50 protein-coding genes (2 of these 50 running past the window's edge) are annotated in these 54,865 nt (G+C 74.0%); 25 read left to right on the top strand and 25 right to left on the bottom strand.

What is annotated here, in order from left to right; translation table 11 throughout:
* Both ACZ47G_RS14360 and ACZ47G_RS14355 read left to right on the top strand, forming a co-directional pair.
* Positions 1–1,452, top strand: the 3' portion of a protein-coding gene (locus ACZ47G_RS14360; RefSeq protein ID WP_465742647.1) for a lipase maturation factor family protein. The gene continues 147 nt to the left of window position 1, outside the view; the window shows 1,452 of its 1,599 coding nt (coding positions 148–1,599); its start codon lies off the left edge, out of view; its stop codon occupies positions 1,450–1,452.
* A gap of 204 nt (positions 1,453–1,656) precedes the next feature.
* Positions 1,657–3,834, top strand: coding sequence for a hypothetical protein (locus tag ACZ47G_RS14355; protein WP_465742356.1), 2,178 nt, complete (start codon positions 1,657–1,659; stop codon positions 3,832–3,834).
* An 89-nt stretch (positions 3,835–3,923) separates the two neighbouring features.
* Here the strand turns inward: ACZ47G_RS14355 and ACZ47G_RS14350 are convergent, their stop codons facing one another.
* Complete coding sequence (locus ACZ47G_RS14350) at positions 3,924–4,946, bottom strand: transglycosylase SLT domain-containing protein (protein WP_465742354.1); 1,023 nt, start codon at positions 4,944–4,946, stop codon at positions 3,924–3,926.
* 49 nt (positions 4,947–4,995) lie between these two features.
* On the bottom strand, positions 4,996–5,874 hold the full coding sequence (locus ACZ47G_RS14345) for a helical backbone metal receptor (RefSeq protein ID WP_465742352.1): 879 nt from the start codon (positions 5,872–5,874) through the stop codon (positions 4,996–4,998).
* Between the two features lie 197 nt (positions 5,875–6,071).
* Here ACZ47G_RS14345 and ACZ47G_RS14340 point away from each other — a divergent pair, with 197 nt between their 5' ends.
* From ACZ47G_RS14340 to ACZ47G_RS14330, 3 genes are read left to right on the top strand one after another with little or no spacing between them, the layout of a single operon-like run.
* Positions 6,072–7,157 carry an ABC transporter substrate-binding protein gene (locus tag ACZ47G_RS14340; protein ID WP_465742350.1) on the top strand — a complete coding sequence of 362 codons (1,086 nt, stop codon included), beginning with the start codon at positions 6,072–6,074 and terminating at the stop codon, positions 7,155–7,157.
* Positions 7,158–7,160: 3 nt separating this feature from the next.
* Positions 7,161–8,249 carry a FecCD family ABC transporter permease gene (locus tag ACZ47G_RS14335; RefSeq protein ID WP_465742348.1) on the top strand — a complete coding sequence of 363 codons (1,089 nt, stop codon included), beginning with the start codon at positions 7,161–7,163 and terminating at the stop codon, positions 8,247–8,249.
* Positions 8,246–9,085 (top strand): ABC transporter ATP-binding protein, encoded by an 840-nt coding sequence (locus tag ACZ47G_RS14330; protein ID WP_465742346.1) that lies wholly within the window; start codon positions 8,246–8,248, stop codon positions 9,083–9,085. The genes ACZ47G_RS14335 and ACZ47G_RS14330 overlap by 4 nt, the downstream gene beginning before the upstream one ends.
* Here the strand turns inward: ACZ47G_RS14330 and ACZ47G_RS14325 are convergent.
* From ACZ47G_RS14325 to ACZ47G_RS14310, 4 genes are all read right to left on the bottom strand, one after another.
* Positions 9,079–10,038: an L-tyrosine/L-tryptophan isonitrile synthase family protein gene (locus tag ACZ47G_RS14325; RefSeq protein WP_465742344.1), complete on the bottom strand. Its 960-nt coding sequence runs from the start codon at positions 10,036–10,038 to the stop codon at positions 9,079–9,081. The two genes, ACZ47G_RS14330 and ACZ47G_RS14325, sit on opposite strands and share 7 nt — an antisense overlap.
* 119 nt (positions 10,039–10,157) lie before the next feature.
* A complete protein-coding gene (locus ACZ47G_RS14320; RefSeq protein WP_465742342.1) occupies positions 10,158–11,492 on the bottom strand; it encodes a cytochrome P450 family protein in 1,335 nt (444 codons plus the stop codon).
* A gap of 129 nt (positions 11,493–11,621) precedes the next feature.
* The gene (locus tag ACZ47G_RS14315) at positions 11,622–12,998 is read right to left on the bottom strand and encodes an MFS transporter (protein WP_465742340.1); all 1,377 of its coding nucleotides are present in this window, start codon (positions 12,996–12,998) and stop codon (positions 11,622–11,624) included.
* 247 nt (positions 12,999–13,245) lie between these two features.
* Positions 13,246–13,848 (bottom strand): sigma-70 family RNA polymerase sigma factor, encoded by a 603-nt coding sequence (locus ACZ47G_RS14310; protein WP_465742338.1) that lies wholly within the window; start codon positions 13,846–13,848, stop codon positions 13,246–13,248.
* A gap of 16 nt (positions 13,849–13,864) precedes the next feature.
* On the opposite strand from ACZ47G_RS14310, the gene ACZ47G_RS14305 reads away from it, so the two are divergent.
* Positions 13,865–14,179 (top strand): zf-HC2 domain-containing protein, encoded by a 315-nt coding sequence (locus ACZ47G_RS14305; protein ID WP_465742336.1) that lies wholly within the window; start codon positions 13,865–13,867, stop codon positions 14,177–14,179.
* Between the two features lie 315 nt (positions 14,180–14,494).
* Here the strand turns inward: ACZ47G_RS14305 and ACZ47G_RS14300 are convergent, their stop codons facing one another.
* Positions 14,495–15,403, bottom strand: coding sequence for a hypothetical protein (locus ACZ47G_RS14300; protein WP_465742334.1), 909 nt, complete (start codon positions 15,401–15,403; stop codon positions 14,495–14,497).
* Positions 15,404–15,767: 364 nt separating this feature from the next.
* Here ACZ47G_RS14300 and ACZ47G_RS14295 point away from each other — a divergent pair, with 364 nt between their 5' ends.
* Complete coding sequence (locus tag ACZ47G_RS14295) at positions 15,768–17,045, top strand: cytochrome P450 (protein ID WP_465742332.1); 1,278 nt, start codon at positions 15,768–15,770, stop codon at positions 17,043–17,045.
* A gap of 137 nt (positions 17,046–17,182) precedes the next feature.
* Here the strand turns inward: ACZ47G_RS14295 and ACZ47G_RS14290 are convergent, their stop codons facing one another.
* A complete protein-coding gene (locus ACZ47G_RS14290) occupies positions 17,183–17,878 on the bottom strand; it encodes an N-acyl homoserine lactonase family protein (protein WP_465742330.1) in 696 nt (231 codons plus the stop codon).
* A gap of 277 nt (positions 17,879–18,155) precedes the next feature.
* On the opposite strand from ACZ47G_RS14290, the gene ACZ47G_RS14285 reads away from it, so the two are divergent.
* Positions 18,156–19,550 carry a CoA transferase gene (locus tag ACZ47G_RS14285; protein ID WP_465742328.1) on the top strand — a complete coding sequence of 465 codons (1,395 nt, stop codon included), beginning with the start codon at positions 18,156–18,158 and terminating at the stop codon, positions 19,548–19,550.
* Between the two features lie 69 nt (positions 19,551–19,619).
* Entirely contained in the window at positions 19,620–20,258 is a 639-nt protein-coding gene (locus ACZ47G_RS14280) for a DUF6461 domain-containing protein (protein WP_465742326.1), read from the top strand.
* 61 nt (positions 20,259–20,319) lie between these two features.
* Here ACZ47G_RS14280 and ACZ47G_RS14275 read toward each other — a convergent pair whose 3' ends face one another.
* A complete protein-coding gene (locus ACZ47G_RS14275) occupies positions 20,320–20,919 on the bottom strand; it encodes an HdeD family acid-resistance protein (protein WP_465742324.1) in 600 nt (199 codons plus the stop codon).
* Positions 20,920–21,071: 152 nt separating this feature from the next.
* On the opposite strand from ACZ47G_RS14275, the gene ACZ47G_RS14270 reads away from it, so the two are divergent.
* Positions 21,072–23,036 (top strand): NAD-binding protein, encoded by a 1,965-nt coding sequence (locus tag ACZ47G_RS14270; protein ID WP_465742322.1) that lies wholly within the window; start codon positions 21,072–21,074, stop codon positions 23,034–23,036.
* A 173-nt stretch (positions 23,037–23,209) separates the two neighbouring features.
* On the opposite strand, the gene ACZ47G_RS14265 is transcribed toward ACZ47G_RS14270, so the two are convergent.
* The 4 genes from ACZ47G_RS14265 to ACZ47G_RS14250 all read right to left on the bottom strand — a co-directional run bounded on the left by ACZ47G_RS14265 (position 23,210) and on the right by ACZ47G_RS14250 (position 26,924).
* On the bottom strand, positions 23,210–23,995 hold the full coding sequence (locus ACZ47G_RS14265; protein ID WP_465742320.1) for an enoyl-CoA hydratase: 786 nt from the start codon (positions 23,993–23,995) through the stop codon (positions 23,210–23,212).
* Between the two features lie 293 nt (positions 23,996–24,288).
* The gene (locus ACZ47G_RS14260; protein ID WP_465742318.1) at positions 24,289–24,957 is read right to left on the bottom strand and encodes a GntR family transcriptional regulator; all 669 of its coding nucleotides are present in this window, start codon (positions 24,955–24,957) and stop codon (positions 24,289–24,291) included.
* A gap of 99 nt (positions 24,958–25,056) precedes the next feature.
* Positions 25,057–26,166, bottom strand: a complete 1,110-nt coding sequence (locus ACZ47G_RS14255; protein WP_465742316.1) for an enoyl-CoA hydratase/isomerase family protein — start codon at positions 26,164–26,166, stop codon at positions 25,057–25,059.
* A gap of 116 nt (positions 26,167–26,282) precedes the next feature.
* On the bottom strand, positions 26,283–26,924 hold the full coding sequence (locus ACZ47G_RS14250; protein WP_465742314.1) for a TetR/AcrR family transcriptional regulator: 642 nt from the start codon (positions 26,922–26,924) through the stop codon (positions 26,283–26,285).
* 108 nt (positions 26,925–27,032) lie between these two features.
* On the opposite strand from ACZ47G_RS14250, the gene ACZ47G_RS14245 reads away from it, so the two are divergent.
* The gene (locus tag ACZ47G_RS14245) at positions 27,033–27,818 is read left to right on the top strand and encodes an SDR family oxidoreductase (RefSeq protein ID WP_465742312.1); all 786 of its coding nucleotides are present in this window, start codon (positions 27,033–27,035) and stop codon (positions 27,816–27,818) included.
* A gap of 121 nt (positions 27,819–27,939) precedes the next feature.
* On the opposite strand, the gene fahA is transcribed toward ACZ47G_RS14245, so the two are convergent.
* The 5 genes from fahA to ACZ47G_RS14220 all read right to left on the bottom strand — a co-directional run bounded on the left by fahA (position 27,940) and on the right by ACZ47G_RS14220 (position 34,122).
* Positions 27,940–29,160 carry a fumarylacetoacetase gene (gene fahA, locus ACZ47G_RS14240; protein ID WP_465742310.1) on the bottom strand — a complete coding sequence of 407 codons (1,221 nt, stop codon included), beginning with the start codon at positions 29,158–29,160 and terminating at the stop codon, positions 27,940–27,942.
* Entirely contained in the window at positions 29,157–30,035 is an 879-nt protein-coding gene (locus ACZ47G_RS14235) for a hypothetical protein (protein ID WP_465742308.1), read from the bottom strand. The genes fahA and ACZ47G_RS14235 overlap by 4 nt, the downstream gene beginning before the upstream one ends.
* Complete coding sequence (locus tag ACZ47G_RS14230) at positions 30,032–31,234, bottom strand: cupin domain-containing protein (protein ID WP_465742306.1); 1,203 nt, start codon at positions 31,232–31,234, stop codon at positions 30,032–30,034. The genes ACZ47G_RS14235 and ACZ47G_RS14230 overlap by 4 nt, the downstream gene beginning before the upstream one ends.
* A 58-nt stretch (positions 31,235–31,292) precedes the next feature.
* Entirely contained in the window at positions 31,293–32,507 is a 1,215-nt protein-coding gene (gene hppD / locus ACZ47G_RS14225) for a 4-hydroxyphenylpyruvate dioxygenase (RefSeq protein WP_465742304.1), read from the bottom strand.
* Positions 32,508–32,775: 268 nt separating this feature from the next.
* On the bottom strand, positions 32,776–34,122 hold the full coding sequence (locus ACZ47G_RS14220; RefSeq protein WP_465742302.1) for a phosphoribosyltransferase family protein: 1,347 nt from the start codon (positions 34,120–34,122) through the stop codon (positions 32,776–32,778).
* A 429-nt stretch (positions 34,123–34,551) separates the two neighbouring features.
* Here ACZ47G_RS14220 and ACZ47G_RS14215 point away from each other — a divergent pair, with 429 nt between their 5' ends.
* Genes ACZ47G_RS14215 through ACZ47G_RS14200 form a run of 4 tightly spaced genes read left to right on the top strand, consistent with a single transcriptional unit; the run spans position 34,552 to position 36,362 of the window.
* Complete coding sequence (locus tag ACZ47G_RS14215) at positions 34,552–35,016, top strand: hypothetical protein (RefSeq protein ID WP_465742300.1); 465 nt, start codon at positions 34,552–34,554, stop codon at positions 35,014–35,016.
* Positions 35,013–35,423 (top strand): pirin family protein, encoded by a 411-nt coding sequence (locus tag ACZ47G_RS14210; RefSeq protein WP_465742298.1) that lies wholly within the window; start codon positions 35,013–35,015, stop codon positions 35,421–35,423. Before ACZ47G_RS14215 ends, ACZ47G_RS14210 begins: the two co-directional genes overlap by 4 nt.
* A gap of 25 nt (positions 35,424–35,448) precedes the next feature.
* Positions 35,449–36,108 (top strand): hypothetical protein, encoded by a 660-nt coding sequence (locus ACZ47G_RS14205; protein ID WP_465742296.1) that lies wholly within the window; start codon positions 35,449–35,451, stop codon positions 36,106–36,108.
* 53 nt (positions 36,109–36,161) lie between these two features.
* Positions 36,162–36,362, top strand: coding sequence for a hypothetical protein (locus ACZ47G_RS14200; protein ID WP_465742294.1), 201 nt, complete (start codon positions 36,162–36,164; stop codon positions 36,360–36,362).
* Positions 36,363–36,525: 163 nt separating this feature from the next.
* Here ACZ47G_RS14200 and ACZ47G_RS14195 read toward each other — a convergent pair whose 3' ends face one another.
* On the bottom strand, positions 36,526–38,622 hold the full coding sequence (locus tag ACZ47G_RS14195; RefSeq protein ID WP_465742292.1) for a sensor histidine kinase: 2,097 nt from the start codon (positions 38,620–38,622) through the stop codon (positions 36,526–36,528).
* 263 nt (positions 38,623–38,885) lie between these two features.
* Here ACZ47G_RS14195 and ACZ47G_RS14190 point away from each other — a divergent pair, with 263 nt between their 5' ends.
* Positions 38,886–39,581, top strand: coding sequence for a response regulator (locus ACZ47G_RS14190; RefSeq protein WP_465742290.1), 696 nt, complete (start codon positions 38,886–38,888; stop codon positions 39,579–39,581).
* Between the two features lie 185 nt (positions 39,582–39,766).
* Here the strand turns inward: ACZ47G_RS14190 and ACZ47G_RS14185 are convergent, their stop codons facing one another.
* Both ACZ47G_RS14185 and ACZ47G_RS14180 read right to left on the bottom strand, forming a co-directional pair.
* Entirely contained in the window at positions 39,767–41,467 is a 1,701-nt protein-coding gene (locus ACZ47G_RS14185) for an acyl-CoA dehydrogenase family protein (RefSeq protein WP_465742288.1), read from the bottom strand.
* Between the two features lie 231 nt (positions 41,468–41,698).
* On the bottom strand, positions 41,699–42,271 hold the full coding sequence (locus tag ACZ47G_RS14180) for a PadR family transcriptional regulator (RefSeq protein WP_465742286.1): 573 nt from the start codon (positions 42,269–42,271) through the stop codon (positions 41,699–41,701).
* 34 nt (positions 42,272–42,305) lie between these two features.
* Here ACZ47G_RS14180 and ACZ47G_RS14175 point away from each other — a divergent pair, with 34 nt between their 5' ends.
* Complete coding sequence (locus ACZ47G_RS14175; RefSeq protein ID WP_465742284.1) at positions 42,306–42,926, top strand: SPW repeat protein; 621 nt, start codon at positions 42,306–42,308, stop codon at positions 42,924–42,926.
* A gap of 194 nt (positions 42,927–43,120) precedes the next feature.
* Here the strand turns inward: ACZ47G_RS14175 and ACZ47G_RS14170 are convergent, their stop codons facing one another.
* Together ACZ47G_RS14170 and ACZ47G_RS14165 are read right to left on the bottom strand one after the other, a co-directional pair.
* Positions 43,121–44,527, bottom strand: coding sequence for a class II fumarate hydratase (locus ACZ47G_RS14170; protein ID WP_465742282.1), 1,407 nt, complete (start codon positions 44,525–44,527; stop codon positions 43,121–43,123).
* A gap of 211 nt (positions 44,528–44,738) precedes the next feature.
* Entirely contained in the window at positions 44,739–45,533 is a 795-nt protein-coding gene (locus ACZ47G_RS14165; protein ID WP_465742280.1) for a carbon-nitrogen hydrolase family protein, read from the bottom strand.
* Positions 45,534–45,936: 403 nt separating this feature from the next.
* Between ACZ47G_RS14165 and ACZ47G_RS14160 the strand changes: the two genes are divergently transcribed.
* Entirely contained in the window at positions 45,937–47,865 is a 1,929-nt protein-coding gene (locus ACZ47G_RS14160) for a cholesterol oxidase substrate-binding domain-containing protein (protein WP_465742278.1), read from the top strand.
* Positions 47,866–48,005: 140 nt separating this feature from the next.
* Here ACZ47G_RS14160 and ACZ47G_RS14155 read toward each other — a convergent pair whose 3' ends face one another.
* On the bottom strand, positions 48,006–48,596 hold the full coding sequence (locus tag ACZ47G_RS14155) for a helix-turn-helix domain-containing protein (RefSeq protein WP_465742276.1): 591 nt from the start codon (positions 48,594–48,596) through the stop codon (positions 48,006–48,008).
* 224 nt (positions 48,597–48,820) lie between these two features.
* Between ACZ47G_RS14155 and ACZ47G_RS14150 the strand changes: the two genes are divergently transcribed.
* Complete coding sequence (locus ACZ47G_RS14150; protein ID WP_465742273.1) at positions 48,821–49,633, top strand: AzlC family ABC transporter permease; 813 nt, start codon at positions 48,821–48,823, stop codon at positions 49,631–49,633.
* Positions 49,633–49,941, top strand: a complete 309-nt coding sequence (locus tag ACZ47G_RS14145) for an AzlD domain-containing protein (RefSeq protein WP_465742645.1) — start codon at positions 49,633–49,635, stop codon at positions 49,939–49,941. The genes ACZ47G_RS14150 and ACZ47G_RS14145 overlap by 1 nt, the downstream gene beginning before the upstream one ends.
* Before the next feature lie 142 nt (positions 49,942–50,083).
* Here the strand turns inward: ACZ47G_RS14145 and ACZ47G_RS14140 are convergent, their stop codons facing one another.
* Complete coding sequence (locus tag ACZ47G_RS14140) at positions 50,084–50,398, bottom strand: basic helix-loop-helix domain-containing protein (RefSeq protein WP_465742271.1); 315 nt, start codon at positions 50,396–50,398, stop codon at positions 50,084–50,086.
* 151 nt (positions 50,399–50,549) lie between these two features.
* Here ACZ47G_RS14140 and ACZ47G_RS14135 point away from each other — a divergent pair, with 151 nt between their 5' ends.
* The 5 genes from ACZ47G_RS14135 to ACZ47G_RS14115 form a co-directional block, all read left to right on the top strand.
* Positions 50,550–51,728, top strand: a complete 1,179-nt coding sequence (locus ACZ47G_RS14135; RefSeq protein ID WP_380451090.1) for an acyl-CoA dehydrogenase family protein — start codon at positions 50,550–50,552, stop codon at positions 51,726–51,728.
* A 74-nt stretch (positions 51,729–51,802) separates the two neighbouring features.
* A complete protein-coding gene (locus ACZ47G_RS14130; protein ID WP_465742269.1) occupies positions 51,803–52,195 on the top strand; it encodes an ADP-ribosylation/crystallin J1 in 393 nt (130 codons plus the stop codon).
* 68 nt (positions 52,196–52,263) lie between these two features.
* Positions 52,264–53,034 (top strand): ATP-grasp domain-containing protein, encoded by a 771-nt coding sequence (locus ACZ47G_RS14125; RefSeq protein ID WP_465742643.1) that lies wholly within the window; start codon positions 52,264–52,266, stop codon positions 53,032–53,034.
* Positions 53,035–53,274: 240 nt separating this feature from the next.
* Positions 53,275–54,153, top strand: a complete 879-nt coding sequence (locus tag ACZ47G_RS14120; protein ID WP_465742267.1) for an alkaline phosphatase family protein — start codon at positions 53,275–53,277, stop codon at positions 54,151–54,153.
* Positions 54,154–54,557: 404 nt separating this feature from the next.
* Positions 54,558–54,865, top strand: the 5' portion of a protein-coding gene (locus ACZ47G_RS14115) for a hypothetical protein (RefSeq protein WP_465742265.1). 175 nt of this gene lie beyond the right edge of the window; 308 of the gene's 483 nt are visible here — the first part of the coding sequence; the start codon lies at positions 54,558–54,560; its stop codon lies beyond the right edge, outside the window.

Here is a 54,865-nt window from a genome sequence, read left to right as displayed (position 1 = left end):
TTCATCGCCCGCGTCCCGTTCCGCAAGGCGCCCGGCCTGTTCCACCTCCACTACAGCGACCGCTTCTTCGCCGCCGTCTCCCTCACCGGCGCCGCGCTGGCCGCCGCCCTCGCCGCCGGGCTCGGCGACGAAGTCCCGCTCTGGGCGTCGATCCTGGCCTGGGCGGTGCTCTGGGCCCTCTACCTCTCCATCGTCAACGTCGGGCAGACCTGGTACTCGTTCGGCTGGGAGTCACTGCTGCTCGAAGCCGGCTCCCTCGCCGCCTTCCTCGGCAACGCCGACACCGCGCCGCCCACCCCCGTGCTCTGGCTGATGCGCTGGCTGGTCTTCCGGGTCGAGTTCGGCGCCGGACTGATCAAACTGCGCGGCGACAGCTGCTGGCGCGACCTGACCTGCCTGCGCTACCACCACGAGACCCAGCCCATGCCCGGACCGCTCAGCTGGTTCTTCCACCACCTGCCCGACCCGCTGCACCGGGTCGAGGTGGCGGCCAACCACGTCGTCCAACTCCTCGTCCCGATCGGCCTGCTGCTCCCGCAGCCGGTCGCGAGCTACGCGGCCTGCGCGGTGATCGCCACCCAGCTGTGGCTGATCGCCTCCGGCAACTTCGCCTGGCTCAACTGGCTCACCGTCGTCCTCACCCTCGCCGCCGTCGAACCGTCCCGCCTCGGACTGCCCGGCCACGCCCGGGACTTTCCCGCCGCACCCCTCTGGTACCAGGCGCTGGTGGCCGCGGTCACCGCCGGCGTCCTGGTGCTCAGCTACTGGCCGGTGCGCAACCTGCTCTCCCGCGGCCAGGTGATGAACCGCTCCTTCAACCGGCTGCACCTGGTCAACACCTACGGCGCCTTCGGCAGTGTCAACCGCCTGCGCCAGGAGGTGGTGATCGAGGGCACCGACGAGGCCGTCCTCACCCCGCACACTGTCTGGCACGAGTACGGGTTCAAGGGCAAACCCGGCGACGTGCGCCGCCTCCCGCGCCAGTACGCCCCCTACCACCTGCGGCTGGACTGGCTGATGTGGTTCGCCGGCATCTCGCCCGCCTACGCCCGCCCCTGGTTCCTGCCCTTCGTCACCCGCCTGCTGGCCGGTGACCGGGCGACCCTGCGACTGCTGCGCCACAACCCCTTCCCCGACGCCCCACCGACCCACGTCCGGGCGACCCTCCACCTCTACCGGTTCACCGGATGGCGCGAACTGCGGGAAACCGGCGCCTGGTGGCACCGCACCGCGCTGCACGAGTACCTCGCGCCGGTCGACCTGCCCACCCTCGCCCGGGCCGGCCACCACCCGCCGCTCGGCCACTCCTCGCCGGACCGCCCCTCCCGCCCGTCCAGGGGCGTCCGCGCCGTCCCCCTGGACGGGCTGCGGCGACCGCGCCCACCCCGGACGGAGCACCCCGGCCACCCGTCCGGACCAGCACCGGACCACCCGGGCGGACCTCCCGAGTAGCGGCCAGGCGGGCGGTATGGCACACGACACCGGCCCGTCCCGGCGGTGGGTGCGTGCAAGGCTCGAACGGGCACCCGTATTCTGGGCCTCCACAACCGGCGGCCCGACCGCGCGCCCCCCGGTCCCGCCCCAGGGGCCCCGTGCACCCGGTCCGCCGCCCCCTCGTCGTCAGCCCCGCCGCCGTCGCCCAGAACCGGACCTCACATGACAGTGCTTCACTCGCGCAACGCCGACGCAGCCGACCCGGTGGACGTCGCCGACGCCGCAGACGTCAAGGACCCCCAGGACGCCGCTGCGGAGCCCGACCTCCGCGAGGACCTCGGCCGCTACGCCGAACTCGGGGCCTTCACGCTCAGCGCCGACACCCACGCCTGGTACGCGGCCGTCGACACCGTCGCCACCCCCGAGGACGCCCGCGCCGCGTCCACCGCGCTCGCCGAACTGCGCGGCCGCGACCTCCAGCAGACCTGGGACGCCGTCACCGCCCTGGCCGCCGACGTCAAGCTGGACGAGCCCGACACCGTCGCCAAGACCGCGCTGCTGGTCGAGATGCTCCAGCGGGTGCACCGCACCTCCGCCACCCTCACCAGCGCCGCCTACGACGCCGACCTCGTCGCCCTCGCCGCCGCCACCGCCGACAGCACCTGGCGCCGCGAGAACGGCGTCAAGCTCTCCTGGCTGCGCGGCCGCTCGCTGCGCAAGCAGGCCGCCGCCCTCGCCCACGACCGCAAGGTCCGCCGCGAGGAGCTGCACGAGGCGCTCACCTCCGCCGAGATCGAGCGCCGTGCCTGGTCCGCCATCGCCCCGGCCGGCACCCTCCCCAGCGCGCCCGCCGACGGCGCCCTGGTCGAGCGCACCGCCCAGGCCTTCGAACCCATCAACACCGGTCTGCGCGACCTCGCCCGGCTGCTGCCCGACCACGACCTGGACGGGCTCGCCTTCGCGGACCTCGTCGACCTGGTCGAGCGGCTCGCCGCTGACGAGGGCACCCTCTACCGCCTGCCCACCATCCGCAGCCTGCGCGCCACCCTCGAGGAGGCCGGCCTCGCCGACCTGCTCGCCGAACTCACCGCCGCCAAGGCCGACCGCCGCGCCGCCGAGGCCGCGTACGCGGCGCGCCAGGCGCTCGCGGGCGGGCAGCGGGACGGGCTGGGCGAGTCGGCGGTCGAGGAGTCGGCGGTCGAGGAGCCGGTCGCCGAGGAGCCGGATGCCCAGGAGGCCGGTGTAGAGGAGACCGCTGCGCGTCAGGCCCTGGCGGCTGGGCAGCGGGACGGGCTGGCTGAGGAGGCCGTCGAGGTCGAGATTGAGGCCGAGATCGAGGCCGAGGCCGAGGCGGGCACCGAGGCGGACACCGAGACCGTCGAGGCGGCGACGGGTACGGACGTCGACATCGCCGAGGCAGAGCCGACTGCGGTGGAGGAGACGGAGGACGCCCCGGCCGCCGCCGTTTCCCTCCCGGCGCCCTCCCCGGCCGCTGACGACCTGGTGGCCGCCGCGACCGCCGCGCTGGCCGAGGCCGCAGCCGCGGACGAGGTGGCGGCGGAGCCGGAGGCGGTGGAGGAGCCTGCCGCCGAGGTCGAGGTCGTGGCTGAGGCCGAGGCTGAGGTCGAAGCCGAGGTCGACGTCGTGGCTGAGGCTGAGGTCGAAGCCGAGGTCGAGTCGGAGTCGGTCGTCGACGTGCCCGCTGTTGAGGCTGCCGAGCCGGAGGCCGTCGAGGTCGACGAGTCGGCAGTCGAGGCCGAGGCCGTCGTCGCCGAGGTGGCCGAGCCGGCTGCGGAGGCCGAGGTTGTCGAGGAGGCTTCGGCCGTGGTCGCCGAGGTGGCCGCCGTTGAGGTCGTGGAACCGGCCGTCGAGGTTGAGGCCGAGGCCGCCGAAGAGGCGCCCGCCGTCGAGGCCGTCGAGGTCGAGGAGCCGGCGGTAGTCGAGGAGGGCCCGGCCGTGGTGGCCGAGGAGCCCGAGCCCGTCGCCGAGGCGCCCGCCGTCGTTGAGGCCGAGGCCGAGGCCGAGGCCGAGGCCGTTGAGGTCGTGGAGCCGGAGGCCGACGTGGAGGCCCCCGCCCCCGTGGTCGTGGAGTCGGCCGTCGAGGCCGAGCCCGAGCCCGTCGCCGCAGAGGCGTCCGCCCCCGAGGCCGCCCCCGAGGCGGAGCCCGTCGCCGAGGAGTCCGCCGGCCGCCCCGTGAAGCCGGACTTCACCCCTGGCCGCCCCGTGACCGCCTACTCGGCGGACGAACTGCTCGCCGTCGTCCGCTGGATCGACGCCGACGGCACCGAGCGGAGCGACGAGGAGCTGCTCCGCGCGGCCATGAAGGAGCTGGGCTTCGCCCGGCTCGGTCCCCGGATCAAGGAGGCGCTCGGCGCCGCCGTCACCGCCGCGCGCGGCTAGGGTCCGGTAACAAGCCGTACGGCACAGGGCCCGGGACGCACTCGCGTCCCGGGCCCTGTGCCATCCGGCCCCGCTGGGGGCGGAGTCCGTCAGCCGGCCTGGTTCCAGGGCTGGGAGGCCATCAGCGCCTTGACGTTGGAGACGTACTTCGGGTTCGGGATGTCCAGGCTGCCGACGACCGCGCCCGTGGTCGGGTCGGTGACGGTGTTGTAGTGGACGTTGCCCGCGCCCGCGTTGTACGCCGAGACGACGAGGTCCAGCAGCGGCGTCTTGCCGGTGGCCGGGTCGGGGGAGAGGTCGTACTTGCCGCCGAAGGAGGAGTCGCCGTAGTAGGCGATCAGCCAGTCGAGCAGCTGGGTGCCGAGCTGGACGTTCCCGGCGAGCGTCTTGGGGTCGGAGGTGGTGCCGTACTTGCCGTTCATCCAGGCGACGGTGTTCGGCATGACCTGCATGGTGCCGATCCCGCCGTCGCAGGCGAGGATGCCGGACTGCCAGCCGCTCTCCTGCCAGGCGATCGCCTTGACCAGGTTGACGGGCAGCGGCGGGAGCTTGTCGGTGCCGCCGGAGCTGAGGTTGAGCACCCGGGACTGGCCGGCCGCCGAGCTGAGCGCGGCGGCGACCGAGGCCTTGGGCTCGTCCGGCTGGGGCTTGCTGGGCTGGCAGCCGCTCTGCAGCGGGGGCACGTGGCCGGCCGGCGGCGCGGGCGGCGCCGGGAGGGCGACGGCGCCGGGCTTGGCGGACGGCACCGGGGCGGGGATGGCGGGCTTCTCGACCGGCGGCTGGGTGGCGGGTGCGCCGGCCGCGTTGGCGCCGGCGCCCTTGGCGTTGCTCGGCTGGGCGTTGGGTGTGGCCTTCGCCGACTTGCTCGGGCCGGCGCTCGGGCTGTGCGAGGCGTCGGGGCTCGCGGAGGCCGTGGCGCTCGCTGACGCGGTGGCGGACGGGCTGGCGCTCGCGGTGTCGCCGGGTGTGGCGGTGGCCGCCGTGAGCGTGGTGGGCGGCGCCGCGTCCGGGTGCTTGTCGGCGCTCTTGGTGCCGCAGCCCGCCAGGACGGCGGTCGAGACGGCGACGACGGACACCAGGACGGTGGTCCGCCGGGTGGTGCTCGACTTCATCTGTGGTCCCCCCACTTGTCACCGGTGATCCCGGAGAGTGGCGGTCATCCTATGGTGCGATCGTTCCGCCCCGGACGAACGGGTGGTCGATCGCCTGCCGGAGGACGGTCGGAGCGGTCACGAGGGACGGTCCGTACCAGGTCAGGTGCCGTCCGCTGACCAGCGCGGCGGGGACGTCGGGGAACGCCTCCGGGCCGTCCTCGGCGGTGAAGCGGTACGGCTCGTCCGGCAGCACCACCAGGTCCGGCCGGCACGCCCGCAGTTCGGGCAGCGGCACGGCCGGGTAGCGCTCGGGGTGCCCGGCGTGGACGAGCCGCAGGCCGAGCCGGTGCAACAGGTCCCCGGCGAAGGTGTCGCGGCCGAGCACCATCCACGGGCGGCGCCAGATCGGCACGATCACGCGCGGGCCCTCCGCCGCCGGCCGGACGTCGCGCCAGGCCGCCTCCGCCTCGTCCAGCCAGGCCGGGCGGGGCAGCCGGCAGGCGACGGTGAGCAGCCGGTCCAGCGAGCGGAAGGCGCCGTCCAGGGTGCGGATGTCGGTGACCCAGACCGGCACCCCCGCCGCCCGCAGCGCGTCCAGGTCGGGGCGGCGGTTCTCCTCGTCGTTGGCGATCACGAGGTCCGGGGCGAGCGCGAGGACGCCCGGCAGGTCGGGGTTCTTGGTGCCGCCGATCCGGGCCGCGGCCAACTCGGCCGGGTGGCTGCACCAGTCGGTGACGCCGACCAGGAGCCCGGGGGCGGTGGCGGCGACGGCCTCGGTCAGCGAGGGCACCAGCGAGACCACCCGGCGCGGCGCGAGCGGGCCGAGGCGTACGGGCAGGCCGAGGTCGTCACATGCGTCGGTCGGGCCGGTCGGGTCGGTCGGGTCGGTCGGGCCGGTCGGGCCGGTGGGGTCGGTGTGGTCGGTCGGGTCGGTGGGGTCCGCCATCCGGCCACCCTACGCGCGGCGCCCGAGTGCGGGGCCGTCAGGAAGAACCGGAAGACCTGGAAGACCTGGAAGTTCCGGAAGACCTGGAAGTTCCGGAAGACCCGGAAGTCCCGGGAACCCGGCGCGGGCCGGGTCCGACTACCTGGTCCGGGTCCGCAGCGCGGGCTCCAGCACGATCACCGACCAGGAGAATCCTCATGCGCCCTCGCGTCGTCTGCGGTATCGCGGCCGCCGTCGCTCTGTTCGCCACGGCCTGCGGAAGCGGCGGGAGCGGTGGTGGTGGCACCGGCGCCGCCATCACCGCCCAGCCAGGCCCGGCCGGGAGCTACCCCGTCACGGTCGCCGACTGCGCGGGCAAGGAGACGACCATAGCCAAGGCCCCGGCCAGGATCGTCACCAGCAACGCGGCGAGCCTGGAGATGCTGCTCCAACTCGGCGCGGGCGACCGGGTGATCGGCACCGGCTTCCCGCCCGGCAAGGGCACCCTGCCGGCGGCGCTGGCCGAGCAGGGCGCCAAGGTGCCGGTGCTCGGCGACAAGACCGTCCCCAAGGAGAAGCTGCTCGGCTCCGGCGCCGACCTCTACGTCGACACCTTCGGCGCGATGCCGATGATGGGCGGCGCCACCGGGCCCACCGAGGCGGAGTTCGCGGCGGCCGGCATCCAGCACGTCTACCTGCTCTCCACCGCCTGCGCCGGCACCCCGAAGGCCGCCAAGGCCCCGCGCACCGATCTCGCCGGGGTCGAGGAGGACATCCGCCGCCTCGGCGCCGTCACCGGCACCGGCGCCCGCGCCGAGGAACTCGTCACCGGGATGGAGAAGCAGATCGGCGAGGTCCGCACCGCGCTCGCCGGCGTCCCGGAGGACAAGCGGCCCGGCTACTTCGTCTTCGACTTCGACGCCGGGACGAAGCAGCCGACGGCCGTCTGCGGCCGGCAGGTGGCCAACGCCGTCATCACCCTGGCCGGGGCCCGCAACGTGTTCGCCGACTGCGACGCCGACTTCAAGCCCGGCTCCTGGGAGGACGTCGTCGCCAAGAACCCGGACTGGATCCAGCTGGCCGTGCGCAACCGGGGCAGCGAGGAGGCCACCCGCAAGGCCTTCGACGACGCCGAGGCGTTCCTGCGGGGCTTCCCGGCGACCCAGGGCCTGAAGGCCGTCCAGGAGGGGCACTTCGTGCGGCTCGGCTCCGAGATGACCACCATCGCGGGCGTGCGCAACGCCGACGCCGTCCGGCAGATCGCCGCCGCCGTCCACCCCGACCTCGTCAAGAACGGCCAGTAGACGGTGACTTCGGCAGCCCGAGTCGAGGCCCCGGACGCCCGGCGCCCGGCCCGCACCCTGCGGGCCGGGCCGCTGGCCGGGGCGCTCGCCGTCGTCCTGGTGCTCGCGCTGACCGCCGCCGTCTCCTTCGGCTCGGTCGACATCCCGCCCGGCGAGGTCTGGTCGGTGGTCCTCCACCACCTGACCGGCCGGGCCCCCGAACCCGGCACCCGCGACCTCATCGTCTGGCAACTGCGCGTCCCGCGCGCCCTGTTGGCGGCCGTGGTGGGCGCCGGACTCGGCCTGGTCGGCACCGCCGTCCAGGCCCTGGTCCGCAACCCGCTCGCCGACCCCTACCTGCTCGGCATCTCCTCCGGCGCCTCCCTCGGGGCGGTCGCCACCATCGTCCTCGGCACCGCCTTCGGCCTCGAACTCTCCTTCGGCAGCGCGCTCGGCCTCACCGTCTCCCTGGCGGCCTTCGCCGGCGCGCTCGCCGCGTTCTCCCTGGTCTGGCTGATGGCCCGGCGGGGCGGCGGCTTCTCCCCGCTGCGCCTGGTGCTGGCCGGCATCGGCATCGCCCAGTTCCTCGGCGGCCTCACCAGCTACCTCGTCCTGCAGACCAGCGACGAGCAGCAGACCCGGGGCGTGCTGTTCTGGCTGATGGGCAGCCTCGGCGGCGCCGTCTGGGCCCAACTCGCCATCCCCGTCGCCGCCGTGGCGATCGGGCTGGCGCTGCTCCAGGCCCGCGCCCGGGGGCTCAACGCGATGCTGATGGGCGACGAGACGGCCGCCGGACTCGGCGTGGACGTGGCCCGGCTGCGCCGCGAGGTGTTCGTCGTCACCAGCGTGCTCACCGGGGTGCTGGTCGCGGTCTCCGGGGCGATCGGCTTCGTCGGGCTGATGGTGCCGCACGTCTGCCGGCTGCTGGTCGGCGGCGACCACCGGCGCCTGCTGCCGCTGTCCGCCCTCACCGGGGCGGTGCTGCTGACCGTCGTGGACACCGTGGCCCGCACCGCCCTGGACGGCCAGGAACTGCCGATCGGCGTGGTCACCGCCGTCCTCGGCGCCCCCACCCTGCTCTACCTGCTGGACCGACGACTGGAGCGCAGTTGAGGATCGCCGTCGAGGACCTGAGCGTCGCCCTGGCCGGCCGCACAGTGGTGGCCGGAGTCCATCTGGTCGCCGAGGAGGGGGAGATCGCCGGGCTGGTCGGGCCCAACGGCAGTGGCAAGTCCAGCCTGCTGCGCACCGTCTACCGGCACCTGCGGCCGAGCGCCGGGAGGGTCCTGCTGGCCGGGCGGGACCTCGCCGGGCTGCGCCCCGCGCAGTCCGCCCGGCACATCGGCGCCCTGCCCCAGGAGCGCGGCGGGGACTTCGAGTTGAGCGTGCGCGAGGTGGTGGCGATGGGCCGCACCCCGTACAAGCGGGCCTTCGCGGCCGACGACCCGCAGGACCACCGGATCACCGCCGAGGCACTGGACCGGGTCGGCATGAGCGGGGCCGCCGACCGGCGGTTCGCCCAACTGTCCGGCGGCGAACGGCAGCGGGTGCTGCTCGCCCGCGCGCTCGCCCAGCAGCCGGACGTCCTGGTGCTGGACGAACCGACCAACCACCTGGACGTCCGGCACCAGGTCGAACTCCTCGCCCTGCTGCGGGAGCAGCGTCGCACCACACTGGTCGCGCTGCACGACCTCAACGCCGCCGCCTCGGTCTGCGACCGCCTGCACGTGCTGCACCGCGGCGCCCTGGTGGCCTCCGGGACGCCGCGCGAGGTGCTGACCGCCGAACTGCTGGCGGAGGTCTTCGGCGTCCGCGCCGCGGTGGTCGAACACCCGCTCACCGGTGACCCGTTGATCGCCTTCGACCACCGCTCCCCGGCCGGCACCGCTGCGCCGCAGCCCGGGGTTCAGCAGCGGCCCGGCGTTCAGCAGCAGCCCGTGGTTCAGTAGGCCTGGTAGTGGCTCGGCCGGCCCTCGCGCAGGACCGGCCGGCCGAGCCGCGCCGCCTCCGCGTTGCGCCGCAACTCCCAGCTGCCGTCCGCCCGGTGGAGCACCGCCGAGTGCCAGGGCGTCATCCAGGCGTCGGGTGCCGACAGCAGCCGGATGCCGAACTTCGGCGCGCCGGCCGGCTGCGGGTGGATCGACAGCCGCACCGACCGGGGGTGCTGCTCGGCGATCAACTTACCCCAGGCGCGGCTGCGCTGGATCACCCCGTAGGCGCGGCGACGGCAGTCCCGCTGCAGGGCGGAGCGGGTGCCGGGGAAGTCCACGGTGTCCTCGGTGAGGAACCGGGTGATGCCGCGGTAGAGCCGCAGGGTCTCCTGCTCGGTCACCACCTGCTCGCGCAACTCCTCGACGCTCGGCGCGTACCGCTCGTGCACCAGGGCGCGCTTCTCGTCGTACGGCAGGTCGCCGAGCACCGCCCGCAGATCGAAGGTGTCCAGGTGGCGGAGGCCCTCGCGCCGGATCATCGCGGTCAACTCGTCCGAGTACTCGTCTATGTGCTCGTCGGGGACGTTGATCAGGTCGCCGAAGACGTGCCCGTCGGAGCAGATCAGGATCCGGGCGCCGGGCCGGTGGATCCGGCCGATCCGGGCGCAGAGGTCGTCGAGGAAGGTCAGGGACAACCGCTCGCCCTCGTCGGGCAGATGGCCGAGCACCTTGGCCGGGTTCGGCGACTTGCAGGGGAAGCCCGGCAGGGTGAACACGATCGGCTCACCGGCCGCGATGCAGTCCGCCAACTGCGCGAGCTGGAAGGGGAAGTGCTCGGGCCGGGCGTCGAACTCCGGGTCCGAGGCGCGGCGGTGCGGCAGCAGCAGGCCCAGGATGCGGGCGGCGAGCTGGGCGGGCGATTGCTGCTCGGGGGCACTGGTGACGACGGGGGCGGTGCCGACGGGCGGCATGATGGATCTCCTCCACGGATGGTGACGGGTGGGTGGATGACGGGCGGGCCGGGGTTCGGCCGCACCGGAGTTCAGCGGCCTCGGTGTGCGGCTGCGCCGGGGTTCAGCTGCGCCGGGCTTCAGCTGCGCCGGTCGTAGGCGACCGGCAGCCGGTTCACCCCGCGGGCCAGGACGGCGGGGATCCAGGCGAGTTCGTCCAGGCCGTCCCCGGGCGTAACGGCGGGGCGCAGTCCGGGTAGCCGGGCGAGCAGGGTGCCGACGGCGATCTGGAGTTCGGCCCGGGCCAGGGCGGCGCCCGGGCAGTAGTGGATGCCGTGGCCGAAGGCGAGGTGGGCGTTCGGGGTGCGGTCGAGGTCCAGTCGGTCGGCCTCCGGGAACTGCGCGTCGTCGCGGTTGGCGGCGCAGAGCGAGACGATCACCGAGTCGCCGGCCGGCACGGTGGTGCCGAACAGCTCGCTGTCCTCGGCGAAGAACCGCCAGGTGGTGAGCTCGAACGCGGCGTCGTGGCGCAGCAGTTCCTCCACCGCCCGGGCCAGTCGACCGGGCTCGTCGAGGCCCGCGCGCAGTGCGTCGAGGTGCTCGGGGTGGCGCAGCAGGGTGATCAGCATGGTGGTGATCTGGTTGGTGACCGGTTCCTGCCCGGCGACCAGCAGCTGGAACACGATCGAGTCGAGCTCCTCGCGGCTCAACTCGCCCGCGTCATGGGCGGCGACGAGCCGGCCGAGCAGGTCCTCGCCCTCGTCCCAACCGGGCGAGCGGGAGTCGGCGCGCTTGCGGGCGACCACCTCGGCGATGTACGTCTGCAGCCCGCGCAGCCGCGCCTCGTACGCCGGACGGCCCGGGTCCTGCGGGCCGACCGGCTGCACCACCTTGCCCCAGTCCCGGTCGAAGCGGGCGGCCAACTCGGCGGGCAGGCCGATAACTTCGGCCAGCACCCGGAAGGGGTAGTGGGCCGCGAAGCCCGCCACCAGATCGGCGCCGCCGACGGCCGGTAGCCCGTCCACCAGCTGGTCGGCGAGTTCCTGCAGCCGCGGCCGCAGCGCCTCCACCCGGCGCGGGGCGAAGGCGTCCAGCACCAGGCGGCGCATCACGGTGTGCTTGGGCGGATCCTGGTGCAGCAGGTGGACCTGGAGCTGGGAGTGCTGGGGCTCCGGCATGATCGACGCGAGCCGGCGCCAGTTGTCGTTGCCCAGCGCGTGGTTCTTGCCGAGCCGGGGGTCGTTGAGGGTCGCGTGGGCGGCCTGGTAGCCGGTGACCAGCCAGGCGTGGATGCCGCTCGGGAACTCCACCCGGTGCACCGGCCCGGCCTCACGCATCCGGCGGTAGAGGGGGTAGGGATCGGTCTTGTAGGCGGGGCCGTGCAGCGGGACGGGGCTGGGGAGCGGGTCGAGGTCGTAGCCGTACGGGCAGCGCGCGGCCTCGGGCGTGGCCGGGGTGCGGGCGATGTCGGTCATGGGTGTGCTTCCTCCGGTGAGGCGGATGAGTCTGTGGGGTCTGTTCGGCCCGGCTCCCGGGGGCTCCCGGGGCTCAGGGGCCGGGGCTCGGGGTTCAGGGCTCGGGGTTCAGGGTTCAGGGCTCGGGGTTCAGGCCTGCGGACGGCGGCGGTGCAGTGCGAGCAGCGGTACGGCGGTGGCGGCGACCGCGGCGGCCAGGGCGATGCCCACGTGGGTGCCGGTGGTGGCGCGGTCGCCCGCCAGGGCGGCGGCGGTGGCCAGGGCCGGGCCGAGAGCGAAGCCCAGGCTGCGGGAGAGCTGGACGGCGGAGCCGGCGGTGGCGAGCTTCCCGCGCGGGGAGGCGGTCATCACCAGCGCCTGGGTCGGGCCGCCGTTGAGGCCCATGCCGGCGCCGGCCAGGGCGAGCCGGGCGGCGATGTCCACGCTGGACCAGCCGGTGTTCACCGGGACGAGCAGTGCCAGGCCGCAGGTGGTGACGGCGGCGCCGGTGAGCGCCGTCGGCCGGGCGCCCCAGCGGTCCGCCAGCCGCCCGCCGACCCGTCCGGCCAGCACCATGCCGAGCGGGAAGGCCAGCATGGTCAGCGCGGTGGCGGTGGCGCTCTCGCCGTGCGGGCCGCGCAGGTGCTGGACCAGCAGGTACTGGCAGGCCGCGAAGCCGGCGGCGAGCGCCAGCACCGAGGCGTTCACCCCGGCGGTGCCGGCGGCCCGCAGCACTTCGGCGACCGGCCGGCCGCCCGGGCGGCGCAGCCACAGCAGCACCAGTGGTACGGCGGGCAGCGCGAGCAGCAGCCACTGCGGGGCGGTCGGCGCCAGGGTGAGGCCCAGCAGGACGGCGGCCATCGCCGCGCCGATCAGGGCGGCGTCGCCGAGCGAACCCCGGTCGGGCAGGCGCAGCCGACCGCTGCGCGGGGCGTACCGGCGCACGATCAGGACGGCGGCCAGGCAGACCGGCAGCTTGACCAGGAAGACCGCCCGCCAGCCGAAGTGGTCCAGCAGCAGGCCGCCGAGCACCGGACCGGTGACGGCGCCCAGCGGCCCCAGTGTCGCGGGCACGCTCATCGCCCGCCCGCGAAGCTCGGGCCGGACGGAGGTCGCGGCCAGCACCGGCATCAGCACGAACAGCACGGCCCCGAAGGCGCCTTGCAGCAGCCGCGCCGCGATCAGCCAACTCGCCCACGGGGCGAGGGCGGCCAGCACGCTGCAGCTCGCGAAGCAGCTGACCGCGAGCAGTAGCGCGGGCCGGGTGCCGACCTGGTCCAGCCACCGGCCTGCGGGCAACAGCAGGGCTATCAGGGGGAGTTGGTAGCCGAGCGCGGCCCACTGGGCGACCCCGGCGGAGACGTGCAGGCCGGCGGCCAGGTCGGTGAGCGCCAGGTTGACCACGTTCATGTCGAGCATCGCGACGAACGAGAGCAGTCCGGCGGCCACGACCAGGATCCACCGGTCCACGGGCTCGACCTGACGGTCAGTCAGGTCGGTCGTGGGCGACGCGTCTTGTGCTCGCATGAAGGTCCTCCGTTCCCCCGTTGCCGTACCGGCACCGCCTCGGCGGCGGTGTCCGGTACAGCAGTCGGGGGCGGGAGGGCTCTGGTTCCGAACACTTGGGGGATTTTTCCGGACGGACGGACGGCCGACGGCGAACGGATGACAGAAGTTGAAATCTGTTATCTGTTATCTGAATTCTGTTCGCCGTCAGTTGCTCACCGTCCCCGCCGCCCGCGCCGTCCCCCGCCGTTCCCTCGCCGGGCGGCGCTCAGCAGGCCGCCGCGAGCTCCCCGGCCTCGGCCGCCCGCAGGCGCGCTATCAACTCCTCCCGCGCCCGGGCGACCCGGGAGCGGACGGTGCCGACCGGGCAGCCGGCGACCTGGGCCGCCTCGGCGTAGCTCAGGCCGACCACCTGGGTCAGCACAAAGGCCTCCCGCCGCTGCGCGGGCACCCGTTCGAGCAGGTCCCCTAGGGCGATCCCGTCCTCGAACCCGGCCGCCGGGGTACCGCTCTGCCGTTCCGCCGCCTCCTGCCAGTCCGGCAGCGCGGCGCAGCGCGGCCGGGCGGCGGCCATCCGGTACCGGTCGATCACGGTGCGCCGGGCGATCGACAGCAGCCAGGTGCGGGCCGAGGAGCGGCCGGCGAAGGCGGGCAGGCCGCGCAGCGCCCGCAGGAAGGTCTCCTGGGCGAGGTCGTCCGCGGACTGGACGTCGGTGAGGTGGGCGACGAAGCGCCAGACGTCCCGTTGGGTCGCCCGGACGAAGGCCTCGACGTCCGCCGCCCGGCCCGAGCGGGCGGTCAGCGCGAGCGCGGTGAGCTGGTCGTCATCCACGGTGGCCGCCGACCCGGCCGGCCCCGGCCTGATCGCCATGCAGGACGATGGTCGTATGAGATGCGCGCAGTTCCGTACCGCTCTGTCCGCCCGGCTCGACGGCGAACCGAGTGGCCTGCCCGGCACCCGGCTGGACAAGCACCTGGCGCGCTGCACCGGCTGCCGGGACTGGCTGGACCGCGCCGAGCGCCTGCGCGCCCAGGTGCGGGCCGCCGCCGTCGAGGGTCCGGCACCGGAGTGGGCGGCCGGGCTGTCGGCCCGGCTGGGTCTGGACGGTCCGGGTCTGGACGGTCCGGGTCTGGACGGTCCGGGGCTGGACGGTCCAGGTCCGGACGGTCCGGGCAGCGTGCCGGAGGCGCCGGAGCGGTAGGTCGCTGGCGCCGGCGAGAACCGGTGCGCCGTCGAAGTGAGGCATGGGAAGGTCCCGTGGGGAAGGCAGGGGGCGGCGCCGCGCACGGCGGCACCGCAGGCGTCCATGGGCCGGCCGCGTGGCGCACCGCACCTCCCGTGGAGGTGGCGGCGGACGCGGACCCGGGCCCGAGCCCTGTCGGCGCGGCGGCGCGGGGCGCGACGGCACTGGAGTGACGGCGCGGGGTACGACGGCGCGGCAGGGCGACCTGCCCGACGCCGAGGTCCCGGCAAGCGGCCGGAGTCCGGCCGGAGGGGGAGGAGCGCGTCGGGCGCGTCAGCAGGCGAGGGCGAACGCCGGCGGCCCGCGCCGGACCACGGCATGCGTGAGCAGCACCGACCGGGGCAGCCGGGCCGGCCGGTCGGCCGACCGGGGCGCGGCCGGCGGCCGGTGCCCGAAGGGCCGCGCGACCAGCGTCAGCAGCGGGAGCAGCAGCGCCCCCGCGACCACGCCCCCGAGCGCGGCGAGCAACTCGAAGACCCGGACCAGCGCGGCATCGCCGCGCCAGAGCAGCAGCGCACAGGCGAGCGCCGCCAGCAGGTGGGCGAGGGCCATCCCCGGTGACATGCCGCCGGCCATCCCATCGGTCATCCCGCCGGTCATCCCATCGGACGTTCCGGGAGACATCCCGCCGGTCATCCCGTGGGCGGCCCCCGTCGGCATGACGTGCGACATGCCGGTCATCCCGGGCAGCCCCATGTCCATGTCCATGGCCATTCCGTCGGCCGACCCCGCCGCCCCGTGGTGCATCCCGGCCATCGGGTGCAGACTGCCGGCGGCCGGCGGTACGTCCGGGTCGATGCCGGCCATCCGGGCCAGCTCGACGGGGGAGAGCCCGCCGGCGGTCCGGTCCGGGTTGCAGAGCAGCAGCGCCGCCCAGTCCGTGCCGGCCAGTTGCCGGAGGCCGCCGCCCCCGCGGCCGAGCGTCCCGGCGTGTTCGAACAGCAGGTGCAGTGCGCTCTGCGCCGCGACCATCCAGACGCTGATCACCCCGAGTCCGCGCCGCTTCCCGGCCAGCAGCCAGGTCAGTGCGAGGACGGCCCCGAAGGCGCCGAGCAGGACCGGCGGAGAGACCCCGGCCCCGGCCATGGCGACGTGCGCCGTGGCGGCCATCGCCACGCACAGCGCGGCGAAGACCGCGGCGCGCAGCAGGCGGATCCGGTCGGTCATCACGATGGCACTCATCGTCGCACCCGCCACCGCCCGCCCGTACCGCACCCTCCGGTGATGGCCGGTTCCGGTTCGTGAGAACATGCCCGGCCCGTCAGCTCGGCGGATCAGCCGCTTGTAGCACGGTTTCACGCGGTGGTCGATCCGGGTTGACACGCGCACCTCCTGCTCACTAGAAGTGCACACTCGGGCACGGATCGTGCGTGCCGGAACGAATCGGGGCCAGTGCGAACGATTCGGAACGAGTCCGAGCGGACACACCGGACGTCGCCCGAGCGGAGGCACCGGAACCGCCGGACACCGGAAACGGCCGGACACCGGAACCGCCGGCGACCGTAAGCACCGGCGACCGTAAGCACCGGAAACAGGAGGCACGGCCATGGACACCCCGACGGAGCGCGGTACCCCGATCGAGCTCGGCACCCCGACGCCAGGCACCCCCGACCTCGCCGACCCCCGCTTCTGGCAGCTGCCCGCCCCCGCCCGCGCCGCCGCCTTCGCCGAACTGCGCCGCCGCCCCGCCCCGGTCTACTTCGGCGACCGCGCCACCGGCCGGGGCTTCCACGCCCTGGTCCGGCACGCCGACGTGGTCGAGGCCAGCCGCACCCCCGCCGTGTTCCGCTCCGGCCCCGGCGTCACCACCCCCGAACCGGCCCGGTGGGTCCGGCTGCTGTTCGGCGACTCGATGGTCAACCTCGACGACCCCCGGCACGCCCAGCTGCGCCGGATCGTCTCCCGGGCCTTCACCCCGCGCCTGCTCGGCCGGGTCGAGGAGGACGTCCGGCGCATCTCCGCCGCCCTGGTGGACGGGGTCGAGCGCGAGCGGCCGGAGGACTTCGTCGGCGCGGTCGCGGGCGAACTCCCGTTCCAGGTGATCTGCACCATGATGGGCGTCCCGGAGCGCCCCCGCCGCACCATCCTCGAACTGGTCAACCGCACCTCCGAGGACGTCGGCGTGGCCCGCCCGCTGCGCCGCCGGTTCCGGATGCCCGGGCGCGGGCTGGCGGCGCTCGCCCGGATGCAGGGCATCGTCGCCGCGATCGGCCGCGAGCGCCGCCGCCGGCCCGCCGAGGACCTGATCTCCGCCCTGGTCACCGCCGACCTGGACGGCCGCCGGCTCACCGGCCGCGAGCTGGGCGCCTTCTTCTCTCTGCTGCTGGTCGCCGGGGTCGAGACCACCCGCAACGCGCTCGCCCACGGGCTGCACCTGCTGACCGTGCATCCCGAGCAGCGCGCACTGCTGCTGGCCGACCTGGACGGACGGCTCGACGGCGCGGTGGACGAGATCGTCCGCCACTCCACGCCGATCGTCCAGTTCCGCCGGACCGTCGCCGTCGACCACGAGCTGGGCGGCCCGGGCGGCCCGCTGCTGCGGGCGGGGGAGAAGGTCGCGCTGTACTACGGCTCGGCGAACCGGGACGAGACCGTCTTCCCCGCCCCGGAGGCCTTCGACATCAGCCGCACCCCCAACCCCCACCTCGGCTACGGCGGGGGCGGACCGCACTACTGCCTCGGCGCGCACCTGGCCCGGCAGGAGATGACGGCGCTGTTCCGCGAGCTGTTCACCCGGCTGCCCGGGGCGCGGTCGGTCGGCGAGCCGGTGCTCGCCCCGTCCAGCTTCGACCACCGGGTCCGCTCACTGCGCTTCACCTTCTGATCCAGCCGGGCCCGCTGCACCCCCGCCGCTTCCGTTGCCGTTGCCCTTCCGTCGGAACCGGCCGGAGCCAACTGGAACCGGTCGGAAGCAGCCGGAGCCAGCTGGATTCGGTCGGAAGCGGCCGGAACCATCGGAAACTAGACGGACAGCTCCCACACCGCGTGGTCGTGCGCGAACATCACCTGCCGCGGCCCGTGCTCCGCGACCCGGTCAAGCCAGGGCCGGTAACCGGGCAGCGGCGCCGCGACCCCCTCCCGTGCCGCCTGCCGCGCCAGCACCGCCTGCCCGTACTCGGAGGCGAAGTCGTACGCCTGCCCGGCCAGCAGCACCGTGCAGTCGCCCAGCCGCTCGACCAGCAGGGACTGGTGGCCGGCGGTGTGCCCGGGGGTGGGCAGCACCCGGACGCCGGGCCAGATCTCCGCCTCGCCGTCGAACTCGCGGTGCACGGCGCCGGGGAAGTCGACCAGCCCGTCGATGGTGTGGCCGCCGCGCCGGGCGGCGGCCAGTTCGCCGGCCTGGACCAGGACCGGCGTCCCGGCGAACAGCGGGTTGCCGCCGCAGTGGTCGAAGTGCAGGTGGCAGTTGACCACCAGGTCGATGTCCGCGACCGAGACGCCGGCCGCGGCGAGCGCCTCCGGCAGCGGGCGGCGGACCGGCCGGTAGTGGGCCTCGGTCTCCGGCGAGCCCGCGCCGATCCCGGTGTCGAACAGCAGCAGCCCGTCCGGGCTCCGGACCAGGTACGCGAGCACCGGCTCCACCCGCGGTTCGGGGCCGCCCACCTCGGTGGCCGGCCGGACGATGTAGCCCAGGTCGAGACGGCGGATCGTGTGCATGCGGCCCCCTTGCGACTCAGCCCCCGTGCGGTGGCCGAGGCGGCCGCCGTTCGCACCCTATCCGGCGGTCGCGCGCCTCAGCGGACGTCCGTCCGACTGACCGTCAGATGAACTCCCGGCTAGAGGAATCCCGCTCGGCGGGGTCGTCGGACGGGGTGCGGGCCGCTGCCGGCGCGCGGCGGTGTGGGGCGACGCGCAGTGGCGTGCGGCGGTGTACGGCAGTGCGCGGTGGCCTGCGTCACGGCGGGCGCGCCGGATGCGGAGCACAATGCCCGGCATGACCGATCGTCCGACACCGCCCGAGCACGGGCCCGCCGACCGCCCCACCGCCGATGTCTGGGCCGCCCTGGGCGGACCGGCCGACCTGCTGGACCGGGTGGCCTTCCACGGTCCGAGGGACGGCCTGCCCTCCGGCCTCCCGGTGGGCCGGCTCGCCCGGGCCACCGTGGCCGCCTGCTCGTTGGCGGCGGCCGAACTCGCCGCGCACCGCGGTGGCGGGGCCGTCCCCGCGGTCCGGGTGGACGAGGGGGCGGTCGCCACCTCCTTCGTCAGCGAGCGGCACCTGGAGATCGAGGGTCGCAAGCCGGTCGGTTTCGCCCCGCTCTCCGGCTTCTGGCGCACCGCCGACGGCTGGATCCGCACCCACGCCAACTACCCGCACCACCGCGACCGGCTGCTCGCCGTCCTGGACCTCGCCCCCGACGCCGGGCCCGAGCAACTCGCCGAGGCGCTCGGCAAGCTGCCGGGCGAGCAGGTGCAGGAGCGCGCGTACGAGGCGGGGGCGCTCGCGGTAGCGGTCGCGCCGGTGCGTGCGTCCGTACACCCCCTGGTGGAGCGCAGGGAGATCGGTACCGCGCCGGTCCGCCCGCTCGCCGCCGCCCCGGCGGACCGGCCCGCCGCCGGGATCCGGGTCCTCGACCTCAGCCGGGTGATCTCCGGACCGGTCGCCACCCGCACCCTCGCCCTGCTCGGCGCCGACGTGCTGCGGATCGACTCGCCCCGGCTGCCCGAGGCCGAGGACGCCCACACCGACACCGGCTTCGGCAAGCGCTCCACCCGCCTGGACCTCGCCGACCCGGCCGACCGCGCCACCTTCGAGCGACTGCTCGACACCGCCGACGTCGTCGTCAACGCCTACCGCCCCGGCTCGCTCGACGCCCTCGGGCTGGCCCCCGAAGCGCTGTTCGCCCGTCGGCCCGACCTGATCCTGGCCCAGATCTGCGCCTGGGGCTGGACCGGTCCGTGGGCCGGCCGCCGCGGCTTCGACAGCCTGGTCCAGGCCGGCGTCGGCATCGCCGCCCACGAGGCCGGCCCCGACGGCCGCCCCGGCGCGCTGCCCGCCCAGGCCCTCGACCACGGCACCGGCTACCTCCTCGCCGCCGCCGTGCTGCGCGCCCTCACCGAGCAGCGCACCCACCGCCCCGGCGGCCGCCACCTGCGCTTCTCCTTCGCCGGCACGGCCTCCTGGCTGCTGCACGGCATCCCGGCCGAGCCGACGGACCCGCCGCGCCCGGACGCCGGTCGGTACGAGGCGGCGCGCTGGCTCACCGAGACCGACTCGGCGTACGGGCGGCTGCGGTACGCCCTGCCGCCGATCGGCTACGCCGGCGCACCCACCGACTGGGCCACCCCGCCCGGGCGTTGGGGGACGGACGCGCCGGTCTGGCGCTGAGCCGCCGGGCGGCGGACCGATCGCGGGGCCGGGGCGCCGGCTGTCGGTGGGGTCTGACAGCATCACCGCATGACCGCCGCACACGCCACCGACTACACCTGGTTCGAACAGCGCTACCCCGTCCTGGGCGAGGCCTACTGCCTCACCCAGGTCCAGGGGACGGCCGCCGACGAACTGCTGAGCCGCTTCGACGCCCTGACCGGCCGGGCGGTGACCGGGCTGGAAGCGGTGGTCGCCGCCTGGGAGACGTTCGACGACGGGGAGGACGAGGAGGCCGAGGAACTGTTCGACCTGGACGAGGACCGGCTGCTCGTCGCCGTCACCGAACTCGACGGCTGGGCGCTCGCGGTCGAGCCGTACGGCTACCTCGGCAGCCTGCCCCAGGTCATCGCCCGCCTCGCCGAGGGCACCCGGCTGGTCTCGCACTTCCGGAACGCCAACGCCGTGGACCACTTCAACTGGTGGGAGCAGGGCGCCTGCCGGCTGCAGTTCGAGCCGCTCTTCGCCGACCAGCGGCACGGTACGGACGCCGACGCCCCCGGCATTCCCGAGCTGCTGACGGCCTGTGGCTTCCGGCTGGACGGCGAGCGCGGCGACCTGCACACCGAGGCCGCGTTCGCGCTCGCCGAGCGGCTGACCTCGGTGCGGCTGGACCCGGCACGGCTGGAGGCCGCCACCTTCCGGCTCGGCTACGCGCCCCGCCCGTAGCGGGGGCGGCGCGTAGCGCGGGACCCGGTCGGTGACGGCCTCCGGAGCGGGCGGCGGCGCGTCAGACCCCGGACGGGATCTGCTTGGCCCGGCCGCGGACCTGGATGGCGGTCGCGATCTCGACCACGCCCAGGACCACCAGCCAGCACCCGGCCAGCACGGCCAGCGCGGTGATCGAGCCGACCGGCCAGACCATCAGCAGCACACCGGCCAGGGTGTTGGCCACGCCCGCGAAGGCCTGCCAGCCGCGGGCGGGCATCAGCGGGTCGGAGATCGCGGCGGCGAGCTGGGTGATGCCGCGGAACAGCCAGCCGATCCCGATCCAGAGCGCGAGCAGCAGCAGCGACTGCACGGCGCTGCGGAAGCAGAGCAGTCCGAGCAGCACGCTGATCGCGCCGCTGATGAAGGCCAGCACCCGCAGCGCGGTGGTGGCGTGGGTGCCGAACGCGGCGACCAGCTGCACGACGCCGATGACCAGCAGGTAGAGGCCGAACAGCACGCCCACCACCAGTAGGGTCTCCCGAGGCCAGGCGAAGACGACGATCCCCAGGGCGAGCGAGGCGACACCGGCGGCCAGCAGGACCTGCCAGGCGGCCTTGGCGAGCAGGCCGAGCGGGCCCTGCACCGGGGTGCCGTCGGGGGTGATGATCGGAGGGGCCACGGCGGCGTACTCCTCGGGGTCGGGGGCAGAGAACGGCCCCAGCCTCCGTGTGCCGTCGTCAGTCCGCACGCCGGGTACGTACGTTCGAGTGATGCCGCTCGGCTGCCGGAATGACATCCTCCGGACACTTTTCGTCGATATCATCCGTCGGTATGACTTCTGAAGGGTGGGGGACCCCTCCGGTCGAGCCGATCAGCCAGCACTACATCGTCTGCGGGGGCAACGCACTGGCCCACCGGCTGATCCTGGAACTCGTCGAGCACTACGAAGTCCCGGTCGTCGTCCTGGTCACCGACCGCACCCGCGACCACGCCCCGCGGATCGAGCAGATCGCCGGCGTCGCGGCCGTCGTCGAGTACCCGAACATCACCGAGGAGGCGCTGCGGGCGGTGTCCATCGGCACCGCCCGGGGCCTCGCCCTGGTCGAGGGCAGCGACCAGGAGAACATCCACGCCGCGCTCAGCGCCCAGGGCCACAACCCGGACATCCGGATCGTCCTCCGGATGTTCAACCAGCGCCTCGGCGAGAACATCGAACGGCTCCTCAGGAACGGGGCCGCGCTCTCCGGTTCGGCCACCGCCGCCCCGGCCTTCGCGGCCGCCGCACTCGGACGGCCCAACTCGGTCGAGATCGGCGGCCGTTACCTGCACATCGCCTTCGACGACGCCATCACCCCGGACCGGATCTGCGTGGTCGCCGACCACATCGACCGGCAGGACCTCAGCAAGATCCGGCTGTTGCCCGAGCAGGAGGGCGACTCGGCCGAATTCGTCCGGCTCGCCCGTGAGTTCGGCGACGACGGGCCGGTCCGCCCGGGCGGGGCGCGGCGCGAAGCGGCGCCGGTGTCGGGGTCGGAGCCGGTGTCGGTGTCGGAGTCGGTGTCGGAGCCGGTGTCGGCGCCCGGGGCCGAGCCGGAATCCGGACCCGAGCCCGAGCCCGGAGCCGGAACCGAGGTTGGGACCGAGATCGGGACCGAGGTCGGGACCGAGGACGGGCCCGGAGCGGAGACGCCGCCCGGCGGGGTCGCGGCGTTGCAGGCGATCCGGATGGAACCCCGGGAACCGATCAACTGGGTGCGCCGGCTGCGCTGGCGGCTGCTCGACACCATGCGCTTCTTCACCAGCGCCCGGATGCGGCTGGTGCTGCTCACCGCGCTCGCCGCGGTGCTGATGGCCTTCAGTGTGCTCTGGTACCTCAGCCGGGACTTCGGCTGGACCGTCTACATCTCCCTGCTCGACCTGGCCGGCGCCGCCCAGCCCGACCAACAGGCCGACATCGCCGCCGGGACGGGGACGGGCGGTGTCTGGCAGCGGGTCGCCCAAGTGGTGATCACCATCTGCGGGATCACCTTCGCGCCGGTCGCCACCGCCATCGCGGTCGAGGTGCTTGGCTCCGGGCGGCGCGGACTGCCCCGCAACCCGAGCGCGGGCACCCGGGACCACGTGATCGTGGTCGGGCTCGGCAACGTCGGCACCCGGGTCGCGACCCTGCTGCACGAGATGGGCGTGCCGGTGGTCTGCATGGAGCGGGACCCGCAGGCCCGCGGCATCGCCGCCGCGCGGGCGCTCGGCATCCCGGTGGTGCTGGGCGACGGACCGTTCGAGGAGCAGCTGCGCCGGGCCCGGCTGAAGCACAGCCGGGCGGTGGTCGCGGTCAGCGGGGACGACGCCACCAACCTGGAGGCGGCGCTGGAGGCGCGCCACGGCAACCCCGACGTTCGGGTGGTGGTCCGGCTGTTCGACGACAACTTCGCCGGCCACTTCTACAAGACGCTGGACAACGCGGCCTCCCGCTCGGTCTCCTACCTGGCCGCGCCCGCCTTCGCCGCCGCGCTGATGGGCAGTGAGGTGCGCGGGACGCTCTCGGTGTTCCGGCACGTGCTGCTGATCGCGGAGCTGACGGTGGAGGACGGCAGCGGGCTGATCGGTCTGAACCGGCACGACCTGGAGGACCCGGGCGGCGTCCGGGTGATCGCCGTCCGCTTCGCCCGCAGCAACCAGCTGCACTGGGGCTTCGCGGACCGCACCCGGCGGCTGGCCCCGGGCGATCGCATCGTGGTGGCCGCCACCCGCATCGGGTTGGCGCGGCTGAACACGGTGCTGGTCGAGGAGGGGTGAGGGCCGCCACCTGCCACCTGCCACCTGACGGCGGACAGGTAACAGCTGACAGATAACAGAAAACAGCCGACAGTGAACAGATTTCAGATGATGAAAGCTGTCAGCTGTCAGCTGTCTCTACTGTCTCCACGCCGGCTGCAGCGTCGGCCGCAACACCGGCCGCCACGCCACCGTCAGCGGTTCTCGAACTTCGGCGCCCGCTTCTCGGCGAAGGCCGCCATGCCCTCCTTCTGGTCCGCCGTGGCGAACACCGCGTGGAACAGCCGGCGCTCGAAGCGGACGCCCTCGGCGAGCGTGGTCTCGAAGGCGCGGTTGACGCTCTCCTTGAGCATCACCGCCGCGGTGGTCGACATCCCGGCGACGGTCTCGGCGGTGGCCAGCGCCTCGGTGAGCAACTGGTCGGCCGGGACGATCCGGGCGACCAGTCCGGCCCGCTCGGCCTCCTCGGCGCCCATCATCCGGCCGGTCAGGCACAGATCCATCGCCTTCGCCTTGCCGATGGCGCGGGTGAGGCGCTGGGAGCCGCCGATGCCGGGGAGCACCCCGAGCTTGATCTCCGGCTGCCCGAACTTCGCGGTGTCGGCCACGATCAGGATGTCGCACATCATCGCCAGCTCGCAGCCGCCGCCCAGCGCGAACCCGGCCACCGCCGCGACCACGGGCTTGCGCAGCGCGCCGAGCCGGTCCCACGGGCCCAGCCAGTCGTCCAGGTAGACGTCCGGGAACCGGTTGCCCTGCATCTCCTTGATGTCGGCGCCGGCCGCGAAGGCCTTCTCCGAGCCGGTGATCACCAGGCAGCCGATCTCCGGGTCCCGGTCGAACGCGGTGGCGGCGGCCACCACCTCATTCATCAGCTGGGTGTTCAGCGCGTTGAGCGCCTTGGGCCGGTTGAGCGTGATCAGCCCGACCCGGCCCTTGCGCTCGACCAGGATCGTCTCGTAGCTCTCGGTCTCGGTCATCGCCGTACTCCCATTCCGCTGCTTGGCCGTTCCGCTGCTCGGCCATTCCACTGCGCGGCGCCGCGCGGGCGCGCCCTGACCACCCAACGATCTACGACGCGCCCGGTCTCGCGCCAGTCTTGGTATGCGAGACGCCGGTCACCAGATCGGGTGCCGGTCCGCGGAGCGGCGGGGAGGTCGGAACCGGACGCCGTGCGTACGGGGTGGCCAGCCGCGGGGGCACGTCGAGCCGGAGCTGCTGGTCGTGAAGCCGGTCGAGCTGGGACACGGGTGGTTCCCCTCTACCGGTGCGCTCAGGCGGAGCGGTCGGCGTACTCCAGGACGTGCTCCGCGAGCAGCCGCCCGACCTCCGGATCCTGCCGCCGGAAGGCCTCGATCAACGGCAGGTGGTCGGCGGCGTTCTCGTGCAGTTCCGGCCGGACCCGGTGCAGCGACAGCACCGTCCACACCTCGACGCCCAGGCCCTCCCAGGTCCGCAGCAGCGTCCCGTTCCCGGAGGCCGCGACGATCTCCCGGTGGAACGCCACCCCGTGCCGGGCCTGCCCGAGGGTGTCACCGGCCGCGGCGGCCGCCGCCATCAGCTCGGCGCGCCGTTCCAACGCCCGGGTGTCCCCGGCCAGTCGGACCACCGCCGCCTCGGCGGCCGGCCGCTCCAGAGCCGCCCGCACCTGGTAGACCTCGCGCAGCTCCGCCGGGCCGATCTCGCGCACCCGGACGCCCCGGTTCGGCTCGGCGTCCAGTAGTCCGAGGGTCTGCAGCGAGCGCAGCGCCTCGCGCACCGGCGCCTGGCTGACGTTCAACTCGGCCGCCAGGCGGCGCTCGACGATCCGGTCCCCGGGCTGCCAGCGGCCGCCCAGCAGGCCCTCCAGCAGCAGTCCGCGCACCTGTTCGCCGAGCGGTACCCGGGACAGCGGGTCGGTGTCCCCGGCCGGCGCCGTCGCGGTCGGCGTCGGGTGGCTCATGGCGTTCTCCAGGCTCTCGGGTCAGGGTCGGGCCGGCGGGGTCGCGGGAGTCGCGGTCGCGGGAGTCGGGGCCACGGGAGTCGGCGGGGTCGGGCGCGGTCAGGCCAGGCCCAGTTCGTCGTCCTCGCGCGGGGCGAGGAAGCGCGCGACGTCGGCCGCCGTCACCCCGGCCAGGGTGCGCGGCGACCACTGCGGGGTGCGGTCCTTGTCGATCACCTGGGCGCGGATGCCCTCGGCCAGGTCGGGACCGTCCAGCGCGGCGCAGGAGATGCGGTACTCCTGGTCGAGCGCGGCCTCCAGCGAGGGCAGGGTACGGGCTCGGCGCAGCGCGGCCAGGGTGACCTTGACGGCGGTGGGGGAGTTCCCGAGGATCAGCTCGGCGGACTCCTTCGCCTCCGGCACCCCGGAGTCGAGCAGGCGCTCGACGATCTCCTCGACGGTGTCGGCCGCGTAGCAGGCGTCGATCCAGTCGCGCTGCCCGGCGAGCCCGGCGGCTGCGGCGGCGGTCGAGGCCGCGGTTCCGGTGGGCAGTGCGGGCTCGGCGTGGGCGGCGACGGTCGCGGCCGGGTCGGCGCTGTCGGCGAGGGCGTCGAACAGCTCAGGCAGTCGCGCGGACGGGACGAAGTGGTCCGCGAAGCCGCACAGCAGCGCGTCGCCGGGGCCCATCGAGGCGGAGGTCAGACCGAGGTGGGTGCCCAACTCGCCCGGGGCGCGGGCGAGCAGGAGGCTGCCGCCGACGTCCGGGACGAGTCCGATCCGGGTCTCCGGCATCGCGATCACGGAGCGCTCGGTGACGATCCGCACGGCGGCGTGGGCGGAGAGGCCGATGCCGCCGCCCATGGTGATGCCGTCCAGCACCGCGACGAACGGCTTCGGGTAGCGGGCGATCAGGGCGTTCAGCCGGTACTCGTCGCGGAAGAAGGCGCGGGTGCCGGCCCCGCCGGCCGTGACGTCGGCGTGCATCGCCCGGAGGTCCGCGCCCGCGCACAGGCCGCGCTCCCCGGCACCGGTCAGGACGACGGCGCGCACCCGGTCGTCGGTGGCCCAGGCGTCCAGGGTCGTGCGGATCGCGGTGATCATGCCGTGGGTCAGCGAGTTGAGGGCCCGCGGGCGGTTCAGCGTGATCCGGCCGAGGCCGCCGTCGCCGTCGCCGTCCAGGGCCGCCTGGACCTCCTGGACCTCCGCCGCCGCGCTCGCCTCTGCGCCCATCGGAACCGCTCCCGTCCCCTCGGTGATCTCGCCTTCCGCCGTCCACGGTACCGGGGTGGGTGGGGCGTTGTGATCACGAGGCCGTCCCGGTCGCGGGGGCCGGGGCGGCCCGGCGGTCACGGCCAGGCGCGCAGGGCGAGTTCGGCGGTGCGGGCCAGGTCCTCGGCGGTGGCGCCGTCGCGGGCCTGCTGGGACATGCCCTGGATGACCGTGGCGAAGTACCCGGCCAGCGCCTCCGGGTCGGCCCCGGGCGGCAGTTCGCCGTCCTGCCGGGCGGTGCGCAACCGCTCCTCGAAGACCCGCCGGTTGGCGTTGCGCAGCTCGCGCAGCTGGGCCTGGATCGCGGCGTCCTGCGGGCTGACGTTGGTGGCGGCGGTGATCACCAGGCAGCCCGCCGGGTGGGACGGGTCCGGGTAGATCGCGGCGGCCTCGCGCAGGATGCGGGCGAAGGCCGCGCGGGCGCCGGCCTCCTCGGCCAGCGCGACGCCGACGAACGCGCCGACGGGGGAGTGCCCGTAACGGCGGACGACCTCCTCGAAGAGCGTGCGCTTGTCGCCGAAGGCGGCGTAGAGGCTGCCGGGGCGGATGCCCATCGCGGTGGTGAGGTCGGTGACCGAGGTCGCCTCGTAGCCGCGTTCCCAGAACAGCCGGGTGGCCGCCGTCAGTGCCTCCTCCCGGTCGAAGGCCGGCGGGCGGCCGCGCCGGGCGCGGGGCGCCGGGCCGGTGGTGGTGCTGTCGGGTGTCGCGGCCTCGGTCATGGGATGGATTTTAGAGCAGTCACTCAAGAAGTGTGTGCTAGGTTCTTTCTTGAGCGATCGCTCAAGAAATGCCGGATGCAACTCGGTGCAACAGGAGGGGACTCGGTCATGGGGTCGAGCACGGGCGGGTACGGGCTTCGCGGCAAGGTGGCGCTGGTCACCGGCGGCAGCAGGGGGATCGGCCGGGCGATCGCCCGCCGGCTCGGGCGGGACGGCGCCACCGTCGCGGTGGGCTACGCCCGGGACGAGGCGGCGGCGCGGGAGGTGGTCGAGGGGATCAGGGCCGACGGCGGGCGGGCCTTCGCGCTGCGCGCCGAACTGGGGCGGCACGGCGACGCGGCCGCGCTGTGGGCGGCCTTCGATGCGGAGATCGGGGCGCACGCGCCCGGCGGCGGGGTCGACATCATCGTGAACAACGCTGGAATCGGGCGCAGTTCGGACCTCGCGACGCTGACCGAGGAGGGCTTCGACGAGGTGTTCGCGGTGAACGTCCGGGCGCCGTTCTTCGTGGTGCGGCACGGGTTGGAGCGGCTGCGGGACGGTGGGCGGATCATCAACGTGTCCAGCGGGGCGGCCCGGCTCGCGATGCCGGAGATCATCGCCTACGGCGCGACCAAGGGCGCGCTCGACACCTTCACGCTCAACCTCGCCAAGCAGCTCGGCCCGCGCGGCATCACCGCCAACTCGGTCGCGCCCGGCGTGGTGGACACCGACGTCAACGCGGGCTGGCTGCGCGGCAACCCGGCGGCGGAGGCGCACGCGGCCTCGCTCGCCGCGCTCGGCCGGGTCGGGCAGCCGGAGGACATCGCGGACATCGTCGCCTTCCTGGCCTCGGAGGACGCGCGCTGGGTCACCGGGCGGGTCATCGACGCGACGGGCGGCGCGGGGCTGTAGACGGCGAACAGCTGACAGATTTCATCATCTGAAATCCGTCAGCTGTCAGCTGTCACGTGACGTCTGCCGGCTGCTGACTCTCGTCGGCAGCCGGCTGCCGACGTCCGGCAGACGTCGTCCGTCAGCCCCGCACCCGCCCCGCGACCTCGCCGAAGCCGACCAGCGCGCCGTCCGGCCCCGGGGCCGTCGCCGTGATGACGACCTCGTCGCCGTCCTCCAGGAAGGTCCGGGTCGTCCCGTCCGGCAGCTTGAGCGGCTCCTCGCCGTTCCAGGTCAGCTCGATCAGCGCGCCCCGGGTGTCCGGCTCCGGCCCGCTGACCGTCCCCGAGGCGAACAGGTCGCCGGTGCGCAGCGAGGCGCCGTTGACGGTCATGTGGGTCAGCTGCTGCTGCGCCGTCCAGTACATGGAAGCGAACGGCGGGCGCGAGACCAGGTGACCGTTCAGCCGGACCTCCATGGCCAGGTCCAGCCCCCACGGCTCGCCGCCGCGGTCGTCCAGGTACGCCAGCGGCTCGACGTCGCGCTCCGGCGGGGTGACCCGGGCGTGCTGCAGGGCGTCCAGCGGCACGATCCACGGCGAGACCGAGGTCGCGAAGGACTTGCCCAGGAAGGGCCCGAGCGGCACGTACTCCCAGGCCTGGATGTCGCGCGCCGACCAGTCGTTGAGCAGGCAGACGCCGAACACGTGCTCGCGGAAGTCGTCCAGCACGACGGGCCGGCCCAGCTCGGACGGCGTGCCGACGACGAAGCCGACCTCGGCCTCGATGTCCAGCCGGCGGGTCGGTCCGAAGGTCGGCGCGGCGTCGGCGGGCGCCTTGCGCTGCCCGTGCGGACGCACCACCGGCGTGCCGGACACCACGACGGTGCCCGCCCGCCCGTGGTAACCGATCGGCAGGTGCTTCCAGTTGGGGGTGAGCGGCTCCGAGCCCGGGCGGAAGATCCGGCCCAGGTTGGTGGCGTGGTGCTCGGAGGCGTAGAAGTCGACGTAGTCCGCGACCTCGAACGGCAGGTGCAGTTCGACCTGGTCGGTGGGCAGCAGCGCGGGCGACAGCGCCTCGCGGAAGGACTCGTCCGTCAGCCAGGCGGTGAGGTCGGCGCGGACCCGCGTCCAGGCCGAACGTCCGGCCGCCATCAGCGGGTTGAGCGAGTCGGCGTCCAGCAGCACCGACGGGGCCCCGGCGGCCCGGGCGGCGGCCCCGGCGTCCAGCACGAAGTCCCCGATGCGCACGCCGATCCGGCGCTGCCCGGGCAGGTCGGCCGCGGTGAAGACGCCGTACGGCAGGTTGTGCACGCCGAACGGCGAGTCCTGGGCGCTGGCCAGCCAGCTGCGGGGGGTGCTCAACGGTCCTCCTGGAGGAGTGGACTGGGCGACAGCAGGCCGAGCGCGGCCAGGTCGTCCAGGGGTTCGGCGACGCTGCAGGTGCCGAACGCGGTGAACGAGTTGCGGATCACCGTAACCTGGTGCCCGCTCAGGGCGTGGACGGCCTTGGCCAGCACCGCGCCGTCGCGCTCGGCCAGCACCTCGGCGGCCGCGGCGCGGTCCGTCTCCTGGGCGGCCAGCAGGACGTTGAGGAAGCCGTGGTGCTCGAACCCGGTCTCCGGGTCGGTGTGCCGGACGGCGTTGTGCAGCCCCGCCGTGCACTTGTACGGCAGGCCGCGCCGGGCGCAGCCGGTGAGGAAGGCGGCCAGCTCGTCCTCGTCCGGGAACGCCTCCGCGACGACGCCGCCGGTGCGGAACTTCGCCCGGTAGGCGCTGTCGACCAGGGCGTCCAGTACGGCGTCCAGGTCGTCCCCGCGCAGGAGTTCGCGCGGGAGCTCGACGGCGGCGGGCACGTCGACCGGCAGCAGCCGGTCCAGTTCGGCCACGGCCTCCTGCACGTCCCGGGTGGCGAGCTCGACGCCCGCGACCTCGAAGGGTGCGGCGGCGGTGAGCGCCGGCCCGAGCTCGGGACTGCCCCCCGGCAGTACCAGCCCGACCCTGAGCGGCCCGGTGCCCGCCACCGCCGCGGCCAGGTCGCCCAACCGGCCCGCCCCGCACAGGAACGGGCCGACCGCGTCGGCGTACCAGGCCGTGCGGTGGGCGCGGTGCGCGGGCACGGCCTCGGCGACCGGCAGGTTCCCCGGGGGGAACACCGCCGCGTCGTCGAAGAGCCCGCGGAACAACTCCGGGATCGGCGACGGGGCCGCGGAGGGGAACGCGGGGGTGCCGGCACTCATCGGCCGGGCCCCCGACCCGCCCAGGTCCAGGCGTAGCCGGCGTCCTCGGTGGCCCGTCCGCCCTCGCCGAGCTCCAGCGGGCGGAAGGTGTCCACCATGACCGCCAGCTCGTCGAAGAACTCCACGCCGATGCTGCGCTCGTACGCGCCCGGCTGCGGCCCGTGGGTGTGCCCGCCGGGGTGCAGCGAGATGGAGCCCTGGCCGATGCCGGAGCCCTTGCGGGCCGCGTAGTCGCCGCCGCAGTAGAACATGACCTCGTCGCTGTCCACGTTGGCGTGGTAGTACGGCACCGGGATCGACAGCGGGTGGTAATCCACCTTGCGGGGAACGAAGTTGCAGATCACGAAGTTGTTGCCCTCGAACACCTGGTGGGCCGGCGGCGGCTGGTGGACCCGCCCGGTGATCGGCTCGAAGTCCCGGATGTTGAAGGCGTACGGGTACAGGCAGCCGTCCCAGCCGACCACGTCGAACGGGTGGTGCGGCACGGTGTAGCGGGTGCCCGAAACCCCGTTCGGGCCACGGTGCTTGACCAGCACGTCGACGTCCCCGGGGGTGTCGACCACCAGCGGCCCGACCGGCCCGCGGAAGTCCCGCTCGCAGTACGGCGCGTGCTCCAGCAGCTGCCCGTACTTGGAGAGGTAGCGCTTGACCGGGGTGATGTGGCTGTTGGCCTCGATGCAGTAGGCGCGCAGCGGCTCGTTCCCGGACGGCACCCAGCGGTGGGTGGTGGCGCGCGGGATGATCACGTAGTCGCCCTGGCCGACCTCGATCGAGCCGAAGACCGTCTCGACCGTGCCCGCGCCGGACTCCACGTACACGCACTCGTCGCCGAGCCCGTTGCGGTACAGCTCGCTCGGGGCCCCGGCGGCGACGTACGAGATCCGCACGTCGCCGTTGCCGAGGACGAGCCGCCGGCTGCCGACGACGTCCGCGGACTTCCACTCCTGGTCCGCGAACAGCTCGTGCAGCTTGAGGTGGCGGGGGAGCAGGGGATGGTTGGGCACCGTGGACTGGTCGGGCAGCTCCCAGGGCGCCGCGTCGACCACCGCCGAGGGGATGCCCCGGTGGTAGAGCAGCGACGAGTCGGAGGAGAACCCCTCCTCGCCCATCAACTCCTCGTAGTACAGCCCGCCTTCGGGTGTGCGGTGCTGGGTGTGCCGCTTGGGCGGGATGCTGCCCAGCTGCCGGTAGTACGCCATCTCCGTGCTCCTCCTCGACCGTCCGTCAGGGTCGGCGTCAATCAGGGTAGGCCGACGCTCACAGGTTGCCGCGAAGGTCCTGCTCGCGCTCGATCGACTCGAACAGCGCCTTGAAGTTGCCCTTGCCGAAGCCCAGCGAACCGTGCCGCTCGATGAACTCGTAGAAGACGGTGGGCCGGTCGCCGATCGGCTTGGTGAAGATCTGCAGCAGGTAGCCGTCCTCGTCGCGGTCGACCAGGATGCCGCGCTTCTTCAGCTCCTCGATCGGCACCCGGACCTTGCCGATCCGCTCGCGCAGCTCCGGGTCGTCGTAGTAGGCGTCCGGGGTGTTGAGGAACTCGACGCCGCGCGAGCGCAGCACGTCCACGGTGGTGAGGATGTCGTTCGTGGCGAGCGCCATGTGCTGGCAGCCGGGGCCGGTGTAGAACTCCAGGTACTCGTCGATCTGGGACTTCTTCTTGGCGATGGCCGGCTCGTTCAGCGGGAACTTCACCCGATGGTTGCCGCTGGCGACGACCTTGGACATCAGGGCGGAGTACTCGGTGGCGATGTCGTCGCCGACGAACTCGGCCATGTTCACGAAGCCCATGACCCGGTTGTAGAACTGGACCCACTCGTCCATCCGGCCCAGCTCGACGTTGCCGACGGCGTGGTCCAGGGCCTGGAACAGGCGCTTGGGCGAGCCCTCCGGGTGGGTGACGCTGCTCTTGGCGACGACGTAGCCCGGCAGGTACGGGCCGCTGTAGCGGGAGCGGTCGATCAGGGTGTGGCGGGTCTCGCCGTAGGTGGCGATGGCCGCGCGGCGCACGGTGCCGTTCTCGTCCGAGACGTCGTTCGGCTCCTCCAGGACGGTGGCGCCGGTGGCCCGGGCGTGCTCGATGCACTTGTCGACGTCCGGGACCTCCAGGGCGAGGTCGACCACGCCGTCGCCGTGGCGGCGGTGGTGGTCCAGCAGCGCGCTGTCCGGCTGGACGCCGCCCTTGATCACGAAGCGGCAGGAGCCGGAGCGCAGCACGTAGGCCTTGCGGTCCCGGCGGCCGGTCTCCGGGCCGGAGTAGGCGACCAGTTCCATGCCGAACACGACCTGGTAGAACTGGGCCGTCTGGGTGGCGTTGCCGACCACGAAGACGACCGCGTCCTGCGCGGTGACCGGGAACGGGTCGGCGGCCTGGTCGTGCTCGACGAGTCCGACCAGGCGGCGCAGCTGGTCGGCGTCGAGGCCGGCCTCGCGCTCCTCGGGGGTCAGCTCAAGCGCGTGGGTCTGCGGGGTCATCGCTCGTTCCTCCACTCAGGGCCTCGGCGTTGAGGCTTCCGGGGGTTTCCGGGGGCTCGGGGCCTTCCGGTGCGGATCGCGTGGATCGCTGCCGCACGGCGACGGGTGGGCGGTGCGGTTGCGCAGAGCTTGCTCCTGTCCTGAGGGTTGGGCAACAGGTCGGTTTTTCACTGCTCAATGTGTACAAGCTGATCAGGAAATCCCGCCTTCGGCTGCGCAATATGTGCTGCCTCCGGGCGGTGCCCGCGCGAAATGTGCACAACCGGCGCTAGCCGCCCTCTGCGGGCGGTGCGCCGGCGGTCGGCAGGTGCCGCAGGAACCAGTCCCCGGCCAGCTCAGCGGCCTGGTCGAGGGTGCCCGGCTCCTCGAACAGGTGGCTCGCGTGCGGCACCACCGCCAGCTCGCTCGCGCCGCCCAGCAGGGCCTGGGCCCGCCGGTTGAGGTCCAGCACGGTGGTGTCCAGGGAACCGACCACGAGCAGCGTCGGCGCGCCCACCCGGCCGAGGACGTCCGGCCCGGCGAGGTCCGGGCGCCCGCCCCGGGAGACCACGGCGCGCACCGCCGGGCCCAGTTCGGCGGCGGTGTACAGGGCGGCGGCCGCGCCGGTGCTGGCGCCGAACAGGCCGAGCGGCAGGCCGCGCGCCCCCTCGGTGCGGCCCAGCTCCCGGGCGACGGCGGTCAGCCGGGCGCCGAGCAGGGCGACGTCGAACACCTTGCGCCGGTCCGGCTCCTCGGCCTCGGTGAGCAGGTCGAACAGCAGGGTGCCGAGCCCGGACCGGTTCAGGTGGCGGGCGACGTGCCGGTTGCGCGGACTGCGCCGGCCGCTGCCGCTGCCGTGCGCGAACACCACGACCCCGACCGCCCCGGCCGGGACGCTCAGCCGACCGGCCAGCCGGACCCCGGCGACGGGCAGCACCAGCTCGCGGTCGGTGCCCGCGGCGGACGCGCCCGGCGGGTCCGCCCGCTCGCCCCGGGCCTCGGCCAGCAGCCGCAGCACCTCCTCGTCGCCGGTCTGGGTGAAGTCGGCGTAGAACTCGCCGATCGCGAAGAACGGCGACGGCGTGTCGACGCAGACCAGCTCGTCGGCCACCTCGGACAGCCGCTCCGTCCAGTCCCGGGGCGCCACCGGGACGGCCAGCACCACCCGGGCCGCGCCGCGCTCCCGGACGATCCGGCAGGCGGCCAGGGCGGTGGAGCCGGTGGCGATGCCGTCGTCCACCACGACCACGGTCCGCCCGCGCAGGTCGGCGGCCGGACGGTCGCCCCGGTAGCGGCGGGCCCGGCGCTCCAGCTCGGTGCGCTCGCGCCGCTCCACCTGCGCCAGCTGCTCCCCGCCGACCCCGGCGAGCCGGATGACCTGCTCGTTCAGCACCCGGACGCCGTCCTCGCCGATCGCCCCCATCCCCAGCTCGGGCTGGTACGGCACGCCGAGCTTGCGGATCACACAGATGTCCAGCGGTGCGCCGAGCGCCGCCGCCACCTCGGCGGCCACCGGCACCCCGCCCCGGGGCAGGGCGACCACCACGGTGCCGGGGCCGGCGAGGTGACCGAGGCGGGCGGCCAGTCGGCGGCCGGCGTCGGTGCGGTCGGTGAAGTGGGTTCCGGTGACGTGCATTTCACGGCCTCCGGTTCCACCGTACGCCGCTCGCGGCGGGCCGGTGCCGGGCGTGTGCGGCCTGCGGCCCGGGGCCCTCGTGGGGTTGGCCCGGGGGAGTTCCCGGGGCGTTCCTAAGGCGTTCCTGGGGCGCTTCCGGGGGCGTTCTCAGGGCCTGCCGGGGCCGCCCGGGACATGGTCGGGGCGCGGTCGGGACATGGCCGGGCACGTGGCCGGGCACGGGCGGGACCAGCCGGGACGTGGGCGGGCGCCGGGGCGGGACCAGCCGGGACGTGGGCGGCCGCCGGGGCGGGACCAGCCGGGACGTGGGCGGCCGCCGGGGCGGGATCGGGACGGGACGCCACTCCCGTGCGGCCGGGACGGCGGGCGGCGGAACGTGGTGCGCAGAGGCGGTCCGCAGGCCCGCCCAGCACCGAAGGAGCGTCCGACATGCCGGGCACCGTCATCACCGACCTGCGCCGCCGCCGCGGCGCCGCCGTCGACCCCGGCCGCCTGCTCGCGGGCCCGCTGCGCGCCGTCGGCCTGCAGTGGCTCGAGCCGGGACACAGCGCCGAGGTGGCCGCCGAGGGCGCCGAGCACGCGCTGTACGTCACCGCCGGCTCCGGCCTCGCCACCCTGCCCGAGGACGTCGTGCACCCGGACCACCCCGAGCGCGCCGACGCCGGCCTGCCGCTGGTCGAGGGCACCGCCGTGGTGCTGCCGCTCGGCGCACGGACCGTCCTGATCGCCGGGACGGCCGGGTTGGAGTACTTCCACGCCGTACTGGCCGTCCCCACCGCCGACTCCTCCACCCCCTCCTCCTCCGGCTCCTCCGCTGATTCCGTTGATTCCGCCGCCGACTCCTCGGCCGACCCCTCCGCCGAGTCCACTCCCGAAGAAGGTGACCAGAGGTGATCGTCACCACCGACACCGGCTCCGCCACGATCCTGCTCGGCCCGAACGGCGAGCGGGTCCGGATCCGCTCGCTGGCCCGCCGCACCATGCTCACCAGTGCCTGCGAGGCCTTCGACCACCTGCGGCTGAGCCCGGGCGCCCACCACGTGCTACCCGGCCGGCCCGACGCCGAGACCGTGCTGCACGTGCTGCGCGGCGCCGCCGTCATCGGCGGACTCCCGGACCAACCGGACCACTTGGCCTCGGACGGCGATCTGCTGCTGGCCCGCAGGGGCCGCACCCTGCACGTCGAGGCGGGCCCGCTCGGCGCGGAACTGCTCTGCCTCACCCTGGCGGTGCCCCGCCACCGCGCCCGCACCAGGGCCGCCCTCGCCCGGCGCCGCGCCGAACGCTGCGACCGGCCCTGACCGCCGCCGATCCCAGGAGCCCGACGTGATCCTCGTCCCCGCCGCCGTCCCGCGCACCGCGCCGGCCTTCCAGCGGCTGATCGACCCCGAGCAGCGGCCGTCGGTCCGTGCCGCACTGACCGTGGAGACCCTGCCGCCCGGTGCCCGGGTCGAGCAACTGCCGTGCGAGTCCGTCGAGTCGGTGACCATCGTGCTCGGCGGTCGGCTGTCCGCGGCGGGCCGGGTCCTCGCGCCGGGCGAGGCGCTGCACCACCCGCCCGGTAGCCGCCACCGGCTCACCGCCCTGCGCGACGCCCCGGCCGCGGTGCTCACCGTCCGTCCCGTCCTGCCGACCGCCAACGTCCCGGCCCAGCGCGCCGGTTCGCGCTCTGCGGGGCCCGACCGGCGGATCGCCGTCGACGGCCTGCTGCTCGCTCCCGGTGAGACGCACACCGCGCCCGCCGAGGCCGCGGCGGACTCCTTCCTGCTGCTGCTCGCCGGCAGCGGTGCCCGCCTCGCCCTGGACGGCGGCGAAGTGTCGCTGTTCCCGGGCGACTTGGTCTACCTCCGGGCCGGTGAGCGGTACGGATTGCGGGCCGGCCCGGGCGCGTCAGTGACCGCCGTACGCGGCCGGGTGGGCGCAGTTCTGGGACCGGAACGGGACCTCGAACTCATGCAATCGGGGCCTGCCCGTCCGCAGAGTTGAGGGCAGATCGATCGATCGGATCGGCCGTTCGGAAGAATCAGGAGCACCACCTCATGTCTACGAACACCGCGACCACCGCGGCCAAAGTGATCTGCGGGGCCGGAGCGCTGGCGGGCGTGATCGCGACAGCCCTGGCCCTGCGCAACGCCTGTTCCTCCCCGTCCTCGCCCCCGGTCGCTGGCGGACCTTCCGAGTCGAAGCCCGGCGGCGGTACCGCGAACGACTGCCACTTCGGCTGCGGGCCCGGCAAGTAGGTCACGTCCGACGCCCGCACCTCCCGGCTCCCGGCTCGACTGACAGCCGACAGCCGACAGCCGACAGCCGACAGCCGACGGATGACAGATGACAGATGACAGATTTCGAAAGCTGTCATCTGTCATCCGTCATCTGTCGGCTGTGATCTGTTCGCCCACCCCGCTACCGGTCCGCCGCCGTCGAACGCGGCAGCACCGCCAGCACCTGCGTCCCGTGCTCCCGCGGCAGCGGTTGGATGGTGCAGCTGCCGCCGATCTCCGCGGCCCGGTCCGCCATCGATCGCAGCCCGACCCCGCCGCCCGGCTGTTCCTCGGTGCGCCCCGTCTCCCGGTACCCCACCCCGTCGTCCTGCACGGTCAGCGTCAGCGCCGTGTCGTCCACCCGGAGCGTCACCCGCGCGGTCCGCGCCCGGGCGTGCCGGAGCACGTTGTTGAGCGACTCGGCCGTGATGCGGTACGCCGTGACCTCCACCACGGCCGCCAGCCTCGGGAGCGGCTCCGGTGAGATCTCCGTCGTCACGGCCAGTCCCGCCCCGGTGAAGTTCTCCGCCAACTGCCTTACCGCCCGGGCCAGTCCGAGCTCGCCCAGCGGCGCCGGCCCGAGCCGGTCGGTGATCCGGCGGACCTCCTGGATCGCCGTCCCCAGCCCCTCGGAGACGGTGTTCAGCGGTTCCGCGAGCCCGCTGTCCGCCGCCGAGGCCGCGTTGTCCACCCGCAGCCGCAGGCCGGCCAGCGCCGGTCCGAGCCCGTCGTGGATGTCCCGCCGCAGCCACCGTCGCTCCTCCTCCCGCGCGGCGATGATCTGCTCCCGGCTGGCCAGCAGGTCCTCCTGGAGCTGGAGGGAGGCGACGGCGGGCGAGGCCTGGTCGGCGAGCGAGCGCAGGATGTCGACGTCGGTGGCCGCCAGCCGCTCCTCGCCCGCCCGCAGTCCGACGGTCAACTCGCCGATCGGCAGCCCGTTGTGGACGAGCGAGAAGCCCTGGCAGCGGCCGTCCAGCCGTCCGGCGGTGGCCAGCGTGCGCCGTCCGGCCCGGGTGGTGACGGCCAGCGTGACGCCGGGCAGCCGGAGCTCTTCGGCGACCGTCGCGCACAGCGCCCCCGGCAGCTGCTCGGGGTCGACGACCTGCCGCACCCGCCCCGCGAGCGTCCGCAGCACCTGGTACGGCTGCGCGCGCTCGCCGTAGTAGAGCCGGTCCACCAGCACGACGACCCGCCGTGCCGCGCGTGGCAGGGTCGCGCCGAGCGCGTACACCAGGGCGATCAGCAGCAGAGCGGCCCCGCCGCGCCCCGGCAGCAGCCAGCCGGACAGCACGGCGGCGGCCACCACGAACAGTCCGGTGACCCCGGTGCCCAGCAGCAGCCCGATCAGGACGCTGCGGGCCGCCCGGTCGAGCCGCCAGCCGTGGTCCCGGATGACCAGGAAGCCGACCGCGACCGCCCAGACCGCTCCCGCCCCGGCGAACAGCCAGTAGCTGAGCCAGTAGTGCTCGGCGCGGTTGCGCAGGTAGAAGTCCTGCAGCCCGACCCAGAGCAGGTACGCCCCGAGCATCCCGGCCACCCGCAGCCGGTGCCGGTGGACCGCCTTCCCGTCGCAGCCCGGGCCGGCCGGCCGCAGGAGGCGCGACAACAGGACCAGCGCGACGAACCCGATCACGCACTCGCCGATCAGCAGGTCGTGACCGCCCAGGCGGTCGATCGCGGCCGGGAAGAAGCGCGCGGGCGGGTTGTCGGCCAGCGGATTGGGCCGCCCGTAGGCCGTCGGGTCGGCGAGTGACTGCGCGACCTCGGCGGTCACCCACAGGGAGACGGCGCCGATGAACCACCACCAGCGCCGGGTGGTCAGCCGTCCGCCCGGCAGCCAGAGCGGCAGCGCGTAGATGAGCGTCACGTTGACCGCGCTCAACAGCACGTCGAAGGCCAGCACGGCGCCGACGATGTCCGGGTCGCTGACCTCGACCCAGAGCGGCGCGGCCGCCACGCTGGGGAGGACGTCGGTCACCGCGTAAACGAGCATCACCCAGCCGAGCGGGCTGCCCGGGCGGTGCGCGTGCACCAGCATGCCCGCCGCTGCGGTCGGCAGGGCGTAGACCAGGATGGCGAGTTGGTCGCGGGGGTGGGAGACGCCGGGCTCGCCCAGGTGGACGAGCACGTAGCAGATCCACACCGTCGCGGCGACGAAGCACAGGGCGGTGACGGACGCGGCGGCGGTCAGTTGCCGCTCGGCCCGGGTGCGGTGCGGGGGAGAGGACGCCGTGATCATGGCACCACCTCGTTCTGGGCAGCGGGTGTTCCGCCGGCCGCGACGTGGTCCGCCGGCGCCGCGTACCCGGGCGTTCGGTGTCCTCCGGCGTTCGGCGTCCCCCGGCGTTCGCTCCCAGTGTGGTCGGCCCGCTGTCCCGGACGCCTGAGGCAGCGGTCACGCATTCCGGGCGGGACACCGGCCGGCGACAGCCTCCCGCCGTGCGGACGACCTCCGGCCATGTCACGGAGAGTCACGGGATGGCCGCTGCTAGTGTCGGCCGGGTGGATGAACAGCAGCTGGTCGCACCTTCGGGCCCGGCGGGCGGGGCGAAGCCCGTTCGGGTACTGATCGTCGATGACCACCCCCTCTTCCGCGAGGGGCTCAAGGCGGCGCTGGAGAGTGCCGAGGGCGTCTCCGTGGTGGCCGAGGCCGAGCGGGTCGCCGACGTCCCGGAGGCGGTCGCCCGGCACCGCCCCAATGTGGTGATCATGGACCTCTCGCTGCCGGACGGCTCCGGACTGGAGGCCGTCCGCCGGCTCTCCGGCCAGGAGCAGGCGCCGCCGGTGCTGATGCTGACCATGTCGGACGACGACGGCAACCTGCTCGCCGCCCTCCAGGCGGGCGCCCGCGGCTACCTGGTCAAGGGGGCCGGGCGGGAGGAGGTGCTGCACGCGGTCCGCACGGTCGCCGCGGGCGGCGCGGTGTTCGGCGGCGAGGTCGCCGGGCGGATCACCGCCCTGCTGGCCGGGGCGAAGATGCGCGAGGCCGGGCAGCTCTTCCCCGACCTCACCGCCCGCGAGGCCGAGGTGCTGGACCTGGTGGCGCGCGGCCACGACAACCGGCGGATCGCCCGGGAGCTGGTGGTCGCGGAGAAGACCGTCCGCAACCACGTCACCCACATCTTCGAGAAGCTGCACGTGGCCACCCGGGCCGAGGCGGTCGCCCGGGCCCGCGACATGGGCCTCGGCGACGGCTGACGCCGTTCCCCGCCCCTCGCCTCCCGTCCCCCGTTTCCGGATCCCCGGTTCCCGGTTCTCGTTCCCCCGGTTCCCCCGGTTCCCCCGGTTCCCCCGGTTCCCCGGTTCCCCGTGCTTCGGAGGGGCGGTCCGGGGGTGCCGGTCCGCCGACCGGCACCCCCGGAGTCTTGCGTGTCCTGCCGGTCCTACGGCTGCATCTCGTACGCGCCGGAGAGCGCCTCGACCCGGGCCCACACCTTCGCGGCGCGCTCGGCGTCCGCCACCGGGCGGCGCACGTTGGCCAGCGCCCAGGCGGCCTGCTCCTCGGTCGCGGAGGCCTTGCCGTGCAGCTCGGTCGCGTGCGCGGAGAAGTCCCGGACCAGCGCGTCGAAGACCTGGTCCAGCACGTCCGCGTCCAGCCCGGTCAGCTCGGCCTGCTCCAGCACCAGCTGGCCGTAGACGATCAGCGCGAACAGCTGCCCGATCTCCAGCAGGAAGTCCAGGTCGGCCTGCTGCTCCTTGCTCGGAGCGTGCTTGAGCAGCAGCTCGCAGAAGCCGTCGGCCTGCTCGCGGAAGCGGGCGACGTTCGGCAGCTGCGCGTGCCGGTCGTAGGCGGCGCGCCAGTCGTGGAAGCGGATCGCGCCGAGGCCGCGGGCCGGGCCCTGGTGGAACAGGAAGGCGTCGTCGGTGGCGTCCAGTCGGGTCGGCACTGGCGCGTAGTCGGCGGGCGCGAACAGGTAGTTGCCCATGAACTTGAGGATCAGCGCCAGGTTGACGTGGACGGTGCCCTCCAGCTTCGGCAGGCCGCGGATGTCCTTGGCGGCCTTGTCGAAGTAGGTGTCCGCCTCGAAGCCCTTGGCCGCGATGACGTCCCACATCAGGTCGATGACCTTCTCGCCCTCGGTGGTGACCTTCATCTTGGTCATCGGGTTGAACAGCAGGTAGCGACGGTCCTCGGGGGAGGCGGTGCGGAAGTAGTCCACGGCCCGCGCGCTGAACAGCTTCATCGCCACCAGGCGGGCGTACGCGTCGGTCAACTCCCGTCGCACGTGCGGGAAGTCGGTGACCTTCCGGCCGTACAGCACCCGGTTGTGGGCGTGCGTGACGGCCTCGTACATCGCGTGCTCGCAGATGCCGACGGAGGCGGTGCAGAGGTTGAACTTGCCGACGTTGACGGTGTTCAACGCGGCGTCGAAGGCGGCCTGCCCGGTGTGCAGCACGTCCTCGGCCCGCACCGGGTAGTCCTCCAGGCGGAACTCGCTGACGTACATCTGGGCGTTCACCACGTTCTTGACCAGGTGGTACGCCTCGTGGCGGCTGTCGGCGGCGAAGAAGACGTAGCCCTCCGGGCCCTCGACGTCCGAGCGGCGGCCGAACACCGAGACCAGGCCGGCCACGTTGCCGTTGCCGATGTAGTACTTGGGGCCGGTCGCGGTGAAACCGCCCTCACCGTCCGGGGTGAGGATCATGTCGGTGGAGTAGATGTCGGCGCCGTGAGTGCGCTCGGACAGGCCGAAGGCCATCACGTGGCCCTCGGCGAGGAGCTTGGCGGCGCGGGCCCGGACGGCCTCGTTCTCGCTCTGCCAGACCGGGCCGAGGCCCAGGATGGTGACCTGCCAGGTGTACCAGTAGCCGAGGCCGTAGAACCCGAGGATCTCGTTCAGCTCGGCGATCCGCGCGGTGTCCCAGCGCTTGTCGGGGTCGGCCGACGAGGGGGTCAGGAACTCCGCGAACAGGCCTTCCCGCGCGGCGAATTCGAGGAAGTCGCCGTACCAGGCGCGGTCGATGTAGGTGTCGATGAGCGCCTTCTTGCCGCGGGACTCGAACCAGTCGACGGTCGCGCGCAGCAGCCGACGGGTCGGCTCGTCGAACTGCGCGGGGTCGTAGGTGCGCGGGTTGAAGAGCATCAGGGGCTCCCTGGGGTCGAGGGTGTGAGGGCTCGGCGCGGTTCGGGGGGCGGGGCTGGGTCGGCGGGCGGCGGACGGCTTTCGGCGAACTGGGTTCAGCGGACGGTTTCAGCTGACAGATTTCAGGTAACAGCTTTCAGACTCTGTCAGCTGAAATCTGTTACCTGTCATCTGTCAGCTGTCATCTGCGCATCCGTCGGGCTGTCACCCGTCACCCGTCACCGTCACCCGTCATCTGTCGTCCGTCTTCCGGTCCCGTCCGCCGTCCGCGAGCCGGCGCAGGGTGGCGAGCACGTCGTCCAGCCAGGCGAGGGTCATCCGCTCGAACTCGATGCCGCCGCGCAGCACCACGTGCTGGAGTTCCTGCCGGGTGTCCAGTGCGGTGAGGTCGGGGAAGTCCCGCTGCTCGCCGTGCAGGTAGCGGGCGAGCAGGGCGGCGTGGCTCTCGCGGTGCCGCTCGACCTCGGAGATCAGCGCGGCCGGGTCGTCGAAGGCGGCGGCCCGGATCTTGACCGCGAGCTCGTGCCGGACGGTCTCCGGCTCGACCGGTTCGCGCAGCCAGCCGGCCAGCGCGGCCCGTCCGGGCGCGGCCGCCGAGTAGACCTTCTTGTCCGGGCGGCCGTCTTGCGCGACCTCTTCGGCGGCGACCCAGCCGTCCGCCTCCATCCGCCGCAGCACCCGGTAGATCTGCTGGTGGGTGGCGGTCCAGAAGCGTCCGATGGAGCGGTCGAAGCGCCGGGCCAGTTCGTACCCGGAGCCGGGCTGCTCCAGCAGCGAGACGAGGATCGCGTGCTCCAGTGCCATGCCCGCATCCTGCTATGCAACGAGTTGCATAGCAATGGAGCACCGGAGTGTTGAGACGCAGGTCACCGGCGTGACCGGATGGTTATCGGTCATTCCGGACTATCAGGTGCAAAACCTTGGAGAAGCGCCAGAATGGGTACGGGGCTTGCCCCTTCCATGGTCCGAACCACAGGAGGTGGTATCGGTGGCAACCCACATGCCGACGGGCATGGAGCACCACCCGGACATCGTCGAACTCCGGGAACACTACGAGCGGGTCACCTCGACCCCCCGCGCCCAGGGCATCGAAGCCCTGGCCGTACTGGCCGGTCTTTTCCTGGCGGCATCGCCTTGGATCGTCGGCTTCACCGCGTTCAGCACCCTGACCGTGACCTGCCTGATCGTGGGTCTGGCCTACACCGCGCTGATGGCCGGCTACGGCTCGGCCTACGAGCGGACCCACGCGAGGGCTTGGGCCGCCGCCGCGCTCGGTATCTGGACGATCATCTCTCCCTGGGCCGTCTCCGGGTCCGTCGCGCACGGCAAGAACATCGTCACCTGCGTCATCGTCGGTGCCGTGATGTTCCTGCTCGGCCTCGCGGCGATCTCGATGGCCACGATCACGTCGAACGGAGCAGCGATGCGGCTCGGCCGGGCCGGCCGAGCCAAGGGCTGACCTTCCCCGCAGCCCGCGTCCGGGGCACGGAGGGCACGCGAGTGCCCGCCGCGCCCCGGCGCACGTCCGGCCCGCGCGCGCCTTGCGTCGGTCATGCCTTGCGTCGGACGCGCCTTGAGTCGGTCATGCCTTGCATTGGACCTGCCGTACGTCGGTCACGCCTTGCGTCGGACCCGCCGTACGTCGGACACGCCTTACGGGTGCGTCATCCGCAGCACGTCCAGTGCCTCGTCCAGCTGCTCCTCGGTGAGCGCGCCCCGCTCGACGTAGCCGCGTTCCAGCACCACCTGACGGATGGTCTTCCGCTCGGCCAGCGCCTGCTTGGCGACCTTCGCCGCCTCCTCGTACCCGATGTACCGGTTCAGCGGCGTCACCACCGAGGGCGAGGACTCCGCGTACTCACGGGCCCGTTCGACGTTCGCGGTGATGCCGTCCACGGTCCGGTCCGCCAGCAGTCGGGCGCTGTTGGCCAGCAGCCGCACCGACTCCAGCACGTTGCGGGCGATCACCGGGAGCATCACGTTGAGCTCGAAGTTGCCGCTCGCGCCGGCCAGCGTCACCGTGGCGTCGTTGCCCACCACCTGGGCGGCGACCATCAGCACCACCTCGGGCAGCACCGGGTTCACCTTGCCCGGCATGATCGACGAACCGGGCTGGAGGTCCGGCAGGTTGATCTCGCCCAGGCCGGTGCGCGGGCCGGAGCCCATCCACCGCAGGTCGTTCGCGATCTTCGTGAACCCGACCGCCACCGTGCGCAGTTGGCCGCTCAGTTCGACCAGCGCGTCCCGTGCGCCCTGCGCCTCGAAGTGGTCCCGGGCCTCGGTCAGCGGCAGCCCGGTGGCGCGGGCCACCTCCTCGATGACGGCCGCCGGGAAGCCGGGCGGGGTGTTGATGCCGGTGCCCACCGCCGTTCCGCCGAGCGGAAGTTCGGCGACCCGGGGGAGGGTGGCCAGCAGCCGCTCGCGCCCGTGCCGCACCTGCGCCGCGTAGCCGCCGAACTCCTGGCCCAGGGTGACGGGCGTGGCGTCCATCAGGTGGGTCCGGCCCGACTTGACCACCTGGGCGAACTCCACGGACTTGCGCTCCAGCGCCTCCGCCAGGTGCTCCAGCGCCGGGATCAGGTCGTGGGTGACGGCGGCGGTGGCGGCGATGTGGATCGAGGACGGGAACACGTCGTTGGACGACTGGCTCGCGTTCACCTGGTCGTTCGGGTGGACCGGCCGCTCCAGCCGCTCGCCCGCCAGGGTGGCGATCACCTCGTTGGTGTTCATGTTGGACGAGGTGCCCGAGCCGGTCTGGAAGACGTCCACCGGGAACTCGTCGTCCCAGCGGCCCTCCGCCACCTCCTCGGCCGCCGCCGCGATCGCCCCGGCCGTCTCCTCGTCCAGCACCCCGAGGCGGGCGTTCACCCGCGCCGCGGCCGCCTTGATCCGGGCCAGCGCGGCGATGTGCGCACGCTCCAGCCGCTGGCCGGACACCGGGAAGTTCTCCACCGCCCGCTGCGTCTGCGCCTGCCACTTCGCGGCGGCCGGTACCCGCACCTCGCCCATCGAGTCGTGCTCGACCCGGTACTCCTGCGGCTTCTCCCGCTCGTCACCCATCGCGCGCTGCACCTCCTGTACGGGCCCGGTCGGCCCGGTCACCGGTGTTTCCGATCACGACAGCCGCGCGCGGGCCCCGGGTATTTCCACCCGGGGCCCGCGATCCGCCAGACGCCCCGGCCCTGGGGGCGGGGGTTACCGCGCAGGGGCGGGCCCAGCGCGGTAGGCGCGGGGTTGCCGCGCGGGGGCGGGGTTACCGCGGGGAGTGGGCTTACCGGCCGGGCAGCTCGGCGCGGAGCAGTTCGGCGCGGAGCAGTCCGCCCGGCTCGGCGCCGAGCTGGCCGACCACCGTGCCGTCCGGCGCCCACACCCCGGAGCAGCCCGAGGTCTCCGGGAACTCGCCGCTGGCCCCGGCACTGGTGGACAGCACGCCCCAGACCCGGTGCGCCGTCGTCCGCTCCCGCAGGTGCTCGGCGAGCCGCTCGGCCTGCGCGGGGCCCGGGCCGTACAGGGTGGAGGCGACGTAGGCGTCGATGCCGAGCGCCGCGGTCTCCTCGGCGTGCGCCGGGTCGGCGGCGTCGGCGCAGACCGCCAGGCCGAGCCGCAGGCCGTCCAGCTCCAGCACGAAGGGCTTCTCGCCCGGGGCGAAGCGGTCCAGCTCGGGGCCGTGCAGGCGCATCTTCCGGTAGACGACGACGGCGCCCTCGCCGGTGACCGCCAGGGTGGCGATGGACTCGCGGCCGTCGGCCTCCACGACCGGTGCGCCGACCAGCGCGAGGGCGCCGGTCGCGGCGCAGGCCTCGACCAGCGGGGCGAGCCGCGGGTCCGCCGGGTCGACGGCGGGGGCGGCCAAGTCGTATCCGGTCAGCGACAGCTCGGGGAACACCACCAGGCGGGTGTCGGCCTCCCGGACGGCCTCGGCGTGCCGTCCGACGTTGACGTCCAGGGTGTCCGGGCGGCCGGGGGCGGCGCAGACCGGCTGGGCCACGGCGACGGTGACGGCGGCGGGGGCCGGGGTGGCCGCGCCGGTCGGGTCGGTGGCGGTCGGCGGCACGGACGAGGGCATGGTGGGGCCTCCGGGCGGGGGTGGGGGGTCGGCGGTCAAGATCAACCTATGCGCCCGCTGATCAGCCGGGCAACGCGGTGTCGGTCCCCGGCTCGGTCTTCGGCTCGGTCGTCGCCCTGGTGGCGGGCCTGGAAGTCGGCTCGGTCCTCGGCCCGGTCCTCGGTTCGGAACTGGCGGCGTCACAGCGAGCCGTTGTCCACCGCGTCGTTCCGCGCCGCGCCGAGGACGGGGGTGGACGGCCTTCGTCCGTTCGCGCCATGATCACTCGAACGAGTGAGATCCCGGCCGGATCGCTTCAAACGGTCGTACGGCACTTCGTACGCTCCTGACCGGGTCGGGCGGACACCGACCGCCCCGGAGCGCCGAGACCCGGCCCGGGGCACCGACGCAGGGGGCGGACCGGATGACCACGGAACACGACGGCAATCACACCGAGAACACGCACGGCGCGGCGGACGGGCGGGGGAACGGGCGGGAGACCGCCCCGGAGTCCGGGCGCGGCCTGACCAGGCGGCAACTGCTCGGCGCCTCCGCGGCGCTCGGCGGCGCGGCCTGGCTGCTGCGCGGCACCATCGGCCCGGACAGCGCCGAGGCCGCCACGCCCGTACCGCCCGGCCTGCCCGCCGGCACCGAGCTCTACCAGCGGGTCTTCCAGAACTGGTCCGGCGAGATCCGCACCGACCAGCTGTGGACCTGCGCGCCGCACACCCCCGAGGAGGTCCCGGCCCTCGCGGACTGGGCGCACGCCAACGGCTGGCGGCTGCGCGCCACCGGCTACCGGCACACCTGGGCGCCGCTCACCGTCGCCAACGGGACCCCGGACACCGCCCGCGTCCTGCTGCTGGACACCAGCCGGTACCTCACCGCCATCACCGCCGACTCGCCCAGCACCGTCCGGGTACAGACCGGCGCGAGCATGGAGGCGCTGCTCGCCCACCTGACCGACCGGGGCCTCGGCCTGACGGCCTGCCCGGCGCCGGGTGACCTCACCGTCGGCGGCGTGCTCGCCATCGGCGGTCACGGCACGGCCGCCCCGGCCGGCGGCGAACTGCGCCCGGACGGGCACGGCTACGGCTCGGTCAGCAACCAGGTGGTCCGGCTCACCGCCGTCGTCCTGGACCAGACCACCGGCCGCTACGCGCTGCGCACCTTCGACCGTGCCGAGGCCGACAGCGCCGCCTTCCTGGTGCACCTGGGCCGCGCCTTCCTGACCGAGGTGGTGCTGCGCGCCGGCGCCGACCGCCCGCTGCGCTGCGTCAGCCGGCTGGACATCCCGGCGAGCGACCTGTTCGCCCGCCCGGGGACCGCCACCGGCGGCGGCGGACTGCTCGGCGGGCTGCTGGGCGGTGGCGGCGGTCCGCGCACCCTGGCCGAGTTCGTCGAGCGCGACGGCCGGGTCGAGGCGATCTGGTTCGCCTACACCGACTACCCGTGGCTCAAGACCTGGACCGTCACCCCGACCAAGCCGCTCGCCTCCCGGGCCGTCGACCAGCCCTACAACTACCCTTTCTCGGACAGCATTCCGGAGCCGGTCGCCCGGCTGGCCGGCGAAATCGTCTCCGGCGCCTGGGGATCGGCCCCGCTGTTCGGCCAACTCCAGTACCTGGTCGCCAAGGTGGCGCTCACCGGCGACCTCACCGACGTCCTGCTCTCCGGCGGACTGCTGCGTGACCTGCTCAGCGGCGACCTGATCACCCACCTGCTCGCCGGCGGCCTGCGCTCCGACCTCTGGGGCCCCTCGCGCGCCCTATTGCAGTACGTCCGGCCCACCACCCTGCGGGTCACCGCGAACGGCTACGCGATCCTGACCAAGCGGGCCGACCTGCAGTGGGTGGTCAGCGAATTCGCCGCCTACTACCGGCAGTTGCTCGGGGAGTACCAGGCCCGGGGCGAGTTCCCGGTGAACGGCGCGGTGGAGATCCGGGTCACCGGCCTGGACGACCCGTCCTACTCCGGAGTCCCGGGAGCCCGGCCCCCGCTGCTGTCCGCGCTGCGCCCGCGGGCGGACCGGCCGGAGTGGGACACCGCCGTGTGGCTCGACGTCCTGGCGTTCCCCGGCACGCCCGGACTGGAGCGCTTCGCCCGGGACCTGGAGCAGTGGCTGCTGCGCACCTTCGACGGGACCAGGGCCGGCATGCGGGTCGAGTGGTCCAAGGGCTGGGCCTACACCACGGACGCGGCTTGGTCCGACCAGGACCTGCTCGGCCGGGTCGTCCCCGACAGCCTGCGGGCCGGCGGTGGGCCCGGCTGGGACGAGGCGGTCGCCACGCTGGACCGGTACGACCCGCACCGGGTGTTCGGGAACCCGTTCCTGGATGGGCTGTTGAGGTAGCGGCTGACGGCTGACGGCTGACAGATAACAGCCGACGGATGACAGCTAACAGATAACAACTGACGGCTGACAGATTTTGAAATCTGTCAGCCGTCAGTCGTCGACCGTTCCCGTCGCTCGGCCGCGCCGGAGGCGGCCCGTCAGATGTGCTCCATCACGATCACCGCGAGGGTGTCCGGGGCCAGGGCGCGGAACACGTGCGGGGCGTCGCCCGGGTAGCTGATGTAGTCGCCCGGGCCCAGCTCGACCGGTGCCTCACTCGGGCCGACCAGGGCCCGGCCCGCGCCGATCATCACGTGCTCGACGGTGCCGGGCATGTGCGGGTCGGAGGCCCGGGTCTCGCCGGGCTGGGCCTCGATCCGGTAGATGTCGCGCCGGGCGTTCGGCGGGCAGGAGGAGAGCACGGTGGCCGCGTAGTCGGCCCGTTCGGAGTGGGTCACCGGGCCCTCTCCGGCCCGCAGCACCTTGACGGTCGGGCGCGGCGGGTCGACCAGTCGACTGAACGGCACGTTCAGTGCCACCCCGAGCGCCCAGAGCGTCTCCACGCTGGGATTGCCCGCGCCCGACTCCAGCTGGGAGAGCGTCGACTTGGCGATGCCGGCGCGGCGGGCCAGCTCGGTCATCGACAGTCCGCCGCGCTCGCGTTCGCGCCGGATGGCCGCGGCGATCTGGCCGATCAGCTCCGTGCCGGAGCCGTTGGCGCCCTCGGCCCGGGGGGTCCGGTCACTCATCCTCGCCACTCACGATTCTCGCCACTCACGCTTTCTCCAGACTCCTTCGGTCGGCTTCCCGCAGCCGGTGCCGCTCGGGTTCCGGCTGGCGCCGGTCGGTGCCGGTCGGTGCCGTTCATGCTGCCACGGCTGTCGCCGGGGGTGTCGTCGGCGAGCGTCGTTCGCTGTGCCGGTCGTTCCGTTCGCCTTGACGAACCAGGCGCCTCGGGTTCACTCTGATGGACATGCGTTCGCTTCTCCGAACACTCGAACATGCCACCCTGCGCGACATCGCCCTGGTCTGCCTCGCCGACGCGCTGGTCGGCGCCTCCTTCGGCGCGATCAGCGTGTCCGGCGGCCTGCCGCTCTGGGCGCCGGTGGCCCTCTCCGTCCTCGTCTTCGCGGGCGGTTCGCAGTTCGCGGCCGTCGGCGTGGTGCTGTCCGGCGGCGGTGCGCTGGCCGCCGTCGCCACCGGGCTGGTGCTCAACGCCCGACTGCTGCCGTTCGGCTTCGCCGTCGCCGACGTCCTCCAGGGCCCTTGGTGGCAAAGGCTGTTCGGGGCGCAGATGCTCACCGACGAGAGCGCGGCCTTCGCGCTCCAGGAGAGCGAACCGCGGCGGCGTCGGGCGGTGTTCTGGATCTGCGGGGTCTCGCTGTTCGTGGTGTGGAACGTCGCGGTGCTGCTCGGCGGGCTCGCCGGCGGGCTGATCGGGGACACCGACGTGTTCGGCCTGGACGCCGCCTTCCCGGCGGTGCTGCTCGCCCTGGTGCTGCCCTCGCTCGCGGACCGCGGGACCCGTACCGCGGCGGTGGCGGGCGCGGTGGTGGCCGTCGCGGCCACACCGTTCGTACCGGCCGGGCTGCCCGTGCTGCTCGCCCTGGTCGGGCTGCTGTTCGCCGGGCGGCCGATGGTGGCGTCGGCGTCGGGGCCGGCGTCGGGGCCGGAATCGGGGCCGGGGCCGGGGCCGAAGTCGGGGTCCGCATTCGAGTCGCCGGAGTCGCCGCAGTCTCCGGAGCCAGTGGTCGCTGCGGCGGCCGTGAAGGAGGACGTCCGATGATGCCCCTGTACGCCGTACTGCTGCTGGCCGCCGGGACCTACGCGTACCGCGTGGCCGGTCCACTGCTCGGGCACCGGCTCGCCCTCTCGGAGCGGCTGCGCCACCTGCTGATGGTCGCGGCGGCGGTGCTGCTGGTCGCGCTGGTGGTGACCGGCGCGCTGACCCAGGGGCACGGCTTCGCCGGGTGGGCGCGCCCGGCGGGCGTGCTGGTCGCCGGGGTCCTCGCGTGGCGCAAGGCGCCGTTCCCGCTGGTGGTCGTGGCCGCCGCCGGGACGGCGGCGGTGCTGCGGCTGTGCGGGGTGGGGTGAGGGCGGGCGGGCGTCGGGCTGACGGCTGGCAGCGGACAAGTTTCAGCGAACAGCTGACAGATTTCGAAATCTGTCAGCTGTTCGCTGTTCGCTGTTACCTGCCGCCGTCAGCCGTCAGCCGTCAGCCGTCAGCCGCTCGCCGTCAGTCGTCCGTCGCCGACCGCTCCGCCTGGATCTCCGGCCGCTTGCTGTCCCACAGCAGCTCCCACACCTTGAACACGCAGTGGTAGTCGCGCATGCTCCCCTGGAGGATCAGCAGATAGGTGTCCCCGTCCCGGAGCAGCGTCTTCCGCCGGCTGCTCATCGGATGGTCCGGGGTGTAGGTCGGGACGATCCGCCGCAGCTCCGCGACGGCCTCCTCGCGGGTGCCCTCCACCTCGCCGAGCACCTTGCTGCCCCAGGTCCGGTCCCTGCCGATGCCCACCGTCTCCTCGACGACCAGCGCCCAACGCGTCATGCTCCGCCTCCCCTTCCGTGTTCGCTCGGGCCGGTCGCGTAGTCCGGCGCCGTGCTGGACATGTCGTGTTCCTCACGCGTTCCCGTCGGTCCGAGGCCGGGCGGGTTGCGGAATACTCGCCGGTGTCCCGCCGAGACTACAAGGAGCTTCAATGACGAAGCCGACCCGGATCGACCCGTCCGACCTGCTCGCGGTCGGCGACCTCCTCTCCGACGAGGAGCGGCTGATTCGTGACACCGTCCGCCGGTTCACCGAGGAGCGGATCCGCCCGCACATCGGCGAATGGTTCGAGCGCGGTGTCTTCCCGGCCCGTGAACTCGCCCCCGAACTCGGTGCCCTCGGCGTGCTCGGCATGCACCTGGACGGCTACGGCTGCGCGGGCGCCGGCGCCGTGGCGTACGGGGTCGCCTGCATGGAGTTGGAGGCGGCCGACTCGGGGCTGCGCAGCTTCGTCTCGGTCCAGGGCTCGCTCGCGATGCGCTCGATCCACGCCTTCGGCTCCGAGGAGCAGAAGCAGCGCTGGTTGCCCGGCATGGCGGCCGGCGAGCTGATCGGCTGCTTCGGCCTCACCGAGCCCGACTTCGGCTCGGACCCGGCGAACATGCGCACCCGGGCGGTGCGCAAGGGCGGCGACTGGGTGCTGTCCGGCAGCAAGATGTGGATCACCAACGGCAGCATCTCGGACGTCGCCGTGGTCTGGGCGCAGACGGAGGAGGGGGTGCGCGGCTTCCTGGTCGAGCGCGGCACCCGCGGCCTGACGGCGACCGACGTGCACGGCAAGCTCTCCCTGCGCGCCTCCGTCACCAGCGAGTTGGCCTTCGACGAGGTGGTGCTGCCGGCCGATGCGGTGCTGCCCGGCGTCACCGGTCTGCGCGGGCCGCTCTCCTCCCTCGGCGAGGCCCGCTACGGCATCCTCTGGGGCACCGTCGGTGCCGCCCGCGACTGCTACACCGCCGCCCTGGACTACGCGAAGAGCCGGATCCAGTTCGACCGTCCGATCGCCGGTTTCCAGCTGACCCAGCAGAAGCTGGTCGAGATGATGCTGGAGGTGGAGAAGGCGTACCTGGTGGCCCTGCGGATCGGCCGGCTGAAGGAGCAGGGCGCGGCCCGCCCGGCGCACATCAGCTTCGGCAAGCTCAACAACGTCCGCAGTGCGCTGGAGATCGCGCGCAGCGCCCGGACCGTCCTCGGGGCCAACGGCATCACCACCGAGTACCCGGTGCTGCGGCACGCCAACAACCTGGAGTCGGTGCTCACTTACGAGGGCACCAGCGAGATCCACACCCTGGTCCTCGGCGAGGCCATCACCGGCGAGTCCGCCTACCGCTGACGGGCGGTCCGCTGCCACCCGGAGCTGCGAAAACCGGTGGCCGGGACCGTGGCGGCCCGGCTACCGTCCCCGGCATGACCAGCCAGCCCGTTCAGCAGCCCCCGACCACCACCCTCTGGCGCCCCACCGGCCCGGAGGAGCTGGCCCTGGTCGAGGCCGCCGATTGGCGTGCCTGGCCGCCCCGGCTGCCCGAGCAGCCGATCTTCTACCCCGTGCTGAACGAGGACTACGCGATCCGGATCGCCCGCGACTGGAACGTGCCGGCCTCCGGCGTCGGGTACGTCACCCGCTTCGAGGTGGAGACGGACTTCCTCGCCCGCTATCCGGTGCAGCGGGCCGGCGGCCGGACGATCCTCGAACTCTGGGTTCCGGCCGAGGAGTTGGCCGAGTTCAACCGGCACATCGTCGGCCGCATCGAGGTCGTCCACGAGTTCCGGCCGCAGCCGCAGCCGCAGCCGCAGCCGTGACAGCCGCAGCCGTGACAGCCGCAGCCGTGACAGCCGCAGGCGCGACGCCCGACGCGAGCAAGCCCGTCCTGCTCACCTCCGCCCAGCCCACCGGCACCACCACCCTGCTCACCGCGGCCGCCGCCCGCCGGGGCCTGGCCACTGCCGTGCTGTCCGGCCCGGAGCTGGTCGGACTGTTCGCCGGGCGGCCCGTCCACTGGTACGGCGGGCCGCTCGCCGCCGCCCGGATCGCCGGACCCTTGGGGCTGGCGCTGCTGGAACCCGAGGACGACTGGCTCGCCCGGCTCCCCGAGGAGTTCACCCGCCGTCGGATCGAACTGACCACCCTGGCCGAGGCCTGGACGCTGCGCCACCCGGCCTTCGTCAAGCCGCCGGCCGACAAGTCGCTCCCGCCCGCGGTCTACCCGGACGGCTCCCGGCTGCCCCGCACCGGCGAGCGGATCGGCCCGGACACCCCCGTGCTGGTCAGCGAGCCGGTGACCTTCGCCGCCGAGTACCGGCTGTTCCTGCGCGACGGGGAGGTGCTCACCGGCAGCCGGTACGCCCGCTTCGGCCGGCTCGACCCGGCGCCGCTCACCGCCGCGGCCACCGCCTTCGCCCGCCGGCTGCTGGACGCCGTCGGGGACACCCTGCCCAGCGCCGTGGCCCTGGACGTCGGCCCGATCGCCGACCCGTACGACCCGGCCGAGCACTGGGCCGTGGTCGAGGCCAACCTGCCCTGGTTCGCGAACTGCTACGCCGCCGACCCGGACCGCGTCCTGGACGTCGTGCTGCGTGCGGCGGGCCCGGCCGCCGTACTCGCCGAACCGGACCGCCGCTTCGTCCGGGCGACCGGCTGACGGACGGGCGCCCGGCGTCGCAGCAACTCCCGAACTCCCAGCGCCGCAGAAACCCCCGGCGCCGGAGAGCTCTCGACGCTCCCGGCAACCTCCCGACGCCGGCAACCTCCCGACACCTCCCGGACACCCCCCGTTGGGCGGCCCGACGCCGCGCGGTACGGCGGGCCGTGAAGCATGGCGCGGTCGGCGGCGCCCTCGGCGGGTGCGGCCGGGTGTGCACGACCGAGAGGAAGCTCCACCATGTCCGCAGCCCAGTGGCCCCGCCCCCGCGTCCTCGTGGTCGGGATCGACGGAGTCCGCCACGACTACCTGGCGCAGGTGCCGATGCCGCGCCTCCAGGAGGTCGCCGAGGCCGGGTTCCTGGTGCCGGTGACGGTCGCGGACTCCACGCCCACCATGTCCGGGCCCTGCTGGGCCACCATCGTGACCGGCGTCGAGCCCGCCAAGCACGGCGTCTGGGGCAACCACCTGGGCGGCAACCGGCTGGACGTCTTCCCCGACTTCGCCACCCGCCTCAACCGCGGCGACCGCCGCCGCACCTTCGTCGCGGCCGGCTGGGACCCGCTGATGATCAACGAGTCCGGCGGCCCGCTGTTCCGAGCCCCCGGCCGGCTCTCCTACGTGGCCCCGGCCGAGGACACTCCCGAGGCCTGGGAGGCCGTCGACGAGGAGGTCACCCGGGAGGCCGTCCACGTCCTCGGCACCGCCGACCCCGAGGCCTCCTTCGTCTACCTCGGCGCGGTGGACGAGACCGCCCACTTCCTCGGCTGCGGCGAGGAGTACCGCGCCTCGATGCGCACCGCCGACGAGCGCCTCGGCCGCCTGCTGGACGCCGTCCGCGGCCGGGAGGGCTACGCCGAGGAGCAGTGGACCGTCATCGTGGTCACCGACCACGGGCACGTCGACGCCGGCGGCCACGGCGGCCGGACGGTCGAGGAGCGCACCGCCTGGGTCGCCTGCGCCGGGCACGACATCCCGGCCGGCCCGCCGACCGGCGAGATCCGCCACCCCGACGTCGCCGCCCAGGTGTACGCCTCGATGCTGCGCCCGATCGACCCGCACTGGACCCTCGACGGCCGCCCCTTCCCCGTCGCCCGGCCGGTCCCCGCCGCGGTCTGACGCGTCACCCGACTCCGCGTCATGCCCCGGGTGCAGCAGGCCGGGCTGCGGTGGAACCGCGCTTGAGTCAGGCTCGATCGGGGCGCGGGAGGTACGAGAACCCGGCGTGGCAGCCTGAGCGCCGCAAGGCACGTACGTCCGGGACCGGGCCCATGGACATACGCCTGAAGGTGGAGACGGTACCCCGTGGGTTGGATGCAAGATCGCGACCTGGTGGTGACGCTCGGGCAGGACGGCCCGGGCCACCATGGATACACCCGGCCGGCGGAACGCTCGGCCCGGACGGGTCACGGACGGACCGGCCACGGTCCCGGACGCACCGGACCCACCGGACCCACCGGACGCACCGGACGCACCGGACCCACCGGACGCATCAGCGACGTACACGGAGAGGGCAGTCAGGCATGAAGGGCATCGTGAGCAAGGTCGCGCTGGGAGTCGCGGGCACCGGCATGGCCGTCGCCGTGGCAGCCGTGGCAATCGGCCCGCGGGTGTCCGAGTGGTACGACGGGCGCCACCAGGAGCAGGTCTCGTACGACAGCGGCTCGCAGGCCAAGGCCGACCGCCGCTCGATGCCCGCCTGGCTGCCCGACAACGCCTCCTCGGTCAAGTACGTGATGTCCACCACGGGTGACGACCGGCTGCTGCGGGCCACCCTTCCCGAGGGCCGGCTGCCCGTCGGCTGCAACACCGGCGTGCCGGGCAAGGGCCC

The organism is Kitasatospora sp. NPDC030952, from assembly GCF_055571335.1.
Note: the sequence above shows the minus strand (reverse complement) of the source record. Positions and strands in the feature narration are given on the sequence as shown.

What these genes read in the sequence shown, in the direction of transcription:
- ACZ47G_RS14355 (WP_465742356.1), top strand. Translation starts at nt 1,657, where the DNA reads ATGACAGTGCTTCACTCGCGCAACGCCGACGCAGCCGACCCGGTGGAC.
- ACZ47G_RS14350 (WP_465742354.1), bottom strand. Translation starts at nt 4,946, where the DNA reads ATGAAGTCGAGCACCACCCGGCGGACCACCGTCCTGGTGTCCGTCGTC.
- ACZ47G_RS14345 (WP_465742352.1), bottom strand. Translation starts at nt 5,874, where the DNA reads ATGGCGGACCCCACCGACCCGACCGACCACACCGACCCCACCGGCCCG.
- ACZ47G_RS14340 (WP_465742350.1), top strand. Translation starts at nt 6,072, where the DNA reads ATGCGCCCTCGCGTCGTCTGCGGTATCGCGGCCGCCGTCGCTCTGTTC.
- ACZ47G_RS14325 (WP_465742344.1), bottom strand. Translation starts at nt 10,038, where the DNA reads ATGCCGCCCGTCGGCACCGCCCCCGTCGTCACCAGTGCCCCCGAGCAG.
- ACZ47G_RS14320 (WP_465742342.1), bottom strand. Translation starts at nt 11,492, where the DNA reads ATGACCGACATCGCCCGCACCCCGGCCACGCCCGAGGCCGCGCGCTGC.
- ACZ47G_RS14315 (WP_465742340.1), bottom strand. Translation starts at nt 12,998, where the DNA reads ATGCGAGCACAAGACGCGTCGCCCACGACCGACCTGACTGACCGTCAG.
- ACZ47G_RS14310 (WP_465742338.1), bottom strand. Translation starts at nt 13,848, where the DNA reads ATGGCGATCAGGCCGGGGCCGGCCGGGTCGGCGGCCACCGTGGATGAC.
- ACZ47G_RS14305 (WP_465742336.1), top strand. Translation starts at nt 13,865, where the DNA reads ATGAGATGCGCGCAGTTCCGTACCGCTCTGTCCGCCCGGCTCGACGGC.
- ACZ47G_RS14300 (WP_465742334.1), bottom strand. Translation starts at nt 15,403, where the DNA reads ATGAGTGCCATCGTGATGACCGACCGGATCCGCCTGCTGCGCGCCGCG.
- ACZ47G_RS14295 (WP_465742332.1), top strand. Translation starts at nt 15,768, where the DNA reads ATGGACACCCCGACGGAGCGCGGTACCCCGATCGAGCTCGGCACCCCG.
- ACZ47G_RS14290 (WP_465742330.1), bottom strand. Translation starts at nt 17,878, where the DNA reads ATGCACACGATCCGCCGTCTCGACCTGGGCTACATCGTCCGGCCGGCC.
- ACZ47G_RS14285 (WP_465742328.1), top strand. Translation starts at nt 18,156, where the DNA reads ATGACCGATCGTCCGACACCGCCCGAGCACGGGCCCGCCGACCGCCCC.
- ACZ47G_RS14280 (WP_465742326.1), top strand. Translation starts at nt 19,620, where the DNA reads ATGACCGCCGCACACGCCACCGACTACACCTGGTTCGAACAGCGCTAC.
- ACZ47G_RS14270 (WP_465742322.1), top strand. Translation starts at nt 21,072, where the DNA reads ATGACTTCTGAAGGGTGGGGGACCCCTCCGGTCGAGCCGATCAGCCAG.
- ACZ47G_RS14265 (WP_465742320.1), bottom strand. Translation starts at nt 23,995, where the DNA reads ATGACCGAGACCGAGAGCTACGAGACGATCCTGGTCGAGCGCAAGGGC.
- ACZ47G_RS14260 (WP_465742318.1), bottom strand. Translation starts at nt 24,957, where the DNA reads ATGAGCCACCCGACGCCGACCGCGACGGCGCCGGCCGGGGACACCGAC.
- ACZ47G_RS14255 (WP_465742316.1), bottom strand. Translation starts at nt 26,166, where the DNA reads ATGGGCGCAGAGGCGAGCGCGGCGGCGGAGGTCCAGGAGGTCCAGGCG.
- ACZ47G_RS14250 (WP_465742314.1), bottom strand. Translation starts at nt 26,924, where the DNA reads ATGACCGAGGCCGCGACACCCGACAGCACCACCACCGGCCCGGCGCCC.
- ACZ47G_RS14245 (WP_465742312.1), top strand. Translation starts at nt 27,033, where the DNA reads ATGGGGTCGAGCACGGGCGGGTACGGGCTTCGCGGCAAGGTGGCGCTG.
- ACZ47G_RS14235 (WP_465742308.1), bottom strand. Translation starts at nt 30,035, where the DNA reads ATGAGTGCCGGCACCCCCGCGTTCCCCTCCGCGGCCCCGTCGCCGATC.
- ACZ47G_RS14230 (WP_465742306.1), bottom strand. Translation starts at nt 31,234, where the DNA reads ATGGCGTACTACCGGCAGCTGGGCAGCATCCCGCCCAAGCGGCACACC.
- hppD (WP_465742304.1), bottom strand. Translation starts at nt 32,507, where the DNA reads ATGACCCCGCAGACCCACGCGCTTGAGCTGACCCCCGAGGAGCGCGAG.
- ACZ47G_RS14220 (WP_465742302.1), bottom strand. Translation starts at nt 34,122, where the DNA reads ATGCACGTCACCGGAACCCACTTCACCGACCGCACCGACGCCGGCCGC.
- ACZ47G_RS14215 (WP_465742300.1), top strand. Translation starts at nt 34,552, where the DNA reads ATGCCGGGCACCGTCATCACCGACCTGCGCCGCCGCCGCGGCGCCGCC.
- ACZ47G_RS14200 (WP_465742294.1), top strand. Translation starts at nt 36,162, where the DNA reads ATGTCTACGAACACCGCGACCACCGCGGCCAAAGTGATCTGCGGGGCC.
- ACZ47G_RS14195 (WP_465742292.1), bottom strand. Translation starts at nt 38,622, where the DNA reads ATGATCACGGCGTCCTCTCCCCCGCACCGCACCCGGGCCGAGCGGCAA.
- ACZ47G_RS14185 (WP_465742288.1), bottom strand. Translation starts at nt 41,467, where the DNA reads ATGCTCTTCAACCCGCGCACCTACGACCCCGCGCAGTTCGACGAGCCG.
- ACZ47G_RS14180 (WP_465742286.1), bottom strand. Translation starts at nt 42,271, where the DNA reads ATGGCACTGGAGCACGCGATCCTCGTCTCGCTGCTGGAGCAGCCCGGC.
- ACZ47G_RS14175 (WP_465742284.1), top strand. Translation starts at nt 42,306, where the DNA reads ATGGAGCACCGGAGTGTTGAGACGCAGGTCACCGGCGTGACCGGATGG.
- ACZ47G_RS14170 (WP_465742282.1), bottom strand. Translation starts at nt 44,527, where the DNA reads ATGGGTGACGAGCGGGAGAAGCCGCAGGAGTACCGGGTCGAGCACGAC.
- ACZ47G_RS14165 (WP_465742280.1), bottom strand. Translation starts at nt 45,533, where the DNA reads ATGCCCTCGTCCGTGCCGCCGACCGCCACCGACCCGACCGGCGCGGCC.
- ACZ47G_RS14160 (WP_465742278.1), top strand. Translation starts at nt 45,937, where the DNA reads ATGACCACGGAACACGACGGCAATCACACCGAGAACACGCACGGCGCG.
- ACZ47G_RS14155 (WP_465742276.1), bottom strand. Translation starts at nt 48,596, where the DNA reads ATGAGTGACCGGACCCCCCGGGCCGAGGGCGCCAACGGCTCCGGCACG.
- ACZ47G_RS14150 (WP_465742273.1), top strand. Translation starts at nt 48,821, where the DNA reads ATGCGTTCGCTTCTCCGAACACTCGAACATGCCACCCTGCGCGACATC.
- ACZ47G_RS14145 (WP_465742645.1), top strand. Translation starts at nt 49,633, where the DNA reads ATGCCCCTGTACGCCGTACTGCTGCTGGCCGCCGGGACCTACGCGTAC.
- ACZ47G_RS14140 (WP_465742271.1), bottom strand. Translation starts at nt 50,398, where the DNA reads ATGACGCGTTGGGCGCTGGTCGTCGAGGAGACGGTGGGCATCGGCAGG.
- ACZ47G_RS14135 (WP_380451090.1), top strand. Translation starts at nt 50,550, where the DNA reads ATGACGAAGCCGACCCGGATCGACCCGTCCGACCTGCTCGCGGTCGGC.
- ACZ47G_RS14130 (WP_465742269.1), top strand. Translation starts at nt 51,803, where the DNA reads ATGACCAGCCAGCCCGTTCAGCAGCCCCCGACCACCACCCTCTGGCGC.
- ACZ47G_RS14120 (WP_465742267.1), top strand. Translation starts at nt 53,275, where the DNA reads ATGTCCGCAGCCCAGTGGCCCCGCCCCCGCGTCCTCGTGGTCGGGATC.